The sequence below is a fragment of the uncultured Succiniclasticum sp. genome (genome assembly GCF_902793885.1).
Classification (GTDB): Bacteria; Bacillota; Negativicutes; order Acidaminococcales; family Acidaminococcaceae; genus Succiniclasticum.
In genome coordinates this window covers 1-56,486 of record NZ_CADBFF010000016.1, presented here as the reverse complement: position 1 = coordinate 56,486, position 56,486 = coordinate 1, and the positions used below count along the sequence as shown (strand labels likewise).

64 protein-coding genes (1 of these 64 running past the window's edge) are annotated in these 56,486 nt (G+C 43.7%); 54 read left to right on the top strand and 10 right to left on the bottom strand.

The genetic code is table 11. The features are described from left to right. Positions 1–881, top strand: partial view of a nickel-dependent lactate racemase gene (gene larA / locus QZV31_RS08895; RefSeq protein WP_295359727.1) — the 3' portion only. The gene continues 421 nt to the left of window position 1, outside the view; the window shows 881 of its 1,302 coding nt (coding positions 422–1,302); the start codon falls outside the window, past its left edge; the stop codon is at positions 879–881. A gap of 217 nt (positions 882–1,098) precedes the next feature. Here the strand turns inward: larA and rarD are convergent, their stop codons facing one another. Next, positions 1,099–1,989 carry an EamA family transporter RarD gene (gene rarD / locus QZV31_RS08890; RefSeq protein WP_295359725.1) on the bottom strand — a complete coding sequence of 297 codons (891 nt, stop codon included), beginning with the start codon at positions 1,987–1,989 and terminating at the stop codon, positions 1,099–1,101. A gap of 611 nt (positions 1,990–2,600) precedes the next feature. On the opposite strand from rarD, the gene QZV31_RS08885 reads away from it, so the two are divergent. The 4 genes from QZV31_RS08885 (at position 2,601) to trpS (ending at position 6,377) form a co-directional block, all read left to right on the top strand. Then, complete coding sequence (locus QZV31_RS08885; protein WP_295359723.1) at positions 2,601–2,996, top strand: secondary thiamine-phosphate synthase enzyme YjbQ; 396 nt, start codon at positions 2,601–2,603, stop codon at positions 2,994–2,996. 169 nt (positions 2,997–3,165) lie between these two features. Then, positions 3,166–3,360, top strand: coding sequence for a hypothetical protein (locus QZV31_RS08880; RefSeq protein WP_093729470.1), 195 nt, complete (start codon positions 3,166–3,168; stop codon positions 3,358–3,360). Between the two features lie 295 nt (positions 3,361–3,655). Continuing rightward, positions 3,656–5,224: a ShlB/FhaC/HecB family hemolysin secretion/activation protein gene (locus tag QZV31_RS08875; RefSeq protein WP_295359721.1), complete on the top strand. Its 1,569-nt coding sequence runs from the start codon at positions 3,656–3,658 to the stop codon at positions 5,222–5,224. A gap of 118 nt (positions 5,225–5,342) precedes the next feature. Continuing rightward, complete coding sequence (trpS, locus tag QZV31_RS08870) at positions 5,343–6,377, top strand: tryptophan--tRNA ligase (protein WP_295359719.1); 1,035 nt, start codon at positions 5,343–5,345, stop codon at positions 6,375–6,377. A gap of 103 nt (positions 6,378–6,480) precedes the next feature. On the opposite strand, the gene QZV31_RS08865 is transcribed toward trpS, so the two are convergent. The 3 genes from QZV31_RS08865 to QZV31_RS08855 all read right to left on the bottom strand — a co-directional run bounded on the left by QZV31_RS08865 (position 6,481) and on the right by QZV31_RS08855 (position 10,072). Next, positions 6,481–8,478 carry a TRAP transporter permease gene (locus tag QZV31_RS08865; protein ID WP_295359718.1) on the bottom strand — a complete coding sequence of 666 codons (1,998 nt, stop codon included), beginning with the start codon at positions 8,476–8,478 and terminating at the stop codon, positions 6,481–6,483. After that, positions 8,456–8,959 (bottom strand): DUF1850 domain-containing protein, encoded by a 504-nt coding sequence (locus QZV31_RS08860; protein ID WP_093729474.1) that lies wholly within the window; start codon positions 8,957–8,959, stop codon positions 8,456–8,458. The genes QZV31_RS08865 and QZV31_RS08860 overlap by 23 nt, the downstream gene beginning before the upstream one ends. A gap of 78 nt (positions 8,960–9,037) precedes the next feature. Continuing rightward, the gene (locus QZV31_RS08855; protein ID WP_176760393.1) at positions 9,038–10,072 is read right to left on the bottom strand and encodes a TAXI family TRAP transporter solute-binding subunit; all 1,035 of its coding nucleotides are present in this window, start codon (positions 10,070–10,072) and stop codon (positions 9,038–9,040) included. A gap of 257 nt (positions 10,073–10,329) precedes the next feature. Between QZV31_RS08855 and QZV31_RS08850 the strand changes: the two genes are divergently transcribed. From QZV31_RS08850 to QZV31_RS08775, 16 genes are all read left to right on the top strand, one after another. Continuing rightward, the gene (locus QZV31_RS08850; protein WP_295359715.1) at positions 10,330–11,202 is read left to right on the top strand and encodes a hypothetical protein; all 873 of its coding nucleotides are present in this window, start codon (positions 10,330–10,332) and stop codon (positions 11,200–11,202) included. 118 nt (positions 11,203–11,320) lie between these two features. Next, positions 11,321–12,709: a sodium:solute symporter family protein gene (locus tag QZV31_RS08845; protein ID WP_295359713.1), complete on the top strand. Its 1,389-nt coding sequence runs from the start codon at positions 11,321–11,323 to the stop codon at positions 12,707–12,709. Between the two features lie 2 nt (positions 12,710–12,711). After that, the gene (locus QZV31_RS08840; RefSeq protein ID WP_295359711.1) at positions 12,712–13,803 is read left to right on the top strand and encodes a CapA family protein; all 1,092 of its coding nucleotides are present in this window, start codon (positions 12,712–12,714) and stop codon (positions 13,801–13,803) included. A gap of 388 nt (positions 13,804–14,191) precedes the next feature. Next, complete coding sequence (locus tag QZV31_RS08835) at positions 14,192–14,575, top strand: helix-turn-helix transcriptional regulator (RefSeq protein ID WP_093729477.1); 384 nt, start codon at positions 14,192–14,194, stop codon at positions 14,573–14,575. Between the two features lie 134 nt (positions 14,576–14,709). Further along, complete coding sequence (locus QZV31_RS08830) at positions 14,710–14,946, top strand: hypothetical protein (protein WP_093729478.1); 237 nt, start codon at positions 14,710–14,712, stop codon at positions 14,944–14,946. A gap of 137 nt (positions 14,947–15,083) precedes the next feature. Next, positions 15,084–15,563, top strand: coding sequence for a flavin reductase (locus tag QZV31_RS08825; protein ID WP_093729479.1), 480 nt, complete (start codon positions 15,084–15,086; stop codon positions 15,561–15,563). 149 nt (positions 15,564–15,712) lie between these two features. Beyond that, complete coding sequence (locus tag QZV31_RS08820) at positions 15,713–15,967, top strand: hypothetical protein (RefSeq protein WP_295359707.1); 255 nt, start codon at positions 15,713–15,715, stop codon at positions 15,965–15,967. A gap of 63 nt (positions 15,968–16,030) precedes the next feature. Then, positions 16,031–16,264 carry a Nif11-like leader peptide family RiPP precursor gene (locus tag QZV31_RS08815; RefSeq protein WP_295359705.1) on the top strand — a complete coding sequence of 78 codons (234 nt, stop codon included), beginning with the start codon at positions 16,031–16,033 and terminating at the stop codon, positions 16,262–16,264. A 28-nt stretch (positions 16,265–16,292) separates the two neighbouring features. After that, positions 16,293–16,508, top strand: coding sequence for a hypothetical protein (locus tag QZV31_RS08810; RefSeq protein WP_295359703.1), 216 nt, complete (start codon positions 16,293–16,295; stop codon positions 16,506–16,508). A 45-nt stretch (positions 16,509–16,553) separates the two neighbouring features. Then, a complete protein-coding gene (locus QZV31_RS08805) occupies positions 16,554–16,820 on the top strand; it encodes a hypothetical protein (protein WP_295359701.1) in 267 nt (88 codons plus the stop codon). A gap of 368 nt (positions 16,821–17,188) precedes the next feature. After that, positions 17,189–17,449 (top strand): DUF2624 family protein, encoded by a 261-nt coding sequence (locus tag QZV31_RS08800; protein ID WP_093729484.1) that lies wholly within the window; start codon positions 17,189–17,191, stop codon positions 17,447–17,449. 32 nt (positions 17,450–17,481) lie between these two features. Beyond that, positions 17,482–17,727 (top strand): Nif11-like leader peptide family RiPP precursor, encoded by a 246-nt coding sequence (locus QZV31_RS08795; RefSeq protein WP_093729485.1) that lies wholly within the window; start codon positions 17,482–17,484, stop codon positions 17,725–17,727. A 649-nt stretch (positions 17,728–18,376) separates the two neighbouring features. Further along, a complete protein-coding gene (locus tag QZV31_RS08790) occupies positions 18,377–19,708 on the top strand; it encodes a serine hydrolase domain-containing protein (RefSeq protein WP_295359700.1) in 1,332 nt (443 codons plus the stop codon). Positions 19,709–19,851: 143 nt separating this feature from the next. Next, on the top strand, positions 19,852–21,606 hold the full coding sequence (locus tag QZV31_RS08785) for an MATE family efflux transporter (protein WP_295359698.1): 1,755 nt from the start codon (positions 19,852–19,854) through the stop codon (positions 21,604–21,606). Further along, on the top strand, positions 21,603–23,093 hold the full coding sequence (locus QZV31_RS08780; protein ID WP_093729488.1) for an ATP-grasp domain-containing protein: 1,491 nt from the start codon (positions 21,603–21,605) through the stop codon (positions 23,091–23,093). The genes QZV31_RS08785 and QZV31_RS08780 overlap by 4 nt, the downstream gene beginning before the upstream one ends. Before the next feature lie 187 nt (positions 23,094–23,280). Then, the gene (locus tag QZV31_RS08775) at positions 23,281–23,505 is read left to right on the top strand and encodes a Nif11-like leader peptide family RiPP precursor (protein ID WP_295359697.1); all 225 of its coding nucleotides are present in this window, start codon (positions 23,281–23,283) and stop codon (positions 23,503–23,505) included. 99 nt (positions 23,506–23,604) lie between these two features. On the opposite strand, the gene QZV31_RS08770 is transcribed toward QZV31_RS08775, so the two are convergent. Further along, entirely contained in the window at positions 23,605–23,781 is a 177-nt protein-coding gene (locus QZV31_RS08770) for a hypothetical protein (RefSeq protein WP_176760376.1), read from the bottom strand. 50 nt (positions 23,782–23,831) lie between these two features. Here QZV31_RS08770 and QZV31_RS08765 point away from each other — a divergent pair, with 50 nt between their 5' ends. Next, the gene (locus QZV31_RS08765; protein ID WP_093729490.1) at positions 23,832–24,071 is read left to right on the top strand and encodes a hypothetical protein; all 240 of its coding nucleotides are present in this window, start codon (positions 23,832–23,834) and stop codon (positions 24,069–24,071) included. Positions 24,072–24,290: 219 nt separating this feature from the next. Here QZV31_RS08765 and QZV31_RS08760 read toward each other — a convergent pair whose 3' ends face one another. From QZV31_RS08760 to QZV31_RS08740, 5 genes are all read right to left on the bottom strand, one after another. Further along, on the bottom strand, positions 24,291–24,722 hold the full coding sequence (locus tag QZV31_RS08760; protein ID WP_295359694.1) for a hypothetical protein: 432 nt from the start codon (positions 24,720–24,722) through the stop codon (positions 24,291–24,293). A 13-nt stretch (positions 24,723–24,735) separates the two neighbouring features. Beyond that, positions 24,736–26,142, bottom strand: a complete 1,407-nt coding sequence (dnaB, locus tag QZV31_RS08755; protein WP_295359693.1) for a replicative DNA helicase — start codon at positions 26,140–26,142, stop codon at positions 24,736–24,738. Positions 26,143–26,147: 5 nt separating this feature from the next. Then, positions 26,148–26,909 carry an ATP-binding protein gene (locus QZV31_RS08750; protein ID WP_295359691.1) on the bottom strand — a complete coding sequence of 254 codons (762 nt, stop codon included), beginning with the start codon at positions 26,907–26,909 and terminating at the stop codon, positions 26,148–26,150. A gap of 2 nt (positions 26,910–26,911) precedes the next feature. After that, on the bottom strand, positions 26,912–28,258 hold the full coding sequence (locus QZV31_RS08745) for a phage replisome organizer N-terminal domain-containing protein (RefSeq protein WP_295359689.1): 1,347 nt from the start codon (positions 28,256–28,258) through the stop codon (positions 26,912–26,914). A gap of 72 nt (positions 28,259–28,330) precedes the next feature. Continuing rightward, positions 28,331–28,987, bottom strand: coding sequence for a hypothetical protein (locus tag QZV31_RS08740; protein ID WP_295359687.1), 657 nt, complete (start codon positions 28,985–28,987; stop codon positions 28,331–28,333). Positions 28,988–29,418: 431 nt separating this feature from the next. Between QZV31_RS08740 and QZV31_RS08735 the strand changes: the two genes are divergently transcribed. The 32 genes from QZV31_RS08735 (at position 29,419) to QZV31_RS08585 (ending at position 56,466) form a co-directional block, all read left to right on the top strand. Further along, positions 29,419–29,769, top strand: coding sequence for a helix-turn-helix transcriptional regulator (locus tag QZV31_RS08735; RefSeq protein ID WP_295359685.1), 351 nt, complete (start codon positions 29,419–29,421; stop codon positions 29,767–29,769). A 406-nt stretch (positions 29,770–30,175) separates the two neighbouring features. Next, the gene (locus QZV31_RS08730; RefSeq protein WP_295359683.1) at positions 30,176–30,811 is read left to right on the top strand and encodes an N-acetylmuramoyl-L-alanine amidase; all 636 of its coding nucleotides are present in this window, start codon (positions 30,176–30,178) and stop codon (positions 30,809–30,811) included. A gap of 148 nt (positions 30,812–30,959) precedes the next feature. Further along, a complete protein-coding gene (locus QZV31_RS08725) occupies positions 30,960–31,184 on the top strand; it encodes a DUF1659 domain-containing protein (RefSeq protein WP_295359682.1) in 225 nt (74 codons plus the stop codon). 173 nt (positions 31,185–31,357) lie between these two features. Continuing rightward, positions 31,358–31,579 (top strand): DUF2922 domain-containing protein, encoded by a 222-nt coding sequence (locus QZV31_RS08720; RefSeq protein WP_218118144.1) that lies wholly within the window; start codon positions 31,358–31,360, stop codon positions 31,577–31,579. After that, entirely contained in the window at positions 31,576–31,746 is a 171-nt protein-coding gene (locus QZV31_RS08715) for a YvrJ family protein (RefSeq protein ID WP_093729500.1), read from the top strand. Before QZV31_RS08720 ends, QZV31_RS08715 begins: the two co-directional genes overlap by 4 nt. Before the next feature lie 120 nt (positions 31,747–31,866). Continuing rightward, positions 31,867–32,229, top strand: coding sequence for a hypothetical protein (locus tag QZV31_RS08710; protein ID WP_093729501.1), 363 nt, complete (start codon positions 31,867–31,869; stop codon positions 32,227–32,229). 197 nt (positions 32,230–32,426) lie between these two features. Next, positions 32,427–33,047 carry a hypothetical protein gene (locus QZV31_RS08705; protein ID WP_295359678.1) on the top strand — a complete coding sequence of 207 codons (621 nt, stop codon included), beginning with the start codon at positions 32,427–32,429 and terminating at the stop codon, positions 33,045–33,047. 24 nt (positions 33,048–33,071) lie between these two features. Next, on the top strand, positions 33,072–34,073 hold the full coding sequence (locus tag QZV31_RS08700) for a hypothetical protein (RefSeq protein ID WP_295359676.1): 1,002 nt from the start codon (positions 33,072–33,074) through the stop codon (positions 34,071–34,073). A 202-nt stretch (positions 34,074–34,275) separates the two neighbouring features. Further along, positions 34,276–35,226, top strand: coding sequence for a WYL domain-containing protein (locus tag QZV31_RS08695; RefSeq protein ID WP_295359674.1), 951 nt, complete (start codon positions 34,276–34,278; stop codon positions 35,224–35,226). Between the two features lie 104 nt (positions 35,227–35,330). Continuing rightward, on the top strand, positions 35,331–35,555 hold the full coding sequence (locus tag QZV31_RS08690; RefSeq protein ID WP_295359672.1) for a hypothetical protein: 225 nt from the start codon (positions 35,331–35,333) through the stop codon (positions 35,553–35,555). Beyond that, positions 35,546–35,734: a hypothetical protein gene (locus QZV31_RS08685; protein WP_295359671.1), complete on the top strand. Its 189-nt coding sequence runs from the start codon at positions 35,546–35,548 to the stop codon at positions 35,732–35,734. The genes QZV31_RS08690 and QZV31_RS08685 overlap by 10 nt, the downstream gene beginning before the upstream one ends. A 27-nt stretch (positions 35,735–35,761) precedes the next feature. Further along, on the top strand, positions 35,762–36,067 hold the full coding sequence (locus tag QZV31_RS08680) for a hypothetical protein (protein ID WP_295359669.1): 306 nt from the start codon (positions 35,762–35,764) through the stop codon (positions 36,065–36,067). Positions 36,068–36,188: 121 nt separating this feature from the next. Next, the gene (locus tag QZV31_RS08675) at positions 36,189–36,488 is read left to right on the top strand and encodes a hypothetical protein (protein WP_295359667.1); all 300 of its coding nucleotides are present in this window, start codon (positions 36,189–36,191) and stop codon (positions 36,486–36,488) included. A 62-nt stretch (positions 36,489–36,550) separates the two neighbouring features. Continuing rightward, complete coding sequence (locus tag QZV31_RS08670) at positions 36,551–36,877, top strand: hypothetical protein (RefSeq protein WP_295359665.1); 327 nt, start codon at positions 36,551–36,553, stop codon at positions 36,875–36,877. 33 nt (positions 36,878–36,910) lie between these two features. Next, complete coding sequence (locus QZV31_RS08665) at positions 36,911–37,078, top strand: hypothetical protein (protein WP_295359663.1); 168 nt, start codon at positions 36,911–36,913, stop codon at positions 37,076–37,078. An 88-nt stretch (positions 37,079–37,166) separates the two neighbouring features. Beyond that, positions 37,167–37,580, top strand: a complete 414-nt coding sequence (locus QZV31_RS08660) for a tetratricopeptide repeat protein (RefSeq protein ID WP_295359661.1) — start codon at positions 37,167–37,169, stop codon at positions 37,578–37,580. Positions 37,581–37,705: 125 nt separating this feature from the next. Next, a complete protein-coding gene (locus tag QZV31_RS08655) occupies positions 37,706–37,930 on the top strand; it encodes a helix-turn-helix transcriptional regulator (protein WP_295359659.1) in 225 nt (74 codons plus the stop codon). A gap of 174 nt (positions 37,931–38,104) precedes the next feature. Next, complete coding sequence (locus tag QZV31_RS12990; RefSeq protein ID WP_366508706.1) at positions 38,105–38,290, top strand: serpin family protein; 186 nt, start codon at positions 38,105–38,107, stop codon at positions 38,288–38,290. A gap of 71 nt (positions 38,291–38,361) precedes the next feature. Continuing rightward, complete coding sequence (locus QZV31_RS08650) at positions 38,362–40,620, top strand: GTPase (protein ID WP_295359657.1); 2,259 nt, start codon at positions 38,362–38,364, stop codon at positions 40,618–40,620. Positions 40,621–40,647: 27 nt separating this feature from the next. Continuing rightward, positions 40,648–42,303 carry a GTPase gene (locus QZV31_RS08645; protein ID WP_295359656.1) on the top strand — a complete coding sequence of 552 codons (1,656 nt, stop codon included), beginning with the start codon at positions 40,648–40,650 and terminating at the stop codon, positions 42,301–42,303. Between the two features lie 96 nt (positions 42,304–42,399). Next, positions 42,400–42,891 carry a hypothetical protein gene (locus QZV31_RS08640; RefSeq protein ID WP_295359654.1) on the top strand — a complete coding sequence of 164 codons (492 nt, stop codon included), beginning with the start codon at positions 42,400–42,402 and terminating at the stop codon, positions 42,889–42,891. A gap of 44 nt (positions 42,892–42,935) precedes the next feature. Continuing rightward, positions 42,936–44,702: an NERD domain-containing protein gene (locus QZV31_RS08635; protein ID WP_295359652.1), complete on the top strand. Its 1,767-nt coding sequence runs from the start codon at positions 42,936–42,938 to the stop codon at positions 44,700–44,702. A gap of 68 nt (positions 44,703–44,770) precedes the next feature. Further along, positions 44,771–45,292 (top strand): lecithin retinol acyltransferase family protein, encoded by a 522-nt coding sequence (locus QZV31_RS08630; protein WP_295359651.1) that lies wholly within the window; start codon positions 44,771–44,773, stop codon positions 45,290–45,292. A gap of 89 nt (positions 45,293–45,381) precedes the next feature. Next, positions 45,382–45,708 (top strand): hypothetical protein, encoded by a 327-nt coding sequence (locus QZV31_RS08625; protein ID WP_295359649.1) that lies wholly within the window; start codon positions 45,382–45,384, stop codon positions 45,706–45,708. Positions 45,709–46,066: 358 nt separating this feature from the next. Beyond that, positions 46,067–49,990, top strand: coding sequence for a type V CRISPR-associated protein Cas12a/Cpf1 (gene cas12a, locus QZV31_RS08620; RefSeq protein ID WP_295359647.1), 3,924 nt, complete (start codon positions 46,067–46,069; stop codon positions 49,988–49,990). A gap of 625 nt (positions 49,991–50,615) precedes the next feature. Beyond that, complete coding sequence (locus QZV31_RS08615) at positions 50,616–51,026, top strand: hypothetical protein (RefSeq protein ID WP_295359645.1); 411 nt, start codon at positions 50,616–50,618, stop codon at positions 51,024–51,026. Between the two features lie 15 nt (positions 51,027–51,041). Further along, on the top strand, positions 51,042–51,899 hold the full coding sequence (locus QZV31_RS08610) for a TFIIB-type zinc finger domain-containing protein (protein ID WP_295359643.1): 858 nt from the start codon (positions 51,042–51,044) through the stop codon (positions 51,897–51,899). Between the two features lie 139 nt (positions 51,900–52,038). Further along, a complete protein-coding gene (locus QZV31_RS08605) occupies positions 52,039–52,479 on the top strand; it encodes an AAA family ATPase (protein WP_295359641.1) in 441 nt (146 codons plus the stop codon). A 260-nt stretch (positions 52,480–52,739) separates the two neighbouring features. Continuing rightward, complete coding sequence (locus tag QZV31_RS08600) at positions 52,740–52,943, top strand: hypothetical protein (RefSeq protein ID WP_093729508.1); 204 nt, start codon at positions 52,740–52,742, stop codon at positions 52,941–52,943. A 69-nt stretch (positions 52,944–53,012) separates the two neighbouring features. Next, positions 53,013–53,792, top strand: coding sequence for a hypothetical protein (locus QZV31_RS08595; RefSeq protein ID WP_295359639.1), 780 nt, complete (start codon positions 53,013–53,015; stop codon positions 53,790–53,792). Positions 53,793–53,947: 155 nt separating this feature from the next. After that, positions 53,948–54,937 carry a PD-(D/E)XK nuclease family protein gene (locus QZV31_RS08590; RefSeq protein ID WP_295359637.1) on the top strand — a complete coding sequence of 330 codons (990 nt, stop codon included), beginning with the start codon at positions 53,948–53,950 and terminating at the stop codon, positions 54,935–54,937. Between the two features lie 26 nt (positions 54,938–54,963). After that, positions 54,964–56,466, top strand: a complete 1,503-nt coding sequence (locus QZV31_RS08585; RefSeq protein ID WP_295359635.1) for a class I SAM-dependent DNA methyltransferase — start codon at positions 54,964–54,966, stop codon at positions 56,464–56,466. The last annotated feature ends 20 nt before the right edge of the window (positions 56,467–56,486 follow it).

The following is a 56,486-nucleotide window of genomic DNA, read 5'->3' as shown; positions in this document are numbered from 1 at the left end:
ATTTGGGAACCACAAAGCGGGGGACTCCCGTGTGGATCAATAAACAGGTTGCTGCTGCCGATAAGGTCATCCTTACCGGCGGACTTTCTCCCCATATTTATGCCGGCTTCGGCGGCGGACGGAAAAGCGTGCTGCCCGGTATCGCCGGCGCGGAGTCCATCAATCACAACCATAATTTGGCCCTGACGGATGAAATCGGCGGCGGGGTAAACCCGGATACTTCTATCATGCGTCATTTCGGCAACCGGCTCAGCGAAGACATGTGTGATGTTGCTTCCTTTTTAAACCCCTGCTTCATGGTCAACGCCATCATGGACGCAGAGGGAAACTTCTTTAAAATTATGGCTGGTCACTGGTATGAGGCCTGGCTGCAGGGAACAAAAGAAGTTATGAAACTGCAGGGCGTGCCCCTGAAAGAAAAGAGCGACGTAGTCATCGTCTCGGGAGGCGGGTATCCCAGGGATATCAGTTTATATCAGGGAATGAAATGCTATGCGCCGGGGGCGGCCGCGTTAAAGGAAGGCGGCATCCTGATTGCCGTATTGCGTTGTCAGGATATGACGGAGCCGCCCGCCTTTTTCGAAAGCTTCCGCTATACAGACCTGAAGCGGATGGAACTGGATGTGCGGGCGGACTTTACGGTTCCGTTCTATGTCGCGTTTTATATGTGCTGTCTGGCAAGGCATTTTACGATTATCCTGGTAACGGAGCCGGAGAATTTTGCCAATGCCAGAAAGACGGGAGCAACTCCGGCAGCCACATTACAGGACGCATGGAAATTAGCGGAAGCCAAACTGAAAGAGCAGGGCAAAACGGACTACACCATCAACATCATGCCCTATGGAGGCGACACGCTTCCGGTTTTGGCAGAAAAAGAATGAAAAAAGTAAAACGCTGGTTCATGTACCTGCAGATACGTGTGCAGATACATGTGACCAGCGTTTTGTATTACCAGTTTATGCTGTAACAATTCGGGAAAAAGAGTAGCAAAGATAAACCTTAAAGATAAAAAACAAATTGGATATAAACAAGGCAATTAAGGCAGACAATTAAGGCAGACAATTCCTGAATCTCTGTCTTGTGTATTCAGGCACACCGCTATGCGTGACTGGCTTTCCATTCGGAAACGGTGAATACCAAAAGGGCCAGCCAGATAAAACCGAACGTGAAAAGCTGTGTTGTGCCAAAGGGTTCGTTGAAAAAGAAAATTCCCAATAGCAAGGTCATGGAAGGACTGATGTACTGAAAAAAGCCCAGCACATTTAACGGCAGAAGGTTTGCACCATAGGAAAACAGGATCAATGGAACTGCGGTGGCTACACCGCATCCGGCCAGCAGCAGGCTGAGCGTGGGAGTTTCCGGACCAAAGTGGGCGGCTCCGGCTGCCGTGAGGTTTGCCACATAATAGAATGCAAAAGGAAAAAGCAGCAGGGTTTCCAGTGTAATACTGGTAAAGGGATCCAGCTTCAGCTTCTTCTTCAAGGCGCCGTAACTGCCAAAGGTCAGAGCCAGCGCTACCGAAACCCAGGGCAACTTGCCAATCTGCCAGGTCATGAGGAAAATGCCGACAGCTGCCAGTGCGATACTAAGTTTTTTCGGCGCAGAAAGGGTCTCACCGAAAATCGCTACGCCGAAAAGGACGTTTACCAACGGGTTGATGTAATAGCCGATACTGGTATCGATGACATGATTATGATTGACGGCCCAGATATAGGTAAGCCAGTTCAGACTGATGATAATAGCGGCGGCCACCAGCATGGCGCCGCGTTTTTTATTTTGCCACAGTTCAAGGCAATCCTTTTTCAAGGTTTGCCAGCGCTTTGTAGCAACTATGACGATCAGCATAAACACGACCGACCAGAGGATGCGGTGGCACAGAATTTCATTAGCCTCTGCATCAGCCATTAAATGCCAGTACAGGGGAAGGATGCCCCAAAGGACATAACAGCCTAAGGCAGCCATATATCCTAGATTTTTGTTTTCCTGCATGATGTTCTCCGTTCTGCCGGCAGATTCTATTCAGGGCCGGCTATATAAAACGTAAAGAAAGCAAGGCGTTTTCATACGCATTTTATAAATTGTACTGTTCTTGATTGCAGTTGGAGGAACTTGCATGGGTTTCTAATTACAGAGAAAAAATTAGTAATCTGATGATACTATTATTTTAGTTTATTTTAAACTAAATTTTAAAATATTAGGCGAGTAGTTGTCAACATAAATCAAATCGGATGATTTTACGTTGTCTGTTGATATCGAACTACTTATTTTTATCTGGGAAGATTGCTGGCATGGTCACCCCTTAATTTGGTATAATAATCTTATAAAAGAAAAAATGAAAAAGGATGAACAAAAATGTTCCGGGTATTGCGGTACGATACGCAAGAATCCAACAGGTAAGGGAGAAACAAGTTGAACTGGGGAAATGACAGGGGACCGACAAATAAATTAAAAACCGCACTGATGATATCTATGTTTATCACGCTGGTGTCCGTAGCAGTGTTGCTACTAGTCGGATATCTTCTTTCATACATGCGGGCGAGTTAAAACGATGCGTGGCGGGATATTTGAAAGATATACGGTTGAGAGGAGTGAGGAACAAAATGCTTATCAAACTGGATGTAATCACTAAGCAACATACCGAAATGCAGGATATCACCCGACTGATACAGAAAGCTGTATCTGACAGCGGTGTGAAGGACGGGATCTGTACGGTGTTTGTCCCTCATACGACCGCGGCGGTCACCATCAATGAAAATGCGGATCCCGATGTGGTTAAGGATTTTACAAAGGAAATTAACAAAATCGTACCCTGGGAAGATGGTTACCTTCACATGGAAGGGAACTCGGCGGCTCATCTGAAATCCAGCATGATTGGATTCTCCGAGCAGATCATCATAGACAACGGACGGCTTGTACTGGGAACCTGGCAGGGAATCTATTTCTGTGAATATGACGGCCCGAGGCATCGGAAGGTTTATATAAAAATACTGCAATGAAAGGACAGGAGTGTACGAACATGGAATTTAAAGATGTAGTACTTCCCCGGCGGCAAGCGGTGCCGGACCGTTGCCTAATCATATGACCCGGAAAAGTTTGGAACAGACCTGTTAGCTTCATGTAAACGTCTTACACTGATAAATCGTGGCGTAAAAAGGAGATCTGCACATGGCCGAAAAAATGGATTACGTTTATTTAGTCAAAATTTATGATTCAACCGGAAGGCTGTTACCTGTAGTCACCGCATTTGCTACAAGGCATGGGGCAGAAGCCTATGTCCATGATTTTTTGCCTACAGGGAAATATCAGGAGGGCGCTGCCGCTTGTAAAGCTGAAATCGTGAAAACGGAAGTAAGAGAATAACCCGGGATTTCAGTAAAGAAAAAGCATGGAATAATGTATAAGAGTTTTTTCCGACAAAAATATAGCCCCTACATGATTTTTCAAAAATGTAGGGGATCTTTTTTTGTTTCTTAACATTCGATTACATTTCGGATTATTATAATACGATACTCCGAAAACGAAGCAGACTACTATATTGATTTTTTTGTAATGCTTATTGTCAAGCATTACTGGTTTATTATATAATATTAGAATCAAATGCAGGCATGTGTTGCCGCGATTCATACATGATTTAGTGATGGTTTAGGAGATGAATATGTTGTCAGAACAGGGAAAACGGTTAGTAAGCATGGCCGTCACAGCAACATTGTGTGCCGGTTTGTTGCAAGCATCCGCGGTTATGGCTGCACCGGCAGGACCACCGGGAGGACCCGGAGGCCCGGGAGCGGGAGGACCGCCATTTATTCCACCTGGCCCACATGTACATCCACTTGGGGATGTAGTATCGAAAGGAGCTCCTACAGCAGGCAGCATCCGTTCCAGTATGGCGCGGAAGGCCGTAAGGGTAAAGGGACCGCAGATTTTATTATTTGAAATCCATGCCCTGGGGCGTCTGGAAGACATCGTCATTCATAATAAAACAAGCATCCATGAAGGAGCAATCCTGCGGCAACTGGCCTTTCTGAAAAAAGGAAAACCCATTTCGGCAAAAGATGTGCAGCGGGCGGCCGGTCTTGTCACCGACCTGTCCGGTGTGATTGCCGATGTGGTATCCGAAAAGGGCAGCGCGCCGGGAATGGCAGTGCTTCACGTGACTGTATACCCGGATAACAGCCCTCAGGGTGATTTCTCGATAGATAACTACGGCAACCGCTATCTGGGTTACGGGGAAGAGATGTTAAATTACGATTTCCGTAATTTGACCCACGAAGGGGACAGTCTATTTACTCATCTTGAGACCACAGGGCACAAATACACTAACGGTACCATTATGTATCGCCGTCCTGTGGGGAAGAACGGTTTGTCCATGCACATAGGATACAGTCATCTGCGGTATTCTCAGGGATCGGAATTTAAGTGGTTAAGACCTCATGGAGCTGCAAAAACCTATACCATCGGTCTGGAATACCCCATTCACCGTTCCCAGACCCATGACCTGAAAGTGGGACTGGATTATGAGTATCTGGATTTAAAAGATGAATTTAGAAATCCAAATATTTGGCATCCTCTTGCCGGTGGTCTTTACACAACCTGGAATGACAAGCACGTCAACTCCGCCACCCTTTCCCTGTCGGAAAAGAATCTGGACAAGCACGGTATGACCACCTGGACACTGGCCTATACATACGGCAATGTAAGTTTTGACAGCCCGCTTACCCATACATTCTTTGACGGTACAAACTGCGAAGGGGCCTTTTCCAAAGTAACGGCTGTGTTTTTACGTCACCAGAAAATGAATAAACGTCTGGCCCTGCAACTTTTTGCCAGAGGACAGCTGGCCAGCCGCAACATGGATACATCGGGACGTATGGGTATCACCGGTATTACCGGGGTAAAAGCCTATCCCATCAGCGAAGTGGCAGGGGATAACGCCTACTTTACCCGGGCGGAATTGCAATGGGACCTGCCGTTGCAGGCAAAAGAACAGAAGCTGCAGCTGCTGACCTACCTGGAACACGGCGGCATGAAGATTTTTAAAGACCCTGTGAATGAGGGGAAGAACAACCGTCATCTGCAGGATATCGGCTTAGGTCTGCTGTGGTCGAAAAAAGATGCCTGGTGGGTGCGGGCCGATTACGCATGGAAGTTAGGCTCGGAAAAACCGGAATCCGATCCCAATCACAGCAACGGGCATTTCTGGATCCAGGGCGGCGTCTTTTTCTGATATACTTCACGAAAGAGCTTTTGAAGTCAGCAATGTTAGCGGGAGTTTGTTTTTTCCTGTTTGTACAGGGAAGGCTCCGTATCATTTTCCAGTAAATTCATCATAAGGAGTGTTAGTTTTGACAGAATTAAATCAGGAAGTTCAGAAACCGGAAAAGAAAAAAAGTATCCTCAGCGGCATCCAGCCTACCGGTACTTTTACTTTAGGAAACTATATCGGTGCAGTGCGTAACTGGCAGCAACTGCAGGAAGACTATCAGTGCGCTTACTTTATTGCAGACCTGCACTCGCTGACCGTGCGTCAGGAAGCGGCCAAGTTGCGCAGGCAAAGCCTGGAAGCGTTTGCGCTGCTGCTGGCCTGTGGCATCGACCCGCAAAAGAGCCTGCTGTTCATTCAAAGCCACGTGCACAACCATGCGGAACTGGGCTGGATTTTAGCCTGCAACTCTCTGTTCGGGGAATTGTCACGCATGACCCAGTTCAAAGACAAGTCCGCCAAACACGCAGACAACATCAATGCAGGCCTGTTCACTTATCCCTCCCTGATGGCAGCGGATATTCTGCTGTATCAGGCAGACTATGTGCCGGTGGGGGCCGACCAGACCCAGCATCTGGAGTTTACCCGCAACGTGGCGCAGCGCTTCAACAACCTGTATGGAAATACTTTCAAGATTCCGGAAGCCTATCTGCCGCCGGAGGGGGCCAAGATTATGTCCCTGCAGGAGCCCACGAAGAAAATGTCCAAGTCGGACACCAATCCGAAAGCTTTTATTTCCATTCTGGACGACCACGACACCATCATCCGCAAATTCCGCAGCGCCGTTACGGACAGCGAAGCCAAGGTTATGTTCAAAGAAGGCAAGGACGGCATCAACAACCTGATGACCATTTACTCTGTGGTGACAGGCAAAACGTATGAACAGATTGAAGACGAATTCACCGGCAAAGGCTACGGCGATTTCAAACTGGCGGTAGGGGAAGCGGTCTCCGAAGAACTGCGTCCGGTACGGGAAAACTTTGCCCGCCTCATGAACGACAAAGCTTATCTGGAAGAAACATATAAAGCCGGTGCGGAAACGGCTCAGCGCATTTCCAACCGTACCTTGACGAAGGTTAAGAAAAAAGTAGGGCTCCTGGCAAATCCGTTCCAATAACCGTAACGGTAAAAACCGGGTCGATAGATACAATTGAAGATTATAAAAAGCGAATATAAAAAAGAACAGCCTGAACCGGCTGTTCTTTTTTCATATAACCTGATTATTTTTGTTCTGCTTTCTGCCGTTTTTTCTGCAGGAACAGTACCAACGCGAGCACCGCAATACCGATGATATCGGTTTCAAAACCGGGTTTCATCAGCAGCAGTGCGCCCGCAGCCGCAATCACCCGGAGCCAGGCAGGCATGAAGGTGAAGATGTAGCCTTCTACCGCAGTACCGATCAGGAACACGCCTACGCAGGCCGTGCCCGCTGTCAGCAGGCCTTCCACCAGGGTGGTGTTAATCAGCATCAGCTGAGGCGAGTACACGAACATGAAAGGTACGATAAAGCCGGCAATGGCCAGTTTCACCGAAGCCACACCCGTCATCATGGGGTTGCCTCCCGAAAGACCGGCCGCTGCGAAAGATGCCAGCGCAACCGGCGGGGTCAGGTTGGCGAACATGGCATAATAGAAGGAAAACATGTGGGCCGCACCGGCGGGGATGTTCAGCTTCGCCAGAGCCGGCGCCGCGATGGTCGCCGTAATGATATAAGCCGGAATCGAGGGAAGGCCCATGCCCAGGATCATACAGGTGATCATGGTGAATACCAGCGTAAAGAGGATGCTGGTTTTGCCAAGGGAAATGATTGTGTTGGCCATGGTCAGGCCGAACCCGGTCTTGGAACATACGCCGATAATGATGCCGACACAGGCGCAGGCAACGGCTACCGATACAGTCTGCTTGGCTCCGTCTGCCAGCGCGTCCAGCAGATCCTTGAAGGACATCCGGGTCTCTTTCCGGATGAAGGAAATCAGAATCGTCACCACAATGGTCAGCACGGCGGAGAAAATGACCGTAGTGCCGGAGAAGAACAGCATATACAGTAAGAAGAAAACGGGGATCAGCAGATGGCTGCGCTTGGACATTACTTCGCCGGTCTTAGGCAGTTTATCCTTGGGAAGACCGGTGAGGCCGTCCTTACAGGCCCGCAGGTGTACCTGGATGATGATACTTAAATAGTACAGCAGCGCAGGGATGGCCGCCCAGGTGATGATGTTGGAGTAGGGGACGCTGATCATTTCCGCCATAATGAAAGCTGCAGCGCCCATGATGGGGGGCAGCAGCTGTCCGCCTACAGAAGCGGAAGCTTCCACTGCGCCGGCGAACTCTTTGGAGTAGCCGGTTTTTTTCATCAGGGGAATCGTGAAGGCACCGGTGGTTACTACGTTGGCTACGGCGGAACCGTTGATAGAGCCTAAGAACCCGGAGGCGATAACCGCAACTTTTGCAGGGCCGCCTTTGGTGTGTCCGGCCAGGGCCAGGGCGATATCGTTAAAGAACTGCCCCATGCCGCACTTGTGCATAACCGTGCCGAACAGAATGAACAGGAAGATGTAGCTGGCGGCTACGCTTACGGACGTACCGTAGATACCTTCCGTGTTGGCAAAGAAATGGTTGGACAGGGAAGGCCAGTCGTACCCCCGGTGCATGAACATGCCGGGGAACTCGCGGCCGAAGAGCCCGTATACGATAAAGACCAGAGACAAAATCGTCAGCGCATTGCCTGTGACCCGGCGGGAACATTCCAGTACCAGCACCACCAGCAACGTGGCCATGATCAGGTCGGTCTGGTTGGGGTTGCCGGCCCGTTCCACCACGCCCAGATAATCATGCCAGATGTAGAAGGGGATGGTAAAACAGAGCAGGGCCAGGATCCAGTCGATAATGGAAGGTTTGGAATGGTCGGAGCTCTTGAAACAGGGATACATCAAAAAGCCCATAGCAGTGATCATTGCCACATGCAGGGAACGGTGTACCAGGGTGACCGGCGGTCCAAAGGACGCGGTGTACAGATGATATCCGGAAACCAGAAGACAAAGGATGTAGAAAAATTTTGCCATCTTACCCGTAAACTTCCGGGTGGCGGATTCCTTGTCCAGTTTTTTTACAATCTCCTGTGACTTGGCTTCCAGTTCCTGCTGGGTCTTCTTGTCTAAAAACTCATGTTCAGTTGCAGAATTTTCGTTTCCAGTATTATTGATGTTTTTCTCTTCCATCAAAATACCTCCTTTTCACGATTGCCAGATTGACACGTGTATGCTCGGGAAGGGTTGCCCCCCGGGCGATGAGCTGACCGTTCAGCTTGATGTCGCGGGTGGCAAAGTGTGAATTGATCCAGGTAAACTCGTGAAATACCTGGTTGATATTACCCATATAGATCATGCCGTCCTTGATCCAGACCTTGGTTCCCTTGTTCTCGGGAATGCCTGCCCCGAAAGCGGGGAAAGCAATGGTGTCCAAAATCAGATCGTGGCTGGCATCGATATGGTAATATTCGTGCCAGGGGATTTTCTCCCATGAATGAATCCAGCCAAAGAAAAGCTTGTCGCCCTCTTTGGCTGGTACTTCAACATAAATCTCTTTGGTCTGATAATCATAAATCCGGAGCACCGTTTGCGCCGAATATTCATTGAACACAAACAAAGAAGCGAGAACAAGAAAAAATACGGCAAACAGCTTCAGGTATTTTTTCTTCATTATAATTCTCTCTGTGCATTACAGGTCGGAAATAGCAGCTATGCTTGTGGCGACCTCAGCATTGCCATGTAAGAATGCTTATTTCAGGATGCCTTTGTCTTTGTAGAATTTTTCCGCGCCCGGATGGAGCTGTACGGAAGTGCCTTTCAGGCCGCGCAGCGCGGTATCCAGTTTAATCTCCCGTTTTGCGGTTGCATGGGAAGCGCCGATGGTAGCCAGGCCCTTTTCAGAGTAGAAACCGTCCAGCAGGTCATATACAACAGCGTCCGGCAGCTTCTTGGAAACCAGCATGATGTTCATAACAGCAGCGGTGGTGGTGTCGGCATCCGTGCCGTAGGTAGCTTTCGGAATCTTCCATTCTACATAGAACGGATATTTTTTGGTCAGGTTCTTCAGCGCTTCGCCTTCTACCGGAACGAATACGATCTTTTTGGTGGTGCCCAGTTCTTTAATGGTGGCATTGCCCAGACCGGAGGTTACGAAGGCAACGTCGCACTGGCCGTTCTTCATCTGGTCGATGGCTTCGCCGTAGGACAGGTAGTCAACCTTGGCGTCTTTGTAGGTCATGCCGTTAGCTTCGAAGATCATGCGGGCGTTCAGTTCTACACCGGAGTTGGGAGCGCCTACACCGACTCTCTTGCCTTTAATGTCTTTGAAGGATTTGATGCCGGAGTCAGTGGTGGTTACGATCTGCACCACGTTCGGCCACAGGCCCATCATAGCGCGCAGGTCGGTGGCTTTCGGTTTGCCTTCATAAGCGCCGAAGCCTTCTACAGCCTGGATTACGGAGTCGGACATGGCAATGGCCAGTTCGCCTTTGCCCGTCAGGATGGCGTTGATGTTTTCACCGGTAGCGCCGGTAGCCGTAGCGCTGGTCTTGTAGCCCATTTCACCCACAACCTTGGAGAACGCGCCGCCGATCGGGAAGTAAATACCGCTGGTAGGACCGGTCAGCACCGTGATAAACTCTTTGCTGCGGTCTACTTTAGCCGTTGCGGTAGCAGCCGGTTTCGCGCCGTCTTTCGGGGCGTCTTTCTTTTTGTCTCCGCCGCCGCAGGCTGCCACACTCAGGGCCAAAGCTGCGATCATAGCCGCGCTTACAACTTTTTTCATCATAATTTTCTTCCCCCTTTTCACATAACTGTGATTTTTGTTTGATTCAGGAAAAACAGCTTACGTCGCCGGCGCCCGGCCGGACGCGTTGCATCCGCATTTCCTTACAATGCTTTTTCCAGCATATTACCTTACATATTATATCATACTTGCAGCGTATTGTGTTAAACCGAAAATGATTTTTTTATGTATTTTTTTAATTGTAAGGTTTCGTGTTATAATATAAACGATTTCATTGTGTTTCTGGAGGCAAGGTGATGAAAACTAACCGGAAGAAAAGTTCGGCCCGTTCGGTCCGATTGCTCTCTGTATGTATGCTGTCGCTGTTCCTGTTTGGTAGTTTCGGCTGCGCCCAGGACAAGCCCATCGTATTTGATTACGCGTCCCAGCCGGAAGAGTTTGTGGTGAAACTGAAAGCAAACCAGAAGTACACCATTGTACGAGGCAAGGACCGGTTTCCCTTTTCCCTTACGTTAAAAAACGATCTGGTTTTTGACAACGGTACCTCTCACTTAATCTGGAATAAAATAGACAGGGAAGCCCGTATGCTGCGGGCCAAAGAGAGGGTCCCGTATCTGATCCATTCCAACGGAAAAGATTATCTGTATATTTACGGGGACCGGGTAGGCGACCTGAATTTCATCGAGCTTTCCGACACCAACAGTGTGAGGGGAGCCGATAATGCCATGCTGCATTTTTACGAGGAGCCGAAAGATCCGAGTAACCTGCCGGTCCGGATCGGCATCAACGTGCTGGGCCCTGCGGCGGCAGAGCTTCGCTACCATGTAGGTAAGCTTGGCAAGCCAACGCCTAATGAAGATCCGGAGGGGTACCGTTACTGTACCGCAGCGTACCGGAAAGAAAAGCTGGTGACCACGAAAGACGCGCGGGTCCTGATTTTTGCCAACGCAGACGCAGCGGAAGGGAAAGAAGAAACACTTCCCGCCGGCAGCGTGTTTACACGGCTGCGCACCAGCAAGTGGCTGTATACGGACCTGCTGCTGGAAGACGGCCGGGTGTTCCGGGTAAAGGAACGGTATCTGTTCAGCGAGCCCCATTCCATCATGGATGTGACTGATTTTGCGGACAAACCGTTTGAATACAAGAAAGCAGATGGGAAAAAAGGGTAGGACCGTCCCGTGGCTGCATCCGGCCGCAAGGTTCGCATCGGTGCGCCGGGACCGGCTGCTTTCCAATTCATAATCTTATCATTGCGTTTACTCTTAGCATAGTTTGGAGGCCTTTTCGTTGTCCTTAGATATTACATTTCTTCATTTAGTTATTATGCTTCTGACCATTGCGGTCGTGATTTTTGGCGGTATCTATGTTGCCCGGGCGGTAAAAAGCGCGGAAGGCTACAGCCTGGGCGGGCGCAGCGCCAGTTTTCCACTGGTAGCAGGCAGCATCGCCGGTACCGTCATCGGGGGCGGGGCCACCGTAGGCACGGCCCAGATGGCTTCCACCGTAGGCCTTTCCGCCTGGTGGTTCACCCTGTCCAGCGGCATTACCTTTATTGTCATGGGCTTTTTATATGCCCGTCCCCTGCGCAAAACAGGGCTGGAGACCATTTCCCAATATTTGGTGTTGAATTACGGGAAGACCGCCGGTTCCATCGCCAGCTGGGTCACCACCATCGGGATATTCTTCAGCGTAGTGTCCAGCTGCCTGCCGGGTATCGGCATCATCTGCGCCGTGTTTGACGTTTCCGTCTGGACGGCGGCATTGATTTTAATGCTGCTGGTAGCCAGTTACGTGTTTTTCGGCGGTATGAAGAGCGCCGGGGTAGGCGGCATCCTGAAGATGCTCATCCTGTTTGCCAGCCTGTTCGTGGCAGGCGGCACGGCGTTCTGGGCCATCCATACGGACCCGGCCATCAGTGCGGCGCTGACGGACTTCCCCTGGTTCAGTCTGTTGGGGAACGGTACCGGTAATGCAGCGGCGAATCTGTTGTCCGTGTTTGTGGGGATCATCTGTACCCAGACCTACATCCAGGCGTTGTTTTCCGCCACAGACCCCCAGACAGCAGCTTACGGCGCCTTTGCCGCCGCTTTGGTAGCCATCCCGGTAGGCCTGCCCTGCGCCATGATCGGCATGTATATGCATGTGGCGGAACCGGGCGTGCAGCCGCTGCTCGTGTTGCCGACCTATCTGCTGCACCATCAGCCGGCCCTCATCGGCGGCATGGCCATGGGCGGCATCATCATTTCCCTCATCAGCTCCATCGGGGGCCAGTCCCTGGGCATCGGTACCATCATATCCAAAGACATAGTGGCGCCCCTGTTCCAGATTAAAAACGACAGCACCCTGCTGAAGCTGAATCGTTGCAGCTGCGTCCTGATCATGATCATCGGCTGCGTCTTTTCCATCATTTTCCGGGATACGCAGATTTTATTCTGGAACTATCTATCCATGGGACTCCGGGGCGGCGGCATCTTTCTGCCTCTCACCCTGGCCGTGTTCCGGCCCGGATGCGTCAGCGGCCGATGGGTGGCGCTTTCCATGGTATGCAGCACGGTGGTGGCGATTCTCGCCACCTTCCTGAAGACGCCGGTGAAACCCATGTTCCTGGCGGTCGCAGTGAGCTTTCTGCTGTTGCTGCCGGGACTGCTGGGAAAGAATAAAGGAAAGGAGCTGTAAGCATGCGATTGGCAATCTTTCTTCGTACGATTTTTGCGCTGCTTCTGTTTTTGTCTGTGGAATGTGAAACGATGCATACCGCATACGGCAAAGTGGTTGAAAAGCAAACGGCCCATTCCCGGGAGAACGTCGCGGCGGCTGCGGAACCGGCCAAACCGGCTGCGCCGAAACTGATTCGTCACTCTGTCAAAATTTCCGCCGTGGGCGACTGCACCATCGGCTGGGATGACCGGTTCCCCCGGGGAAACCGTTTCGACACCTATCTGGAAAACAACGGCGGCGATTACGGCTATTATCTGGCCAAGGTACGGGAGGTGTTCCGGGAAGACGACCTTACCATCGCCAACCTGGAATCCGCCTTAACCACCCATCCGGTAAAAATGGAGAAGACCTTTAATTTTTCGGCTCCGGAATCCTATAAGAACGTACTGACGCAGGGCTGTGTGGAAGCGGTCAGCCTGGGCAACAACCACACCTACGACTTCGGCGAAACAGGGTATCAGGATACCCTGGCGGCCCTGGACAGCGCCGGCATCCTGCACTTCGGCCACGGCGCCTATCGGGTGCAGGAAGTCCGCGGGGTCAAAATCGGTTTCTTTTCCCTGCTGGATTACGGCTGCCAGTATTATCACGAAATTGACAACGCGCTGGCCTACCTGAAGAGCCAGAACTGCGACCTAATCATTGCCTCCATGCACTGGGGCACAGAATATGAATACGCGCAGAACTACGCACAGATCAACATGGCCCATTATCTGGTGGACCAGGGCGTGGACCTGGTGCTGGGCAGCCATCCCCACGTGCTGCAGGGGATTGAAAAATATAAAGGAAAATATATCCTGTACTCCATGGGCAACTTCTGCTTCGGCGGCAACACCGACCCGGAGGACAAGGACAGCATGATCTTCCAGCAGACCTTTACCTTTGTGAACCACGAACTGCAGCCGGACGACAACATTTCCATCATCCCGGTTTCCGTTTCCGGCGTAAGCTACTGCAACAACTACCAGCCGGTGGTGCTGGAAGGCGCGGAAAAGGAACGGGTGCTGCAGAAGATTTTACGGAACAGCAGCGGATTTGAGTACAGGGAGTAGGGTTTACAAACACTACCCGTATCAACATATCATATAGTTTTGGTGGGTTTAAACTGGATAATAGTTTACATCTTTTTCACAAAAAAATGTAAAAACGACTTACCTTCTTAAAACCACATTATTTTTATCTTAGTTTATGAACTTTTCTTCACAATTTAACGTAAAAACCACTTTCTTTTTCTGAAGCAAGCTACTAAAATTTTGCTTGTGTCAAGTGAAAGGAGGTGGTTTTCCTATTGATCCTAAAACGCGTTAATGATAACGATTAAAATGTGCAAAACAGGTTGAAACATTAACGTGAAATGCGTATGTATTGGTAAATGAAGTAATACGCCTTACGGCGATAATGGAGTAACGAACAACTTTTACAAGAATCGAGGCTTTTCTGATGGAGTTATATGAAAGTATCAGGTCAAGACGTATCGCGTTAAAAATGACACAGCAAGAACTGGCGCAAAAACTGGGCTATAAATCCACATCTACCATTGCAAAAATTGAGTCAGGCGTAAATGATATCCCACAGGCTAAGCTTTCCGCTTTTGCGGATGCGTTAAATACGACGCCGGCTGAATTGATGGGATTAAATAGCGTAGCACCGGCCCAGAACTTGCAGGAAAATACAGTAACTTGCACTATTTCTAAGGGAAAGCCGCAACTGGAAGTAATGATCAGGAAGCTGGACAGTCTCAGCGTAAAGGATCTGAATCGTGTGATTTCCGTAATCAAGCCTTTAATTGAGATTTTTGTCTCAGATGGTGATATCCGTATGTAGTAAGACGGTACGGTTAAAAAGTTTATGGATAATGTCATACCGTTGTATGGATCACCCGCTGTGACAAGATTGCAAAAGCCGCAGCAAAACTTCGGGACGGCTTATGCATGTAGGAAGTGAGGACGTGGTATTTTATGATGATTTTTGTTGTCAATTGTGAATATAATATTGGCGAAACTCTTATTGACTGTGCTTTTCAAAAAGTTGCTGATGCGGAGGCCTATATCAATGAACTGAACAGCGACAAGGCCAAAGCAATCGCCCGTTGCAAGGAACTGATAGCCCTGCGTGAAGGAGAAGATATGGTACCGTACCTTGTCGAAGAATACGCGGTCAAGTTCGTAATTGTGGCCGTTGAACTGAACGTATAGTTTCAGGCAAATAAATAATTTAGCAAGAGGTGGCTGGTAAGGCTACCTCTTTTTTTGATATAATAATTTTGTAAAATGGATAAGAAAAAATGATATAAGGTAATCGGATCAATCTTATTTTACGGAGGAGTATTATTATGGCACAGTTTACTACAGATATTTTTGCGCAGTTCGATAAGAAATGGGCACTGCTTTGCGCAGGCACGAAAGAAAAACATAACACCATGACCATTAGCTGGGGCGGTATGGGGACGCTTTGGAGCAAACCGGTGGTGACGGTATATGTGAAGCCCTGCCGTTACACGTATGGTTTTATGAACGAGAATGACTATTTCACCGTCAGCTTTTACCCGGAAGAATGTAAGAAGGCGATGGCTGTCATGGGAACCAAATCCGGCAGGGATATAAATAAGGATGAGGTGTCCGGCTTAACCGCTAAACCAATAGGTCAGGTCGTAACTTATGAGGAAGCAGAGGTAACCTTTATTTGCCGGAAGATATATTGGCAGGATATGGTACGGGAAAATATGCCGGAGGATGCAGTAGAAAGATTCTATACGGAAGAAGAGCCGCATCGCATGTTTATTGGTGAAGTGGTGGAGATTATAACGCACTGATTTTATTGCGGTAAATTCCAGTTTTGCTCAGCAACGATGAGTATGATATAATTAAAAAAAATAATTTCCAACAGTGTCAATTTTGATGAAGCTGTCTTGTATATATAATAAAAAGCATTATAATATTAACAGTTAAGGAGGATTTTTCTATGCCGATTAACGAAAAGCAAATCACAAACGAAATGATTGCAAAAGCTATGCAGTGCGAAACAGCCGATGAGTTGATTGCGTTAGCTAATTCTGAAGGTATTGAATTGACTAAAGAAGAGGCCGAAGCGTATTTGGCTGAATTGGAAGATTTTGAATTGGATTCAGATGTTTTACAGAAGGTTGCTGGTGGCGGTATATATGAGACTGTAAATACAATAATTAAAGAGGTTCCTAATGTAGTCAAAAACATATGATGGCATAGACAGGGATTATGATGAAATAATTGTGTTATAAAAATGGTATGGGAGGATTCTATTATGCCGATTAACAAAAACGAACTTACAAAAGAAATGCTTGCTAAAGCTATGCAGTGTGAAACTGCTGATGAATTGATTGCGTTAGCAAAAGCTGGCGGTTATGAAGTTACGGAAGAAGATGCAGAAGCGTATCTGAAAGAATTGGAAGATTATGAGTTAGATAAAGAAACTTTGCAAAAGGTCGCTGGTGGTACTTTGTTATGGGATACCTACTTTAGGGAAACTTCAAAGTAATAAAAATTTATTGAAGGAGGATATTATAATGCCAATTAATAAAAACGAGTTGACAAAGGAACAGATTGCGAAAGCAATGTCCTGCGAGACTGCCGAGGAACTTATGGTGTTGGCAAAAACTGAAGGCATCGAATTGACAAAAGAGGAAGCCGAAGCGTATCTGATAGAATTATCGGATGTGGAACTGGACAGCGATGCACTGAAAAATGTGGCGGGTGGTGGCACATGCTATACTGCTTATTAAAGGAAGACAGGGTGTTGGTGTTTAAAAAAACGGAGGTATTTTACAATGGGAAAAATCAACATGAATGAACTGACGAAAGAACAGATTCAAAAGGCTATGGCCTGTGAAACTGTCGAAGAATTGATGGAACTGGCAAAATCTGAGGGTATCGAATTGACGAAAGAAGAAGCCGAAGCGTATTTGGCTGAAATGGATGATGTGAAGCTGGACGATACGGCCTTACAACAGGTGGCTGGAGGCATTTGTTCAGTAGCTGATGCATCGCAAGAGCGAATACTGTCTTTCCATTGTGGAGTTCAATCATTGAATTGATTCCCAGTTCATACAGTTTTACGAATTCATTGGTTTTAGTAGTCCAGGGCAATGCCCTGGCCGTTGCCCCAGCCGTTAAAAGGACTATAGTATGGTAAATCTCAATTTTGCACAGTAACCTATTCGACAGTCGTGGAAGTTTAACGAACTTTCGCGGCTGTTTTTTTGTAAGGAAAATTGCAGTTTTGCTCAGTAAAGATGAGTATGATATAATTAAAAAAATAATTTCCAACAGTGTCAATTTTAATGAATCTGTCTTGTATATATAATAAAAAGTGAATGTCATTAAGTTAAACTAAATTCCCGTTTTTCTTTACAATAATGAGCATGATGTAATTAAAATATTTAATATTAAGGAGGACTTTATTATGTCGATTAACAAAAATGAACTGACAAAAGAACAGATTGCCAAAGCAATGTCCTGCGAGACTGCCGAGGAACTGATGGAGCTGGCAAAAACCATAGGCGTAGAGCTGACGAAAGAGGAAGCCGAGGCGTACATGGTGGAGATGGAAGATGTGGAACTTGACAGTGATGCGCTGAAACAGGTAGCGGGTGGTTTGTGCTACAGTGCTGGCTTGGGGGCTGGCCAACGTTGTGAGAGGGGCGGCGGCATAGCTGGTGCATGATAAAGAGGTTTTTAGATGGAAGAGGTGTTAAAATGTCAATTAACAAAAATGAATTAACAAAAGAACTGATTCAAAAAGCAATGGCTTGCAAAACCGCCGAGGAGTTAATGGCGACGGCGAAGGCCATGGGCTACGAGTTGACGAAGGACGAGGCCGAGGCGTATTTAACGGAGCTGTCTGATTTTGAGCTGGACAGCGAAGCATTAACTAAAGTTGCCGGCGGTGGTTGTTATACGGAATGTAATAGTGAGCATTATCATTGCAAAAAACGGCAGTAAATACCGTTTGGGTGTCAGAGTTGTTATACGGAATGTAATAGTGAGCGTTATCATAGGCGTTGATAACGCAGTCTGTCGTTATAATGTTTATTTTTGATTTGCGGAGGTATGTCATCAAATGGCAAATCCCAATTCACATTAATACTACTGTCAATTAATGGAAATTTGCGAAATAGAATAAATATCAGGACATAAAAAAACAAAGGATGCTGAACGAATATTGCTCAGCATCCTTTTGATTTCAGTATAAGAAACTCATATTATAATCGGTCAAAGAAAAGATTTTATACGATCCATGGCAAAGATACAATCTTTATAAAACACACTAAGTGCTATAATAGGAGTATTGAGAGATTGAACAGATTGTGTTAATATTAAAAAAAATAAAATTATGAAATGAAGCAGCTGATTATGCACTACAGACCAGTGAGAGGGAGCGATATAAATATGAAATGCCAAAAACTGGTGGCAGCGATTGTTTTATCTGGAATAGTAGCGATAAACCAGGCATATGCTTCCACGCCAGACACGGAAAAGCCGGCAGGAAAAGTTCTGCTGACGTGCAATGACTGCAGGTTAAACTAAAAAATATGGGGGTAAAAGCATGTTAAGGAAACTCTCTTTTTTATTGGCAGCAGCATTATTACTTATGGTAAATGTCTGTTTTGCCACAGGCAACGGGGAAAAGCAAAAACTCCATGAGGAACTTACCCAAATGATAGGCGATACCGGTACAAAGGTACCGGGCATGGGTGTGATTGTCTACAAGGACGGCAAGGAAGTGTTCAGCGATTTCCTGGGGTCGGCGATTGTGGACAGCAAAAATCCACAGAATAATCGTCCCTTTACGAGACAAAGCCGTTTCCGGGTGGCATCCGTATCCAAGATGTTTACGGTCTTTACGCTTATGCAGCTGCAGGAGCAGGGCAAGCTGGACTTAGATGCGGACGTAAGTCAGTATCTGGGCTTCCGCCTCAGAAATCCCAATTATCCGGAGAAGCCGATTACGGTGAGAATGCTGGCTTCCCATACTTCATCCCTGCGTGACGGCAAGGTCTACAGCATACCGCCGCAGGTGAGCATACAGGAGTTCTTTAAGCCAGAGGGAAAGTTTTACGAGAATGGGGATCATTTTGCACCGAAGGGCGAAGAACCGGGCAAATATTTTGCCTACTGCAATTTGAATTACGGTGTTCTGGGCACTATTATCGAGAAAATAACAGGGGAGAGGTTCGACAAATATCAGAAGAAGCACATCTTACGCCAGCTTGATATCAAGGCGGACTATTTGCCCGGTAATTTCCGAAAGAAAGAGTTTGCAAAACTTGGCGCGGTCTACCAGAAAAAGGATGCTTCCGGGAAATGGGACGAGAACGGCCCATGGAGGGCTACCCAGGACGGATATCCGGAGGGACAGCCCAAGAAAGATACCATTGCCCTGCAGAACCCCTATCAGGAGGATTATCAGGATACCTACAGCCTGAAGAGCTATGTTCCCGGCACCAACGCAACCGTGTTTTCCCCAGCGGGTGGACTTAGAATTTCCTGCGAAGAGCTTTCCCATGTCCTTTCTATGCTGGCAGAAAACGGCACATACCGGGGCAAGAGGGTTTTGTCTCCCAAATCGGTTCAGGCAATGATGAGCAGGATATGGGTCTATGACAAGGCGGCAAAGAACGGCAAGACTTACGGAGGAACCATTCTTTCCTATGGCCTGGGGCTGTATCAGATGGACGGCAACAGCACAGCCCGTTTTTGCAAGGACAGGGAAATTGACCTGGTCGGGCATACCGGTGAAGCTTTCGGCTTGCTGTCTATGCTCTGCCTGCGCCCCAATACCAAAGACGGGTTCCTATACATTATGAACGGTGAAGCCGTGGAGGAAGATGAGGATGAACGGAGCTCCGGCATATTCAGTAACAATTACATCTGGGAAGAAAGATTAGGCGATGCCATTTGCCGACACACGTTTAATAAATAACGGATGAGAGACTTTCAACGCAGGATCTCTTTGGATAACAGTCGTTTTTTCCGACAGCCGTGGATTTTATTTCTGCGGCTGTTTTGTTATAATAGTAAAAATGATTACCATGCGGCAATTTAAACGTTTCCCGGGGATTGATTATGGATACTGACAATGTAAAATACAAAAGAACGGGATTTGTCCTGAACAAAAAATACATACATTTTATGATTCCTGCGATGCTGTCTGCAGTGGGAGTTTCCCTGAGCGAATTTGCGGACAGCATGATCGTTTCTCATTTGCTCAGTTCGGATGCTTTCGCCATCATCAATCTCGCAACGCCGGTCGTTTTTGCGGTCTCATTGATCTACACAGTGACAGGAGTCGGCGGATCGCTTTTGTTTGCGGAATATTTGGGACAGAAGGATAAGAAACAGGCCGATCAGTATTTTACGGCATCGACCGTCTTGTCTTTGCTTTTGGGGATACTGCTGTTTGCGTTGCTGGCGGTTTTTCATGCTGTCCTTGGGGGGCTTTTCGGCTGTCCCGAAGAATTGATGACGCAATTTAACGCCTATACACGCGTTCTGTGTTTTTTTGTTCCCGTGGGCATCCTTCTGATGCACGTCACCTATTTCCTTCCGGTTGTAGGAAAGCCGTTCCTTTCCATGGGGCTTGTCGTCTCGGCAAATGTATTGAATATTATTTTGGATGTCGTCTTTATTCGCGGATTCGGCATGGGCTGTGAAGGCGCGGCATTGGCTACGCTTGTTTCGTATATTGTTGTCGTTGTTGCCATGATCTTCATTTGGCGCTTCGGAAGAATCTCTTTAACGTTATGCCGGGTGCAGAAAACACAGCAGATTGTAAAGGACACCGTGAAAAAAGGCCTGCCTTCCGGGAGTGTGCAGGCGGGTTACCTGATTACAACTGTATTCTGCAATCATTTCATGAATCAGGCATTCGGCTTAAACGGTGTGGTGGCAATGTCCCTGTTTGCCCAGCTGGATTCCGTTATCTCGATTGCGCTGACGGGGATTGTTGACAATAACGCATCGTTTGCCGCTATGCTTAAGGGCGAAGGAGACTATTACGGGATTCGCAGTCTGACTAAGCGCGTCACCTTTACGATCGTGCTTGTTTGTTCTGTTTTATCCATTGGTTTTGCCGCGTTTTACCACAACGTTGCTGCCGTATTCAACATTCATGATCCGCATGTGCTGGAACTGATTGGCGAACTGATCCGTATATACGTCCTATATTATCCTCTCCGCTGTGTTCTTCTTGTGCTCCGGGACATCTACAACACTTTGGACAGAAGCCTGTATGCCACAGCGCTCGGCGTATTGGATAAAGTGATTTCGATTCCCGTTGTGGGGGGTGTCCTGTTTCTTTGGTTCGGCGGGTACGGACTGATTGCTTCGTTTCCGGTAAGCATGATTCTGATTCTGGGCCTTATCGCCGTGATAAATCGCCGGATTGTAAAAAAATCAAACGGAAGATATTCGCCCGTGCTGCTTTTGGATGAGGAGTATCAGATGAAGACTCTCTGCAGTTATTCCGCAGCATCTTTGCAAAACGTGGCGGAAATCGGGCAGTGGATAAGCGAAAAACTTGCCGGCGCTTCTTTGGATCCGCAAATTGCCGGTAAACTGTGTCTTGCTGTCGAGGAAATGGGCATATACATCATTGACTGGTGCGGGGCCGATACCGCCGTCGATTTTCTTGTCAGTACAAACGGGAGCGATTATATCCTTACATGCAGAAGTTCGGGAGATCCCTTTTGTCCCATCAGGATCGGTGACAGCGAGCTGTCGCTGAATGAATTGCTGTTAGTCAGATTGTTCAAAATAAAATATGAGTACATTTTCGGCTTGAATTCAGTAAGTCTTACGATAGGAGCCCCCAAAACATGAGAAACAAGATTGTGGTCGCCGAACCGATGTCTACCGCTTTCAACTTCCTGGAAGACATAAGGCAAAGAGGGTATGAACCGGTCATACTCGAATCGTATATCCCCGAAGGATATGCCAGAAGGCTGATGGACGAGGAACGAAAAATCAAGTATGCAAGGATAGATTACCCGATTATGCTCATAAAAGAAAATCCCGATTACGCAGCAACGTTGCGGGATGTACAAGCCCTTGACCCCCTGCTTGTGCTTGTGGGAGGCGAGGAGGGCGTTATCATAGGTACCCGCCTTGCAAACGATTTGGGAATGACCGGGAACCCGGTTTCGAATATCCCAAAGATGACGCGGAAAAGCGTCATGCACCGGACCCTGAAAGAAGCCGGGCTGCGGTATATACAAGGCCGGGAAGTGTCTTCCCGGGAAGACTGTCTTTCCTTCCTTGAAGAAACGGGCATGGTAGACGTTGTCCTGAAGCATGATCACGGCGTTGCCTCTGTCGGTGTTCACCGGGTTCGCAGCAAAGAGGAACTGTTGGCAGCGTTCCGGCAGGAGGCGACGGCCGAGAATATGTTCGGTGAAGCAGAAAACCGGCTTCTCTTGCAGGAGTATGTGGACGGCGAAGAGTATGTCGTGAATACAGTCAGCCGGAACGGCGTACCGGCTCTGACATCTGTGTTCCGGAATCTTAAAAAGCAAACCCCTTCGGGTCGCATCATATACAGAGGCTTGGAAGCGGTCATGGAACTCGGTCGGAAAGAGGCGCAACTTGTTGCATATGCATTTCAGACGGTGCAGGCCCTTGGAATCACGGACGGTCCCGTACACGGCGAGTATATCGTCGATGAGAAAGGACCCGTTCTCGTTGAAGCCAACTGCCGCGTGATGGGCGGAAGCACTCCGTCCGGATTTCTTGACAAAGTGTTTGGATATCATGAAACCGGCGTAGTTCTTGATTGTATGCTTGACAGCGATTTCCACAGGGATTTTCTGCAAAAACCGTATCACCCGCTGCGAAAAGGATACGTAAAGGATTTTTATTCCGACAGAGACAAAGCCATTACTTCATCGGGCATTGTTCCAATCCTTCGCAATATGGAAAGTTTTTACGATGGCTGGGTGGAGAGCGCAGAGAAAACAGACCATATCCCTGAAACCATCGATCTTGAAACAGAGACAGGCTGTATATACCTTGTTCACGATGACCCGGAAACGACAAAAAGAGAGTTTTCGCTTCTTATGCGCATAGAGGAAAAATATCCGGACTTATTGTATTCGAACACATCCCTTTTTATTCCACCCGAAGACAGCGCGGAGCTTACGCCGGAAATCATGGATATTCTGAAGCGTGATACAGAAGCGCTGATTTCCGATATTATTTCATTCTATAAAAATGGTTCCGAAGGAAATCCGATTGTCCCCGAAAAACTGCTAAACGCCAATCCGTATAACCGTGAGATTATGGATATACTGAAAAATATAAGCGGGGTTTGACCGGATCAGCAAAGATGCCAAATAGCGAACTGCTAGCTTAATCCTAAACCGAAAAATCGTTGTTTTGCTTAGCAACGATGAGTATGATATAATTAAAAAAATATTTCCAACAGTGTCAATTTTGTTGAACCTGTTTTGTATATATAATAAAAGGCATTTAAATTTTATTTATAAGGGGGATTTTATTATGCCGATTAACGAAAACGAATTAACAAAAGAAATGGTTGCGAAGGCTATGAAGTGTAAGGATGCCGATGAGTTGATTGCTTTGGCTAAAACAGACGGTTATGAGATAACCAAAGAAGAAGCCGAAGCCTTCATGGCGGAATTGGCTGACGTCGAACTGGATGAGGAGGTCCTGCAGAAGGTTGCCGGTGGCAAATGCTGGGATGTCAATCACACGTTAACATAACGATTAAAAATCTCATATGCGTGGCGGTGGCTTTTACACACATGAACAACGGCGGAAGCCGGAATACTGGATATAACCCGTTTAATTTCAGGTACTAACTTAATTTTTTTTTAACTTATCTTCATATTTAGCATAACAGGCTGCCCAAGCGAACATAATAGCCTGAATTGGATAATCTTCCGTACAAATAGGCTGGAAACATTCCATGCGTTCTGCATCTGAATTTATATCAAAGAAATAATCCCAATCAATACTTAACAGGTTAACCGTTGACATAAAACACCCCTATAACTGATAATAATTTTATTTATAAGGAGGATTCTACTATGCCGATTAACAAAGACGAACTGACAAAAGAACTGGTTGAAAAGGCCATGCAGTGCAGGTCTGCCGATGAACTGATGGCACTGGCAAAGACCGGCGGTTTTGAGCTGACCAGGGAAGAAGCCGAAGCGTATATGGCGGAGCTGACCGACGTTGAGCTTGACGCCAACACGCTGAAACATGTAGCGGGCGGTCAGTGCTATGGAGATTGCCGGCAGCATACTCCAATCGGTTTTCAATAAAATCAGTTACATGTTGAAACATTTTAAACCTCCGATAAAAAAGAGGGGCCTATACAGCCATTGTCATTAAGTTAAGCTAAATCGCAATTTATACGCGTAACTCTCATCGAAAAAAACAAATAAAAGACTAACTCCCTCTTCTTATTTCACAGGAAATAAGCAGAGGGAATTTTTATGCCATGAGTGAGTTTAACTTGTTGTCATGTTGCTGGATAAACCTCAAAACGGAATTTCAGCATAGTATTTCTTTTTTATGGCCTCTAACGAGGCCGCTTTTTTGTCATTTCGGATTAAAGTAACCGTTTTCTGTAATGCGGCTTTGCAGAATTTTGTCCGGTCTTTTTCTGTGTCGCCGTATTCACGCTGCAGCAGTTCCTGCACAAACGCCGGCAACATGTTAAACTGCATTTGGGCTGCAAGCTGCATGTCGCCAAGAATGGCATCATAGGAATCGTCACGTTCAAAATTGTATTGATACGCAAGAGCCGTGTAGGCGTTTTCGTAACCTTCCTGCACCACAAGGCAGCGAGTCTGCAGACTGACGCAGTTATCCCGCAGCAATTTGGCAATATGCAGGGCAGCTTCGCCAACATAAAATTTCCGCGCTTTGGCGGTAATCGTTTTCAGATACATTTTTTCCTTTTCCATCATTCTTTTTCCTCCTTTAGTACGCATCCGCTTCGTTCAGGCTGATAAACCGGGTGCAATCGTTTTTGAAAAACAGGTTGACCTTTCCGGTAGGGCCGTTACGGTGTTTGGCCACAATCAGTTCCGTCAGGTGGGTAGGGGCGGCATCATTCTTTTTGTAATAATCTTCCCGGTACAGGAACATTACAATGTCCGCGTCCTGTTCCAGTGAACCGGATTCCCGCAGGTCGGAAAGCATGGGCTTTTTAACCTGACGGGTCTCCACGCTGCGGCTTAACTGGGAAAGCGCCAGCACCGGCACGTTCATCTCACGGGCCATGGCCTTCAGCCCGCGGCTGATTTCTGAAACTTCGCGCTGGCGGTTTTCGGAATTGTTTTTCACGTTGGGCGCCTGCATCAGCTGCAGGTAATCTATCACAATCAGATCCACGCTGCCTTCGGATTTCAGGCGGCGGACTTTGGAACGCATCTCCTGAATGGTAAGGCCCGGCGTGTCGTCAATGTACACGCTGGAATTGACCAGTTTGTCCGCCGCTTTCCAGATACGGCTCATCACCGACGATTTTTTGTTTTGGAGTTCCTCTTCCGTAATCTTTCTGCCTTCTGCGGCAACTTTTCCGGGATGCAGGTCCTGTTTGCTTACGTTGGCTTCGGTGCAGATCATACGCTGCGCCAACTGTTCCCGGCTCATTTCCAGACTGAAAAAGATGATCCGTTTGGCCGGTTCCCCGGGTTTGGCTCCCCGCAGGGCCACATTTTCCGCAATGTTAAGCGCCAGGGCGGTTTTGCCCATGGAAGGGCGGGCTGCCAGTATGATGAAGTCCGAAGGATGCAGGCCGCCAATCAGCTCGTCCAGATCGGTAAACCCGGAGGCAACTCCGGTGACGGTTTCATTGCTTTCCACCATTTCGCCAAAACGGTCTACCAGCGGTTCCACAATGTTTTTGATGTGTACATAGTCAGAGCTTGCATAGCGGTTGGTCAGGTGCAGCAGTTGCTGCTGGGCGGCATCCACTACATACTGCAGTTCTCCCTCGCTGCATCGGTAGCCCATGGAGGCCAGTTTCGTGCCGCTGTCAATCACTTCCCGCAGCAGCGCCTTTTCTTCCACAATGCGGGCGTGGTGTTGGATGTTGGCCGATGTGAATTCCATATTTGCCAGCATCGTAATGAAATTGACGCCGCCTACATCCTCATATTTTCCCATCTTCTTCAGTTCTTCCGTAATCGTTACCATGTCGATCGGTATGTTACGGGCATGCAGATTCAGCATGGCCTCATAGGTGATCTGGTGTGAAGGGCGGTAGAAATCTTCCTTTTTCAGTTTTCCAACCACCCGGTTAATGGCTGTCTTATCAATGAGCAATGCGCCGAGCACGCTCTGTTCCGCTGCAATATTCTGGGGTATCAGTTTTTCTTCCATGGCAGTTATCTCTCCTTATCTTCGTTTTCAACTAAGGGCAGGGTCTGCTGAATGTTTTCCGGCAGACATTCCTGCACGGTGGTTCCCGGCCAATCCGTTTCCGGTTCCTCATATCCGTCCAGCGGGGTCTGGCTGGCGGCGCCTTTCACCAGGGCTTCCAGTCTCTGTTTCTTCTGCAGCTCCAGGCAGCGGCGTTCGCCGGGTACCTGCATGGTGAACGAAATGTTCCGTCTCATCAGGCGGGAAATGGCCAACACCCGTTTTGCATTGCCTTCCAGCAGGTTCTCTTCATGGAAGGGCGTCGTAATGATAATGGGGATGTTTTTAGACAGACAGGTGTTCACGATCTGTATAAAAATCTGGTTCGTGTTAGAAGATTCCACTTCCGAACCCAAGTCGTCCAGTACCAGCAAATCTTTGGAAAAAATCTGGTAAAACAGATTCCGTTTGCCCTCCATGCCCAGCGTACCCAGTTCCGTGATGATGTTGGACATGCTGGTGAACATACAGTCATAGCCCCTGTCCGTCAGTTCATTCACAATCTGTGCGGCGGCAAAGGTCTTTCCGGCTCCTGTGTTCCCGTAAATGATCATGCCGGTGCCTTCTTCCAGCATTTCTTTGAAATTCGCGGTGTAGTCAAGAATTATATTGGTGGCCCTGGGGTTTTGTCGGTTGTCATGGGCAAAATCCCAACGGCAGAGTTTTTCCATTCCAAGGGCCTTCAGCCGTTTTTCGTGTTTTATAATTTTCATTATCGTTGAATCCATGATTATATGATTGCCTCCCTGTCAAGCGGCAGCCCGCACAGCCGGGCCGCCCGTATTTGTGCCGGTGTGGTGGGGATGGAAAGCTTCCGTATCGCCACTCGCTGTTCTTCCGCCGTAAAGCGCCGTTCGCCTTCCCCGGGCAGTTGAATGGGGAAGGGATCCCCGAGTTTCCAGTTTTTGTCACAGCTGCCGTCCGTATTGTTACTGTATTTTCCCGCATACACCTTGGCGAAGTTCTTCGCGTCCATCAGCCACGAAAGGGAAGCGGTCCAGCTGCTGTTTTCCTTTTTCCCCAAAAGAAACGTACTGTTGGCAATCCCGGCAATGGTTTTGATCACGATACGTTCCCCGTAACGGTGTAACAGGTATTTCATTTTTTCCAGCAGGGACGGGATGACGCCGTTGTATTTGGGCAGGGGCAGTTTGTTGTATTCGTTTATGATGTTGCGGATGGTTTCCGGCAACAGGTTCAGGGGGATTTTCAGTCCGTTTTCTTCCGGATGCCAGGGTACACAATTTCCGGAAGGATTCAAACTGTTTTTGGGTGTTGTTTCTGTTTTTTCATTTTCCGTTTCATAAGTGCTTACATGCTTATTAACTTTTTCATTTTCCGTTTCATAAATGCTTACATGCTTATCAGCTTTTAAAGCATTTAAAGCATTTAAATTATTATTTATATTACTGTTAACTGTATTACCTGTGTCACGCATGTCACGCCGGGTGTCACGCTCTGTCACGCTGCCAGCTGATGCAGTGTTCATGCGGCTTTGCGCGGGGTTGTCACGCTGGGTGTCACGCATGTCACGCACCTTGTCACGCATGTCACGCGTGACAGCGTGACGGTCACGCACGTTGTCACACATGTTACGTTTTTCGTCACGCGCTTCGTCACAATTTGCTTCAGGGGTGGCAGCAATATTTTCTTTCTGCTGTTCCTTTTCCTGTTTCTGCCTTGCCCGGCGTTCCGCCTGGCGTAACCGGGCCAGTTCCCGTTTATGGGCTTCTGTCTCTTTGCTTTCGTCTTGTTTCCGGGTTGTAATCCTGTTTGTTGCGCTTTCATTCCTGCCGCCCGCAATCCGGATCAGGCCATCCGTTACGGTAAGAAGGCGCAGCTTCTCAAACAGGGAAAGGGTCTTTTGCACGATGCATTCGGAACAGTGAAACAGCCCGGCCAGCATGGGTGTATCCATGGGCAGACTGGAAGACATTCGCACGCAGCCTTCCGGATCGGAAGCGGCCAGCATCTTCACGCCGTTCCACACGCCGATGATGGTAGCACCGTCCGGATCGGTGTAAATGGCAAACAGGGTCTTCATATCTAACACAGGGTCTGTATGTATTTCGTTCATTTTATTATCCTCCATTCATTTCAATTAGGACCGTTCCCATAAGGGAATCCGGCCCGGGGGCCGGATATGCGGTCAGGATGAAACGCAGTTTCCTAACAACACCTGCAAATGCTGAAATGCTTTACGCCGCGTTTGGTAAGCAAACTGGAAGGTGCAGTCCAGATCCTTCGCCACTTCTTTCATGCTCTTATGCTGAAAATAAAGTGCATGGATCATTTCTTTTTCCTCTTTCGGCAGCTGTCCGACTGCGTTGCGTACTGCCACGCGAAACGCGTTGCGCAAACATTTGCTTTCCGGTTCTTCCGCACTGTCTGTAGCTTCTCTTTCAATACGGCTGTTACCCGGTTCATCCTCTTCGGTAGCAGTATCTGTAGTAGTGTACGCTGCCGGTTGTTCATGTTCCGCCCGGAAGTCCTGCCGCCGTATGCAGCAAAGTAATGTCTTTCGTAAAACAGACCGTAAGAGAAAGGGAACTTCCTCGTCCGGGGGCAGTTTCTGTTCTTTCCGTACCCATTTCACCAGTGCGAAAGAGCAGATGCTCCGGATTTCATCTTTACCAAGCCGGTCCCGGAAATAGGGCACGTTGCATAAGCGTTCGATGAACGGATCCGCTGCCATATAAAGGCTGTACTCGGCTTCTATGTCACCCGCATGGGCCTTTTGATACTTCTCGTTCCATGGAGTGACACCAGTAAGATTTTCTTCTGTTTCACCGTTTGATAAGCTCATATTTTTTTAATCCTTTCCCAAAATTTTTGATAAAAAATTTGGTGCGCATGCTGAAAAGGATAGCAGAACAAAAAGAATTTGACAAGATAACAACTTTAACCACAACTTTGACCACATCTTTTCGAAATTTGACCACAACTTTGACCACATCTTTGAAATTTTGACCACAACTTTGACCACAACTTTGACCACAAGTTAGAAATGAAAAAAATTGGTAGTTTACAAAAAAAGTTGACCGTGGTTGTGAAAGTGTAATGTTTCGCTCGGAACATTCCTTTTTTTGTTTCCCGGATTTTATATTGACAAGCTTGAACACTTGTGCTAACATTCATTCTTGTACGGTTCGCGCAATCATTCCAGAAAAATAAAATTTGACTTGACACACAGTAATCACAATAAGCAAATTTGTTTTATGGGGGTATGACGTCGGGATGAACCGCGATACAGAACTTGCGAAGTTATTTTTAGAATGTCGATTAGCGGCACACTTATCGCAATACCAGCTGGCAGACTTAATGGGCGTGAAGCAAATGTCCATTCACCGGTGGGAACACGGGATATGTAAGCCGTATAAAAAGAATTTGAACAGGCTTTTCAGTATTTACAACGATATACTGAAAAATGAAGCAGATGATTTGTCGCTTTTGGACGAAGCTCAGGAATCTGAGCCACAAGATACACCGGAATCAACAAATCATGTGTCCCAGGCAGTCATTAATAAACTGCGGGTGATTCGGAAACAGCTGGATCATACTGGCGGGAATTGCAACAAAGAGAAGTAACCAAAGACTGTATGTTTTGATTGCATTATGAACTGTACATTCTCCTCACTAAACCTTTTGCGGGGTTTGGTGAGGAGTTTTTGTTTTATGAAATAAGCCCACACTTTCCATTAGCAGTGATTGAAAGTGTGGGCCTTTCTGTCTGTGAACGGTGTTTGCAAAGTTTTTTTAAAAAATTTCAAAAAAAATCCAAGTTGTGGTTGAATTTTTTTCGGCTCAAGCAATTATACAAGTAGAGGGGTAATTGCGAGGCCCGGACAAACGAAACGACGTTTGCGAGATTTTTTTAAAAAAATTTTAAAAATTTCCCAAGTTGTGGTTGAATTTTTTCCGGCTCAAGCAATTATACAAGTAGAGGGGTAATTACGATGCCCGAACAAACGAAAAGGAAAAGGAGAAAAAAGACATGAGCGAAGCAAAGGTAATTGAGGAAAAGGAAATTATGACGATGGCCCAGGCAGCACGGGACAAAGTAGCACGCATCTTTCTGCACTGGACGGGAGGCCATTACGGTGTCAACGAAGACGCCTACCACCTGTGCGTAGATAAAGATGGCCAGGTGTATGCGAACTGCAGTGAGTTCACCGAAAAGAAAGCCCATACGTGGCTGCGCAACTCGGGCAGTATGGCGGTGAGCCTTTTATGCGGTTGTGATGGCAACTGCTGGCCGCCGGGAAACGGCAATGTGAGGACGATCCACGCAGTCAGGGCAGGAAGCAGTTATGCCGGTCCGGATGATGCCATCATCAATTACGGGGAAGAACCGCCAACAGCGGAACAAATCGAGACGATGGCGAAACTGGTGGCCATTCTCTGTGAGGGGCTGGGCCTTGCTATAAACAAGGACAACGTGCAGACACACTGCGAAATTGCCCTGAAAGACCACTACGGACCCGGCAGCGGGGATCCGTATTCCAAATGGGATCTGTGGTTCCTGCCGGATTATATCCACGGCGGGGTATTGATTCCCGGCGGCGCGCTGCTGCGGGGGAAGGCGCTGTTCTACCGGCATGAGATGAAAAAACTGGAGCAGACAGCGTAACAATGGTTTGACCTGTAACGTCCCGGTACGTTGCAGTGCAAATAGCGGGCGCGCAAAGCGGCATGCGGCAGAATCGTATGGCCTGCAGATGTAAGCCGGACGAGCGGTAAGTCCCGCAACCAATTAAAAAAGAGAGGAGGTGTGAATTATGGCAGCAACGATGAATGTAGTGAAACGTACCTTATCCGTTTCCATTGCACGCGGTACTGACGCGGACGGGAATCTGGTAACCAAGAGCTACTCTTACTCCAATGTCAAACCGGACGCAGAACCGGCGAAGATCCTGGCAGTAGGCAAAGCCCTGGGCGGCCTGTTCGATAACGACATTACCGGACTGGTAGTAGTGGAACGGGCAACCCTGGCTGAAGAGTAACCCGGGGAAAAAGAAAGGCGGGCGCAACAGAATGCGTCCGCCATGTAAATAAGGCAGCGGGCGGTGCTGAGGCTTAGCATAAAAGCCAGTTTGACCAATACGCCCCGGTTTAGTGGAAACCGCCTTACAAAGCTATTTTAATTGTATTGTATTTTTTTGAATGAGGGGGAAAAATGATGAAATCTGATACTGATCTGGATTTGGTGTTTAAAAACGCGGTTGGCAAGAAGGTGATCCTTAACATTGAGGAACCGAAAAGCGGTGTAACAAAAGCGGAAATCGACGCTGCCATGCAGACGGTCGTTGACAACAACATCTTCGCTACCACTGGCGGCGATATTGTGGAAGCCGTGGAAGGTCGCCTCCGCACCACGACCCTTGACGTGGTTGAATGACCGATATTTCCGAAGTATTCGGCTTTATTAAAGACTTTGGCTTTCCGGTCGTGCTGAGCTGGTTTTTATTGGTGCGCATGGAAAACAAGCTGGCGGGCCTCACAGAGGTCATCGGAGAACTGAGCTGCAATATTGCCGCAATGCGGGGTGAAATACCCAAACGGTAACTGGGGACGCCGGGAAACCGGCGTTCCCAAACATTTTAATTAGAAAATAAAATGCTTGCACGGTTATTGTATGAGCACTGGTTATAAATTATTACGGAAAAAATGGAAAAGAGGATTACGATGTTTAAGAAACAGATCATAAAATTGATGAATCTGCCGTTAAATGATTATGGTAACGCGGAACGCCTGAAAGAAATGTTTGGAACCCGCTGGGTGTATCTGCCACGTTACAAGTGCTGGATGTATTGGGACAGATACAGCTGGAAGGGTAAAGCGACGATTGAATTCCGCAGGGCGGCAGCAAAGGCGTTTCTGTTACTGGAGAAGGAAATCCGTTGTTTACCGCCAGCAAAAGATAATTATGAACAGCTCCACCGCACAAAAGTTCTTGAATGGCTTGAAGCTTCGCAGTTTGAAGCGCGCCTGAAAGCTGTCAATGCCATTTTCAGGGGTATGTGTATGGACGAGCAGGCAGTAAAATAATGATTAGAATTTAGCCCGCAGGGAGACCTGCGGGTGTTTTTTTATGTGTTGCTTAGGAAAGAGAACAAGGGGTGTTGTAAAAGTAAGGGATATGATATAATTAAATATTATAAAAGTATTAGGTTTGAAACAGTATAGATTGATTGAGAAAAGATAGGGACTTTCATGTGATATAATGTTTTATGGAGGAGCAATTAATGAGGTTTGATGAGTTTGATATCTTGTTGTCTGATAGTAGAATTACAGAAGTTGAATGGAAAGCATTTGCTAAGATTTTAAAAATAAAAGATATTGAAAACAAGGATACCCAAGAAAGATGCTTGACTGTTAACAAGGAGTTTAGGCATTATTTTGGAAACACTATAATTAATGTGGTTAGAGATGAATATTCGCCTGATTATGATATTATTATTCAAGCAACCCGTGGCTTTTTAGGAATAGATGAAGTTGATTTTCCTACAGATGCGTCCATTTTAGTAAAAGAAAGCTTAATATGTAAGAAAATAGTTGGAGACGAACTTATAAATGAATCAACATATGAAACTTTTATAGACAGAATTATGGAAGTTTCCAATGCGAAGGCTGAGACTAGACTAACAAAATTCATAAACGGCCTGAAAGACGGATTGAAAGGCGGTTTGATGGGGTATTATCGTAGTAAATCATTAGGGTATGTTGGAATTGTAGGTGGTGTTGTTAACAGAGTGTTATTCGAAACTAATTGGGAGATTGTATTATCAATAATAATGCTCACCTGTTCAATACGAAAGAGATTAGCAGTTTTAGATGAATTTAGTGCTATTAGTGATAATGAATAACGATATACGAAGGAGAACAAATAAATGATAAATAATATTTCAGATAAAATGTTGATGCGGATCCCTGATATATTTAGGGAGTTGTATCAAGATGGCCGTGTAATTAGAAAAGGTGCTATATTAAAAGCTACAGAAGATCTCGAGATTGTCAAAGATGGGATTAAGACGCTTTACAAAAAGGGTGCAATTGTTGGTCATATAGAAGATATTACTGAGGATTTGAAAGTTTCGGAGGTAACTGCTGCTATTGATAAGGCCGCTGAAGCAGCAGATAAAGCGGCCTCAGCAGCAAATCTTGCAACTACAGCTTCAGTTGGTATAGGGGTAGGTGTTGTTTTAGCTGTGGGCGTTGGTGTGTATTTAATTAATAAAAGTATAAAATGCATAAATGCTCAAATAGATAAATCTACAAAAGAATTATATCAAATAAAAGTAGGAATTGATGATTTAAAGGATATTTTGGATAGTCAAATAGATGCCAAGTTTACATCCCAATTGAAACTTTTGAAAACAGCTATTGAAGAAAAGAATATAAGTAGAATATATGAATATAGGGACAACTTTGTGGAAATAGCTGATTTTAGCATGAAACAATGCCAAAAGATTATTGAAAAAGGGAATGTTGTAAGGTTGTTGGAAACTTTTAAGAAATATATTTTGATGTATTATGTTAGTATGCAAAGTGTTATTCGCTGTTCACTATTTATAAATCAATTTACTACCGCTAAAAATTATACGGAAGATAGCTGTAAACAGTTAGAAGATTTACTAAAAAAATATAGTGAATTCTTACTAAATTCTTCCGGTAATGTCTTTTTTGATTGTCCCGTTGAAAGCTTAGTTGAATTACCGACGATAAAACCTTCGTTAAGATTAATGTCACTTGTTTTAAAAGATAATATTTCTATTATAAAACAGCTGGAACCTGAATTACAGACTCTACAATCAACAGAGAATTCCCAAACGCAAGCCTTTAATTTGCCATATCTTGACTATGAGATTGAAACAAATAAGAGAATAGGTTAATCATTGAAATTTTTCTAAAAAAATAATTGTATTGCCAATATCTGGCGTTGCTGTTTGCTACAATATAGCTGTAGTAAGATGGTGACGCCATTATTTTTTGAAAATAGTGTACCTGCAAATAGTTTTGCAGGATAATAGCAGTTGCTGTAAAATAATATTTAAAAGAATATAAAATGTTATGACAGAAATGGAGTGAGATGAGATGAACGATCTGCGAATTGCCAAAGACCGCCTGCTGCGAATGTGCGCCAGGCTGACGGAAGGGGAAGTGTTATACAAAGATGAAGAAGCGGCACGGTACGGTTGTTCGTTGCGTTCTATCCAGCGAGACTTTGATGATCTGCGGGCCTTCTTTGATGACCGGAATCTGGAAAACGGCACGAAACAAAAATTGATTTATGACCGGATGCTGAAAGGTTACAGACTGGAACCGCCAGTGCATATGCTGCTGTCCGATGAAGAGACCTACGGCGTAATCAAAATTTTGCTGGAAAGCCGCTCCCTGACCAAAAGAGAAATGAAACCCATTCTGAAAAAGTTGGTGGACTGCTGCGTTCCCAAAGAAAACCAGCAAAGAATCGCAAAGCTGATTGCCAATGAAACCTATCATTATGTGGAACCCCATCACAACAAAGTTGTGCTGAAAACCATGTGGGAACTTTCCAAAGCAGTGCAGGAGCAGCGTTACGTCAATATCACTTACGATAACAAATACAAAGAGCCAATCCGGCGGAAAATCAAACCCGTTGGCATCCTGTTCTCGGAATATTATTTTTACATGATTGCCTTTATTGCAGAAGGGGAAAGCGAAGAGTTTAACAAAACTATAAAAGATTACGCATATCCGGCTATTTACCGTATTGACCGCATCCGGCGGTTTACCATCAGTGATGAACGTTTCCGTGTTGTATATGAAAACCGTTTTGAAGAAGGGGAATACCGGAAACGGGTACAGTTCATGTGGCCGGGCAAGCTGCAGAAAGTAAAATTCTATGTGCAGGAAAAGAGTCTGGAAGCGGTGCTGGACAGACTGCCCACAGCAAAAGTAATCAAGCAGGATGCCAAGGGGTATCTGGTAACAGCAGAAGCGTTCGGAGAAGGAATCCATATGTGGCTGCGAAGCCAGGGCGAGTGGGTGGAAGTAATAAAATAAAAAGACATAAACAAATAAATCTTAAAAAATATTTGAGATAGCCAAAATCTGGCTATCTCATTTTTTATACTGTAATTAGCAAACCAAAAGGAGGGTGGATAAAAATGTTTGATGCACTGAAAGAAACCATTATTGGTCCCAATCCGTGTCCCTGGCCCAAAAAACCGTTGGACACAAAAGACTTACTGATTATGGCATTGCTGTACATTATGTTCCTGATTCTTACCAAAGGCGTAGTAACAGGTACGGCCTTTGCCATGGCAAGCAAAAAGTACGGTATCGCAGAAGATGTGCTGCGGATGGCAGCAAAGGATCAACCATGGGCGTAACAGTATTGACAGTGCTGGCGGCACTGGTGTTAAAAGCAATCGCTGTTAAAGTGTACGATGACTGCAAAATTGGCATCTGGATTGCTATTGTGGTAACCGTGCTGTTTGGAGGCTGGTTTCTGACAACTATTCTGAGTAAAGTATCATTCATTCCGGTGTTTTTGTTGTTTAGACATTAAGGGAATATTTCAAAGGAGGAAAACATTATGGCAGTAGGAGAATTACACATGGATCGTATTATTTTAGGTGCAGCATTGGGTATTGGAGCTATTGCAGCGGCTCCGTTCACCGGTGGTGGTTCCGTGCTGGGAGCGGCAACGCTGGCCGGTTCCCTGAGCGGATTCGGTACCGGGCTTGCGGCAGCTACGGCAGGTCTTGTAGGCGCAGCGGTTGCAGACGGTATGGCAGATGAAGAGGAAATCAGTGCATACTGTGAAGGTTACCGGAAGGCAAAGAAGAAATACCAGTCAAAAAGGCAAAAGGCGGAAGAGAAATACGGGCCGCTGGTGTAAAAAGATTTCTGATTACTGGATTTGCAATAAAGAAGACAATAAAATTTTTAAGGTAGCCAGTATCTGGCTACCTTATTGCTTATACTGTAAGTGTAAAAGGGATAGAAGGAGGTTGATGCCGATGAGTAGTTATCTTGAGAAACTGCACGCAAACCAAATTTACTTTCCTAAAGGCTATGCCAGGTTTTTACACAACCTGTTCTATATGGCAGATAGCCAGAAAGAAGAAGAGGTGATCCAGTTGAATATTTATGGCGGTTTTGAGAAATACCGTGACTGCGTGAAAGAAGAAGGGTTAGATGGTATTAAGCTAACTATCAACTTGGAACGGGATGAGGCCGGTTATAAAGTTGTGGCTTATCATGCAGTCATTGATACGAAAGTTCTGCTGGCGCAGTTAGACAGATACTGCGCCGCATAGTCAGGAAAAGGAAACGATTGGCGCGGCTGATGCCAATAAGTATGGAAGGAGCTTATCATAAAATGGATGTAAATAAAGCCAAGCAGGCAAAGGATATAATTGCAAATGCTTCGAAAGATAATCAGGAATTGAAAGATGAATTTAATGATGCCATAAATGAATTAGAAAAACTCGAAAGAAAAATGACAGAAATAGCAGAAACACTGCTGGGAAACGGGAAAGTACGAAATGAAAATGCTGATTTTGTTGGAAGTGAAGCTGATAATATAATGATGGCCTTGGCGCGGGAAAAAGCGAAACATGATCCCGAATTGGCGGCGCTGTTGAAGGAACTTGATGAATCTGAAAATCAAATTGCTGGATTAACAGATATTTTAGGTTCGGTTTAGGGTTAAGGGGAGAAAACAAAGGAGGCGTGTATTATGAATAATATTATTATGCCGCGTGAAAAATGGGATCCCTTGTACAGAAAAGAGAAAGAGATAAGGAAAAAGAAAGCTTTGGAATGGGCAAAGCAACACGGATGTTACGAAGAAGTAAAAAGGTATTATGAAATGAAAGAGTGGTTTGAAAAAAATGTCGTGTACTGATAATAGCAAAAAGGAATCTGTGAAAACAGGGCTACCAACAGAAGAAACGGTTCAGCGGTGGTTAATTAAAGCCGAGAAGGGTCATGCAATGGCACAGTATAATTTGGGTATTTCTTACTATAATGGTGTAGGCATACCCAAAGACTGGAGTAAGGCCCTGCACTGGTTCAAAGCGGCTGGGGTACAGGGAATCGTTGATGCATTGTATATGATAGGCATGATGTTTCAATTTGGCAAAGGTGTTGAGCCAGACGTAAAAGAAGCGTTCCAGTGGTATTATAAAGCCGCTGAACTGGGTGATGCCGAATCACAATACAGGGTCGGAAACTCATATCACTTGGGACGAGGTGTAGAGAAAGATCTGACCGCAGCGGTGGAATGGTGGCGCAAAGCGGCAGAACAGGGGCATGCTAAGGCAAGGAATAATCTGGGTGTAGCGTATTATCGCGGAGAAGGTGTGCCGAAAAACATAAAAGAAGCGGAAAAGTGGCTGAAAAAGTAATAATTCACAGAATACAGAACAAATGTAGCATATGTTGTGCAACAAAGGAAGGGAATTTATGAGATAATAAGATGAAAGGCAATTGAATTTTGCCCGTATGCTATTTTGTTAATGAGGCTGCTACAATGGTAGAAAAAGAAATAATAAGAAAGGAACGCCTGCGGATTGGGCTAAATATCTTAGTCCGCAGGCGAGAACTTCATATGACACAGAATGAATTGGCGGAAGCATCCGGTGTTTCACGAAATCAGATTTCCAGCATAGAGAGAGGAAAAACTAATTTCGGCATGGAAGCGTTGTTTGCAATAGCTGAAGCGTTAGGGGTGGAGTATCAAGAATTGCTGAAATAATTTTATGATTGCAAGGGTCGAGGAAGAATAATCGGAAAAGCAAGATTCACTATAATGAAGATAGTGGATGGTTTGTATGGATTGACAGATAAGAAGAGTAGATATGGTTTAACAGCCTGCTTTATGTTATAATGAAAATAAAGATTAAATGAGTTTAAGGTATAAAAAGCTCTAATCAAAGTAAACCGTGAAGGTACCGAAGCTGCGGCAGTCACATATATGCCAGGGATTACTACAACTGGTGTACGATTGGATCCTGAACCTAAAGAAATAAAACTTGATAGGCCTTTCGTATATGCCATTATGCATAATGAAACTTCAATACCAGTGTTTATAGGAATTTTAAACAGTATGAAATGAGGAGATGAGGAAATAATCGTTTGATAAAAATGTGGTGGCAGTAGTCAATGAAATATTTAGAGGAATAATATATGAAAGGGGAACGCAATATGGATTCTACGAGCTATGCAGAGGAATTGTATAATCAAGCCTTAAAATATTGGTATGGGTTTGAAGGGGAAGAAGATAGAGAGTTAGCAACTGTTCTTTTTAAAAAGGCTATTGAAGAGGGTTACTGTATGCCTGCTTATGCATTAAAAATGTATAACCTAGATAATTATGTGAGCGAAAACCTTAAGTCAAATTTACAAAACGAACAAGATGTCAACAGGAGAAATTCTGCGCAAAGTGTTAGAAGCAAGTATTCTGGAAATTCACTAGAAGATGCGTTGGAAGAATGCCGTAATAGTTCAGAAAAAGGTTTCAAGATTGCAATGAAAAATGAAGCCGAATTGCGAGTGATTATAAAAGCGTGGAACAAAGAAGTCGAGAAAGCGAAAAACAATATACCAATAGGTTCAAATAGTTCAGATTCATATAAAAGCTATCTTAAAGAACTAGAAAAGACAAAAGAAGATTTACAGAAATTATGTGATCAAACAAGAAAAAATTTTATAGAAAATGCAGACCGATTACAGAACTTTACAATTACAGTTTTTGGTAAAACAATGGCTGGCAAATCAACGCTGATGGAAGTTTTAAGAGAGGGCGATGGTAGCAGTATTGGCAAGGGAACGCAGAGGACGACTAAAGATGTGCGTTCTTATCCATGGAAAAAAACTGGTATTAAATTTTATGATGTGCCGGGCATTGCTTCTGCAAAACATGGTGGTGAAGATGATAGCAGAATAGCTTTTGAAGCCGTAGAATATGCTGATTTAGTATTGTTTTTGATTACAGACGATAGTGTGCAACCAGAGGAAGCTGAATGGCTTTCAAAAATCAGGAAAAAGGGAAAGCCTGTTATTTGTATATTAAATGTTAAAGCTTGCGGTGTGAATGCTGCAAAAAGTTTTGAGCAGAGAGTAAGAATGGTAAAGAGAAAATTTACCAATGATAAAGAACGACTTGATGCAATTAAAAAGCAATTTTTAGCTTTTGCTGATTTAGACGCCATTAAACAAGATTGGTCAGATTTACCATTTTGGTATGTAGATTTACATACGGCATGGTTGTCACAGCAAGACAAAGAACATTCCAAAGAACTTTATGCTTTAAGTAATTTCAAGCAAGTAGAAGATGAAATTATTGCTATAGTGAAGAGTAAGGGTGCATTCTATCAATATAAAACATTTATTGATAATATTTATGAAGGCATATGGAATACACGGGCAAGGTTATTAGAACAAGGGAACAATCATAAAAGGAAAATACCATTAGTACTTGATAATAGGGATAAATTATCAATATTGAAAAGAGAACTCCGTGGAGACAATGCAACGGAATTAAAAGATTTTGTTGACAGTTTCGTAAATGAATTAAAGCAGAAACTACCTGGGTTTGTTGAATATCACTATAATGATAAAAACTGTGGTGCAGCTTGGGAAAAGCTTTTACGTCAACTTGAAATAGATGCAAAAATCAAAAATTTTGTTAAAGGGAGAGATAAATATATAGAAACCCGTTTGCAGGAGTTTTGCAGTGATTTTGTAAATGAATTACGATTAGCGGACAAGTTGGGCGATTTTTCTGTGCCATTTAGAGGTGAAAGTATTACTGATTTTAAATTTGGAGTAGAAGTTGCTGGCTCATTAGCCGCAATAGGGACTGCTATTCTCATCAACCCAATTATTGGAATAGGTGTTGCGATAGGAAGTAAAATCATTTCCTGGCTTTTTGATAGTAAGGAAGAAAAAATACAAGAAGCGCAACATAAGCTGAAAGAAGCCCTTAAATTTTGGATTGATGGTAGCGGATCTCCGGATTCAAAAACACGTGAGACATTTGAAAAAGCTTTCTATTCGTCATTGCGCGATTCAGGCGTGGAAAGTTTTTACGGACCTGTGAATTTTAAAACCGTATTAATGGCGATATTAGAAAAAACTGTGTACAGGAGAGAAGAGTTATATTTTGATACAGTTGATAACGCATTTAATGAATTCGTAAATGCAATACAAGATTTATATACTAAGGAATCTAATCTTGCAAATAAGTTGAAAAATAATTTAAGTGAATTAAATCAAGAATTAATTTCTAGCGCCTTTGTGTTAACTGGTATTGATGCACGACCATTAAGTATTGAGCGTGTATTAGGAATAAAAGTTGAAATGTGTTTATCTGATAGCAGCATTGAAGCCGATAAAATTAAATATCTAAATGAATTATTACAGGAAAAAGTTGTAGTGAAGTAAAATGTTAAGAAGGAGGCATTTAGAACTATGAGATTTGAAATTGGCGAAATAACCAAAAAGAGCAAGGCGTTATTACTGGATGTAAGAAATACTATAAAAAGAGTTGGCGTTGAAACCGGGGTTGATTTACACGATATTGGATTACCCGAAATGATATCCGGCAGTGACAGAAAATTGAAAATTGTGTTGGTAGGACAGTATAGTGCCGGTAAATCTACTATTATCAAACTTTTGACCGGGGCGGATGTTAAAATCGGAGCTGGAATCACAACTGATGAAGTGAAGGTATATGATTGGAACGACATTGATATTGTTGATACTCCGGGTATACAAACCGGGATAAGAGAGGATCACGATGCTAAAACAGAAAAAGCGATTCATGAAGCGGATTTATTAATGTTTGTTGTAACAAATGAAATGTTTAATCCAACAATTGCTAATTATTTTCGAAAGTTAGCTTATAAAATGGGAAAAGCAAAAGAAATTATTTTGATTATAAATAAGATGGGTCGTATTGGTAATAGTCAAAATGAACGTGAATTGTTAAAAGCTGATATACGTGAAATGTTGGAACAACCATATGAGGATTATAAAGTTTTACCAATTGACGAGTTTAGACCGTGTTTTATTGATGCAGAATCATACAACGACAGTTTGGAAGAAAAAGATAAGGATTATAAAGCAGATTTGTATGAGTTGAGTAATTATGAGGGGTTTATTGATGCATTGAATGATTTTGCGACAGATAAAGGACTCATAGGAAAATTAAAGGCTCCATTACATCAAATAGACGATGCGTTAGACAGTGCCATTAGAAAATTGCAGGAGAAATACGCGGATAAACCAGAAAATGAAGGTGCGTTATTTTTACTCCAGCAAAAGCGAAATGCAGTTTTGAAATGCAGAAAAAAATGCTGTCGAGCAGTGGAACGGGTAATCAGAAAATATGCTGCTGACATTCGTGAATTAGGTGCAACATTTTCAGCTATCATCAATACTGAGTTGACTGAAGAGAAACTAAATAAAGAAAAAGAAACCACAGAAAACTCAATTAATAATCTTTTAGTAGAACTGAACTACGATATTGAGGATAGCATTTCTAAAGAAACGGGTGAATTATGCGAGGAAATAAAAACTATTTCTAATGGCGTTTTTGCTCAGCAAGTGTTAGATCATTTGAATGAAATTAACACAGAAACAAGTAAATCCATGAAAAATATTGTAGAAGATGTAAATCAAGGTATTGGAAAATTGCTGAGTAAATTAGCTGATAAAGAATTATTGGGGCAACTAGCTAAGTTAATTGGTTATAAGTTCAAGCCCTGGGGCTTAACTAAATTGTTCAATAAACTGAAAGTTGTTAGTGAAAAATGGCCAATTATTGGAGAAATCATCTCTATTATTTTAGCGATAATTGACAAATATAAGAAAGAAAAAAGATTGGAAGAATTAAGGTCAATTAGGGAAGATATTAGAAAATCTTTCAATGAAGCGGCTTCAAAACTGGAGGCATTTGGGAAAAACGAAATTGAAAAAGAGATTAAGCAGGTATTTGAACAAACTCTTTCTGATATTGATGAAGATTTGAATTCTGTTAAAAAGGAAGATGAAAAGCGTGATAGTGCAATAAAACAATTAGATGCTTTGAAGAAACTTGAGGATGAATTATTGCATAGTATTTAAGCAAGGAATCTGATACATTTAGCATCTTTTTGTGTTTTGCTTAACGTATTAAAATGTTGAAGAGTATGTGTAATATTGCAAAAGAGGTAAACTTATATGGTAGTTGGAACATCACCAAACGAAGAAATACAAAAAATAAAAAGACTAAAGAAGACGATTTGCTTAAGGAAATCTGTGCTTGAAAAGTTGAGTGGGGTGGAACAAGAGATTGTTAGTTTAGTAAAAAAACGAGAGACGCTATTTGATGAATTAGAAAACGCAAATGGAGATATTATTTTTTTAAGAAATAATCTTTGTTCATCATTTCAAAATTTTAAGAACATAGAAAAAAAAATTGAAATGAAAGATGATGAGGATATTGTTTCAGGCGGTATTGAAGGTGAGGTGTTTATTCAGAAGATAGAAAACGAAAAGCGAAATGACTATGAAAGAGATTTAAGTGACTTAATTAAAAAATTTGAAATGATAACATATGAATTGGTTAATATTAACCGTCGTATCCTGCATTTAGAACAAATAATTAACAATGGTTTTAAAAATATGGAACCGTATGAACAGTATCATATAAGGCCATATAAAGTGAATTAATTATTAACATTAATGAAAAAAATTCCTGATAAAACAAATATTTTATGGCTACCTTTTACCCCTCTATTACCACCAGTTTTCATGCCAGCGAGGGCGAAAAGCTGGTGTACAACGCGTTGCAAAAACTGAATAGCGAGTATAGCATTATCCACTCATACCGTTGGTTAGGGGATGAAACCCAGCGCCGCAGTGAGGGTGAGGCAGATTTTCTGATTATCCATCCGGCGAAGGGGATTCTGTCTGTGGAAGTGAAAGCAGGTGGCGTGGCCTTCCGCGATGGTAACTGGATTCAAATCAACCGTAATACTGGTTCGGAAAAGGTGATGGATCCTTTCGGCCAGGCAGCGGAAAGCCAGTACCGGGTGCGGCTGCTTTTACGTAACAATTACCATGGAACCATGCCGCTCATTGGCCGGGCAGTATGGTTTACTTCCGTCTGTGTTGATAATAATTTGAAGCTGCCGCCGGAAGCGGTGCGGGATATTATTCTGGATCAGGATAGTCTGGCAGAACCGGAAAAGGCGCTGGATGCTGCTTTTGGATATTGGCAACGGAACCTCCGTTTTGTACCAACTCCTTTGACTGGTGGGCAGTACAAAGAATTATTGCGTGTGCTATTGCCGTCTTTCCAGATAGCGGAAACCATTTCCAGTAGTGCACGGGAAAACCAGACGAGCTATGTGCAGCTCACCCGACAGCAGTTCGCGGTGCTGGATTTCCTGCGTGAGCAGAAGATAGCGGCTATTCACGGCCCGGCAGGTACAGGAAAAAGCCTGCTGGCTATGGAAAAAGCCCGGATGCTGGCACAGAGCGGGCAAAAGGTTTTGTTATTGTGTTTCAATGAGTTTTTATTGCAGCATCTGCGTACCCAGGAACTGGATCCGCTGATTACGGTGCATAATGTGCGTTCCCTGGCGGAAGAAACATTGCAGGATGATTCGCTGCCCATTGAGCAGATCAATAAGTTTTTTGAAGAATACTTTGCCACGGACTTTGACGATACGGACTGGCAATATCCAAATATCGTGGTGGACGAAGGCCAGGACATCAGCGACGCCATGCTGGAACATTTATCGTTTTTGGCAGAGCTGAACGATGGAAGCTTTTATGTGTTCTATGACCGGAACCAGTTCATATTGGAACGGAACTCACCGGAACAGCCTAAGTACTTGGACAGCAAGGCGGAGTGCCGACTGGTGTTATATCGTAATTGCCGTAATACAGCGGAGATTGCGGCAACGGTTGGCTCGCTGGTGGATATGCGGCAGGAACCTTATGTGAATAATGTGCACGGGGAAAAACCGAAAGCTGTTTTTTATAATGACAAAGCTGCGGCTCGTGGAATTGCGGAACGGTTCGTAAAAGCTATGCAGGAAAACCGCGTGGCATTGGAAGATATGGTGATTCTTTCCGTCCATTCGCTGGAACACAGTGCGTTGCATGGTGTAAGGTCACTGGCAGGGATTCCGGTTTCCAATACACTGGAAGATGGAAAGGTCTGGGTCACCACAACCCGCAAATACAAAGGGCTGGAAGCCAAAGCAGTGTTGCTGATAGATGTGGAAGTTTCCAAACTGACGGACGCGGTAATGCAGCGCATGATCTACATCGGCGGAAGCCGGGCTAATACGTATCTGAAGGTTGCGTTTTATGAAGACGTGAAAAAAGGTGACTACCGGGGCATTGTAGATGCGTTGCAGGAGCAGATGAGGCGGAATGCAGAAGATGTTGATCGTTCAGAGGAAACAAAACTGCCGGGAACTCGTAAGAGCGTGGTGAAGTTGCTGAAGATGGAGCCCGCTGCAGAATAATAAAATTTGTTAAAATGTCTGGGAAAGAACATGTTTAAAGAATAAAATTGAGAAAGGAGCAATCTGATATGGGTGTCTGTGAGGACTCTCGCGATGGTTATGTTTTTGATGAGCCAACAACAATTAAAGACAAACTTAGAATGATAGAAAGGGAAGCCGGTAATATTTTTGAACCGGCAGGAGATGTTATAAATACCGTAAACAATATTTTAGATAGTAAGGCGAACCTCGAAGAGGCTATAAATCCTATACAGCGCATTAAGAATGCTTGGGATGGCATGTCAGTAGAGGAAGCTAAAGCTGTACTAAAAATAGGTGATCACATTAAGGTGATGAGACCCGCATATAGTCATCATGGCATTTATATTGGTGAAGGGAAAGTGATTGAGTACAACGAGTTTATCGTACAAGAGTCATTATTAGAAGATTTTTCTAACGGTGACAAAATTATTTTTGTTGATGAATACAGTCCATATGAAAAAGAAAAAATCGTACAACGTGCTAGGTCGCGATTGGGGGAAAGAAATTATAACTTGGTTTGGAATAATTGTGATAACTTCGCAACTTGGTGCCGGTGCGGTGGGGAGTAGGTATGTCGTTTTGTTAAATGTTTCATAATTATGAGATTAGTAGTTTATGATAAGTGTATATTGATAAAATAACAAGTAGGTGTATGTCCATGATTGTAAACGCAAAACAGTTTTCCAAGAGAACAGGTTTTCCTTTAAAAATGATACGCAGTCTATGCAGGCTGGGAGTATTGGAACACTGGAGGGCAGGGCGCGTCTACCTGTTAGATGAAGAAAAGACTATACGAAAAATGGAAATGTTGAAAGAACAGCCTCCCACAGCTGCATATTATACAGAGGTAGTGTTTGGAAAAAGGAACCGTAACAGCGTATCAACACTTGGGGATCCGCCCGAAGGGATGTCAAGAACAGAACGATTGAAACTATTGATAAAACAACGTTCTGAAAAGGAAAAAGCAAGAAGGTCTGGAAAATAAAAATACATACTCTAATAATTAATCCGGTCTGTTTTTCAGGACCGGATTTTTCTTTATTTTCCGCTTTTCTTTTTGATAAATTTGTGTTACAATATAATTAAATAAATGTTCATAAACATGAGGCGCTTTCATTGAAAATTAATCTTTAAGTGTTATAAGCATTTAATCTGGAAGGGAAGTTTTTAAGGCTGATGCTTTAGCTTAATAAATACATCGATATAGCAAGTTAACTGGCTTTTGAAGTGGAAAAGGCCGTATAAAATTTTCAATAAAAAAATAAGTCATGTAGTTAAAACTGTAGTATAATATTATTAAGAATATTTGTTCGGGAATATTCTGCTTTGGGGAGATATGGAACATGGGCAATTTTGGTGAGTTTACACATAAATATCAGGTGTCTAAAACCTTGCGGTTTGAGCTGATTCCACAGGGAAAAACGCTTGAAAACGTAGCTAAATATGGCATTGTGGATGATGATAAACGCCGCAGTGAAAATTATAAAAAGTTAAAACCTGTGATTGATCGGATTTATAAATATTTTATAGATGAATCGTTAAAAAATGTTGCTATTGACTGGCAACCATTGTATGAAGCAATTATTGCTTACCGTAAAGAACAAACAACTGCGAATGTTGTACGGCTGAAGGAAGAGCAGGAAGCCTGCCGTAAAGCTATTGCAGCTTGGTTTGAAGGTAAGGTCCCGGATAATGGAAGCAAAGATCTAAAAGAGTTTAATAAAACACAGAGCAAGCTTTTTAAAGAATTGTTTGGGAAAGAACTATTTACGGAATCCGTTACGCAGCTGTTGCCCGGACTTTCATTAACCGAAGAAGAAAAAGAACTGCTGGCTTCGTTTAATAAATTTACTTCGTATTTTGCAGGATTTTACGTAAACAGGAAAAATGTTTTTTCTGCAGATGATATCAGTACTTCCATTCCGCATCGCCTGGTGCAGGAAAACTTCCCAAAGTTTATGGATAACTGCGAAACTTACCGGCGCATCGTAAAGGAATATCCGGAACTGAAAGCAAAATTGGAAGGAACGGCGCAGGCTACTGGAATTTTTATCGGTTTTAAATTAGATGACATTTTTAAAGTAAGCTTCTACAACCATCTTTTGCAGCAGAGCCAGATAGATCTGTACAACCAGTTTCTTGGCGGTATTGCTGGTGAAGAAGGAACAATGAGAGTGCAAGGACTGAATGTAACGTTAAACCTTGCCATGAAACAGGACAAAGTACTGGGGCAGAAACTGAAGAGCATGCCACACCGCTTTATCCCTTTGTATAAGCAGATTTTGAGCGACCGTACATCCCTGTCATTTATTCCGGAAGCGTTTCAAAATGAAGTAGAAGTGTTGTTGGCAGTAGAAGAGTATCGGAAGAGCCTGAAAGCGGAACATACAACCGGGGCTGTAAAAGAAATTTTTAACAATTTGAAGGCAGCAGATTTAAGACATGTTTATGTAAATCCGGCAAAGCTTACCGCGTTTTCACAAATGTTATTTGAAGATTGGAGCCTTTGCCGGGAAAGCTTGCGTAACTGGAAATTGAGAAGTTACGGTAAAGCAGCTACCAAAAAGGTACGGGAAGAGATTGAAAGCTGGCTGAAAGAAAGTGCTATAAGCCTTGATGAATTACAGGCAGCGTTAGCGGATGGCACATTATCGGTAATAATCAACCAGAAGGTGCAGTCAGTTATTACAACGCTGGAGCAAGAGTTGACAAAACCATTGCCGAAAAAATTAAAAACGGCAGAAGAAAAAGAGTCATTGAAATCATTGTTGGATTCGGTACAGGAAGCGTATCATACGTTGGAAATGTTTGCCGTAGGTGAGAATATGGATACGGATCCGGGCTTCTATGTGCCGCTGCGTGAAGCAATGGAGGTAATTCAACCGATTATTCCGCTATATAACAAGGTACGGAATTTTGCAACGCAGAAACCGTATTCTATCGAGAAATTCAAATTGAATTTTTCTAACCCGATATTGGCAAGTGGCTGGGATGAAAACAGAGAACAACAGACTTGCGCAATCCTTTTCAGACAAGGGGAAAAATATTATCTTGGCATTTACAATGCAAAGATTAAACCGGATTTCAGTACAATAAAAGCCGGTGCAAAGGGAAACTGCTTCGAGAAGGTGGTATATAGGCAGTTCCCGGACTTTTCTAAGATGATGCCGAAATGCACAACACAGTTAAAAGAAGTGCAACAACATTTTGCTTCCTCTTCCGAGGATTACGTGTTGTATAATAAGAAGTTCATAAAGCCGTTAACTATAACAAAAGAAATATATGATTTAAATAACGTGTTATTTGACGGTAAAAAGAAATTTCAGATTGACTATCTGCGTAAAACGAAAGATGAAGACGGGTATTATCATGCTTTGCACACATGGATCAACTTTGCCAAAGAATTTGTTGCCAGCTATGAAAGCACTTCCATATATGATACGACAACCGTGCTACCGACAGAACAGTATGTTAAATTAAACGACTTTTATGGGGAACTGGATAACCTGTTTTACCGCATTAAATTTGAATCTGTTTCGGAAGCAACAATCAGTCAGTTGGTTGACGAAGGAAAACTGTTCCTGTTTCAGATCTATAATAAAGACTTCGCGGAAGGCGCAACAGGCGCGCCGAACTTGCATACGATTTACTGGAAGGCAGTCTTTGATCCGGAAAACATGAAAAATGTGGTAGTTAAGCTGAACGGACAGGCAGAATTGTTTTACCGGCCCAAGAGCGCTATGGATATAGTTCGTCATAAAGTTGGCGAAAAATTAGTAAACCGGAGGTTAAAAGATGGAACATCCCTGACAGATGAACTGCATGAAGAACTGTACCTGTATGCAAACGGGAAATTAACGAAAAAGTTATCTGCAGCGGCAGCAGCTGTTCTTCCACAAGCGGTTATATATGATGTGCATCATGAAATTGTGAAAGACCGCCGGTTTACGGAAGACAAGTTTTTCTTCCATGTTCCGCTGACGTTGAACTATAAGTGTGATAAGAATGCGGTTCAGTTTAATGCTTCCGTTCAAGAATATCTGAAAGAAAATCCAGATACTTACATTATAGGAATTGACAGGGGTGAGCGGAACCTGATTTATGCAGTTGTAATTGATCCGCAAGGGAATATCATTGAACAGAAATCATTTAACGTGATTAATGGGTTTGATTATCATAATAAATTGGAACAGCGGGAAACGGAACGGAATAAAGCGCGCCAGGACTGGACTGCAGTTGGAAAAATCAAGGAATTGAAACAAGGCTATCTTTCCCTTGTGGTACATGAAATTACAAGCATGATGGTGAGGTATAATGCCATTGTTGTATTGGAAAATCTTAATGTCGGCTTTAAACGCATACGCAGCGGTATTGCGGAGAAAGCTGTTTATCAGCAGTTTGAAAAGATGCTGATAAACAAACTGAATTACCTCATGTTTAAAGACGTGGAAGGCGCCAAACCCGGAAGTGTGTTGAATGCATATCAGCTGACGGAGCGGTTTGAGAGTTTTGCCAGCATGAGAAACCAGACAGGTTTCCTGTTCTATATACCGGCAGCCTTTACCTCAAAAATAGATCCGGCGACAGGTTTTGTTGACCCGTTCTGCTGGAGTGCAATCAAAACACTGGATGATAAGAAAACGTTTATTTCAGGGTTTGACACTCTGAAATACGACAATGTAACCGGTAATTTTATTCTTCACTTTGAAATGAAAAAGAATAAGGACTTTCAGAAGAAGCTGGAAGGCTTTATGCCTGAATGGGATATTGTTGTTGAAGCCAATAAAGATAGGAGGGATGCTGAAGGTAAGACATTTATTTCCGGAAAGCGAATTGAATTTGTGCGTGAAAACAATGGGCATGGGCATTATGAAGATTACCTGCCCTGTAAAAAGCTGGTTGAAATCCTGCAACAATATGGTATTCTGTTTGAGGACGGGAAAGATGTGCTGCCGCTTATTATGAAAAACGGTGACAGCAAACTAATACATGAAGTTTTTAAAGTAATCCGTCTTGCTTTACAGATGAGAAACAGCAATGCCGAAACGGGAGAGGACTTTATCAGCTCGCCGGTTGAAAATAATGAAGGCATTTGTTTTGATAGCCGGCTTGGTGATGAAACACTCCCGAAAGATGCGGATGCCAACGGCGCTTATCACATTGCACTGAAAGGGCTTTTGTTGTTGGAAAAGATACGGCGTGATGAGAGAAAATTAGGTATTAGCAATAGTGAGTGGTTAAACTATATTCAGTCTTTGCGCGGTTGAGCATATTGGCTGCACCCTTCGCAATTACTCAACAAATACTGTTGCGAGGGTATGATAGTTATTTATAATTTCTACTTCGGTAGATATTACGGGGCCTACTGGCAGCGGCAAAGGCTGATAAATATTTATAATTTCTACTTCGGTAGATGTTACGGGGCCTACTGGCAGCGGCAAAGACTGACAAATATTTATAATTTCTACTTCGGTAGATATTACGGGGCCGACTGGAAGAGAAAACGGCTGATAAATACTTATAATTTCTACTTCGGTAGATCTAACTGGGCCTACTGGCAGCGGCAAAGGGATATGCAGGTTCTAATCTAAGAAAAGTAATGAATACTGATGCCAGCAAAGAAAACATATAATCCGGCAAAGTAAAACTGCGCCGGATTTTTTATTGTGTTTGTTTTTTATACATTATTTGTAGGATTAAGATTGAATAATTATATTTGTTGCACGTTCACGTTAAACCCAGGCAGAAAGCGGGTCGAGAAAATAGAATTTGCGAAAACGCAGACACCATGCAGGGTTTCGCAGCGTACATTTTTGTACGCATAACGTGATATAATTTACATAGTGGAAGCTTGATGAACAGTGGGTATTATATAAAGGAAGGTGCAAGGTTATGCTGAAGAAAATAATTATTAGCGTATTATTGATAATCATTGCTCAAACTGTAATGGCGGATTTTGCTACAACGGTTTTAGGCCGTGAAATTCTGAACCCTAATGCAGCTTATGAAATTTTTTCTTCTTCCAGTATCAATCCGCCTTTAAAACTGAATACCCGGAATGGTTGTATGACTCAAATACAAATTGTTAAGGGCGAAGTGAGAGAGACCCCGATAAATCTGGTCCCGTTGGTGAGTGCTTCGGAAGAGCAAAACGGCAGGTTTACCTTATATGAAGGAAAGTATGTTTCTCAGTCTGTTTTGCTTGACAGAATAAGTGGCAAGGTCTGGTACGTCTTTTTTGGGGCGCTGAATCCCAAAGATAACAGGATTGAGGAAACGGCCTGGCATAGCGGGGAAGAATAAGGAGATAATTCTTTCATGAAAGAATTCACATGCGAAAAATGTGGCAGCAATGATCTTGTCAAGGAAGACGGATTATATGTTTGCCAGCATTGTGGAACAAAGTATAAACCGGACAAAAAGGATCCACTGTTTTCATTTTCCTTTACTGTCTCTGAGGATGATGGGGACACAGATGAAACGGAAGAAAAGGTACATATAGGCGCTTATGTTGCTCAAGTAATAAATGTTTTATGGGTTGCTCTGAAAGAATTTATTAAAGAATGTGTTAACTTTTTCCTGAAATGTTTATTATGTCTTCTTATTATTTTGAGTGCTTATTTAATATATTATTATTATTTAAGAGAACCGTTAGACATAAAAAGTGCGAGCTTGGATTCAGCTAAAGCCGCGCAAATTGTGATTCCTGCTGATAATTTGCAGCGTCTATTTTTAGAATTCAATACTGATATCACCGTGGAGGAAGTAGAGTCGGCGGTCAAAAAGTACGATTTGAAACTGGCAAAAATGGAATTTGAAAATACCAGTACCACAAAAGGTGAATTGTGCTATAAAATTGGGAAAACAGATAATTCGGTAAAATTTTCCACCGATCACCCTGAAGAATCCATTAATATATATTTTGACAAGGGAAATAACAACAGATTTATGCTAGCTGCATATTTTAATATAAAGTATTATCCTACCAGTGCGTTGCTGTATAGCTATGGACACTTTAATGCTTTTAGGGAAATAGTAAGTTCCGAAAATACTGATAAACCGGGTTTTTATTATTATAACTATGAATTGAGTTATGAAAAAAATCCACCGTACATAAAATGCAGTGATGGCAAAGAAGCCTTGCTACGCATGTTTGCATTTAAAAGATTTAGGTAAAGGAAATATCAAGATGCCTGTTATTAGCAAAAGGAACTGACGGTACTAACAGGTTTGTGGCTGAACCAGCCCATATTTAATGCTTCCTAACATTGATACCATAGTGTTCTAACAGTTAGTTACTTGGAGGGTTAATGAAATGCCGGCCATAATTATTATGATGGGTATCCAGGGAAGTGGAAAAAGCACTTTCTGCGCTAAGAATTTTCCTGAATACACCCGAATTAATTTAGATACGCTGCGTACACGGAAAAAAGAAATGGATGCTCTCTGGCAGGCTATTAAACGAAAAGAAAATATTATAATTGATAATACGAATCCAACCGTGTGTGACAGGAAGAAATACATTGAAGCAGGAAAAGCCTATCAGTATGAAATCATTGGCTGCTTCATGCAATCACAACTAGAGGAATGCATTGAACGAAACAATTCCAGAATTGGAAAAGAAAAAATACCTTCCATAGCGATTACCTGCACATCAAACAAATTGGAAATGCCGAGTTATGAAGAAGGCTTCGACAAGTTGTATTTTGTGAAGATAACCGATACGGGTTATAGTGTTTCGGAATGGAGGGCATAAAGATTATGATTAATGATGCTTTTATTGAAACAGCCAGGAACGAAAAATCGAAACGTGTTATAATATAATAATAAATTAAAATACGGCAACATTAAATATAATGTAACAGGCAGGGGAGTCAACGCAAATGAAATTGATAGATGTGTATATGATTTCGTTAGCAGTGGCAGCGTACTTACATCAAGGAATATTAACAAACTTTATAATGGCTTGTGTGGTAGTTTATTTTATAGCGTGGCTTGTAAAAAGAGGTGTTCGGCATGGCACTTGAAAAACGTGGCGGTAAACGCCCAGGGGCAGGACGACCTAAAGGTACCACCAAAGTTGTTCACAATGTACGACCACAGCATCAGTTAAGGGCGTTTGAAGACGAATGGCGTATGATTTCAAGATTTGCAAGATTAGTAAAGCATGGACGCAAAGAAGAATGCCAGTTGTTTTTAGATGGTATGGAAGAACAATGAGTAATGATACGGCGATAAGGCGTTATCTAAAACGAATTGTTAGCATCTTAGCAACGGAGGTTGATTAATTTGAAGAATAATCTCGGATTCCTAGAAGAAATTGACGACTTGCGTACTGTCTGGCCAAAGGAGGCATCAGACTTTACACCTTGGTTGGCGGCAAATATTGACCGTTTAAGCAAAGCAGTCGGTATTGATATTGATATCGAAGAAACAGAATCAGCTGTAGGGGACTTCAGTGTAGACATTTTTGCAGTTGATGCGGATACCGGCAGAAAAATTGTAATTGAAAACCAGTTAGAAGCTACCGACCATGACCATCTGGGGAAACTTATAACTTATGCTTCCGGAAAATCTGCTGGTTTGGTCATCTGGATTGTAAAGAAAGCACGGGAAGAACATCGGGCAGCAATCGAATGGCTTAATAGCCATACTACAGAAGACATAGGATTTATCTTATGCGAATTGAAACTATACCATATTGGTGATTCCGATGTTGCGCCGGCCTTTGTTGTTATCGAGCAACCTAATGATTGGGCTAAAGGAATGAAGCAGCCCAAAGCCGTGGTACAGAAGAAAAAACTGCCGCGCATTACAGACATGCTTTCATGGGGTGTTGTTAAAGTGGGGGATATCATTACGTCAAAATATAGCGATGAAGAAGTGACATTATTAGAAAATGGACACGTTTCAACAGAGAACGGTGAGTTATCCTTATTGGAATGGTTAAAAAATGCTACTGGTTGGCCTTCGGTCCATACTTATAAGTTTGCGATTCATAAAAAAACAGGGAAAACGCTTTCAGAATTAAGGAAAGAATATATGCAGGAACACACGGTAGAAGAATGATTTTGTGGAATTTTTCTATATAATAACAAGAATATATTCTAGGACTTGATACAAATGTTATAATAATAAGATAAAGTTTATAGCAGATAGTTTCAGTGAAATAAGGTGTGTTGCATAACAGTAAAAGGAAGAAAAAGCTTTTTTAAGGAGTTTTTATGGCCTTACTCAGATTATATGGGCGTGATGTTACCAGTTTTTTTCAGTTAATGGGAACCAGTGAAAATGATATTACGATATCATTAGCTTGGGTGCTTTCGAATTGCCCTGTTCTGTTAAATAGTGTCGTACGATCAATCTGTCATGTGAGAAAAGTTGATTTCAATAATGTCGAAATCGCATGCCAGGAATATGAATCCAATAAGGGATTTACAGACATTGAGATTAGGGATGATAATTCATTTCATATTATTATCGAAGCTAAACGCGGGTGGAACCTGCCAGGCAAGGCCCAAATAACCAAATACGCAAAGAGGAGAAGTTTTGCCAGGTCAAAAATTGAGAATAAATATATTGTGACCCTGTCGGAATGTACACAAAAATACGCTGCAAAGCATATTCCGGATAATGCAGGCAATGGCATTCCTGTTGTTCATCGGTCTTATCAGGATATTCTGAATATGGCAATGGAAGCATATTCAGAATCCGGTAATACAGAAAAGCGTATTCTTTCACAGTTTTGTGAATATATGAGAGGTTGGATGTCGATGCAAACTATAGAATCAAATATGGTATATGTGGTTTCCCTGTCAAAGAATTATGCTGATGACGAGTGCAACTTAACCTATATCGATATTGTGGAGAAAAAACACAAGTATTTCCATCCGTTCGATTACAGAGGATGGCCGAAAGAACCGCCGAATTACATAGCTTTCCGGTATGACGGTAAGCTCCAGTCAATTCATCATATTGAAAAATATGTTGTTACTTCCAATCTGCATGACGAGATTAAAGAAATGCCTGATAAAGAAGAAGGCGATTATTTCGTTTATCGGTTGGGCCCGGCTATCAGACCGCAAAAAGAAGTGAGAACAGGCGATATTTTTCGTAATGGCAGAGTCTGGGCCATGCTGGATACCTTGCTGACTTGCGATACGATAAGTGAAGCAAGAGATTTGACCAAGCGGCGTAAACAACAAGAAGTCTAACAGAATTAATTGATAGAGGTGCGACAATGATTACAGGCGAACTTAAAAGCAAAGTTGATTCTATCTGGGATACTATCTGGACGGGTGGAATAACCAGTCCTATAACTGTTCTGGAACAGATCACATACTTGATGTTTATGAAGCTTTTGGATGATAACCAACTGAAAGCTGAATCAAATGCCAATATTTTAGGCGTTCAGTTAAAAAACAAATTGTTTAAGGATGGTACTTGTGTTATTAGCGAGAACCCTCGCGTAGAAACAGACTATAAAAATCTTCGCTGGAATATTTTTCATAACTTTGAACCTGAAAAAATGCTTTCCAACATTCAGACCTATGTATTCCCTTTTATTAAGACCATAGGGGGAGATGGAAAAGATACCGCATTCAGCCGTTACATGAAAGATACTGTGTTCCTGATTCCTACAGCCAAAGTACTGGCAAAAGTTGTTGACGGAATTGATTCCATGGATATGAACAACAAGGATATCATGGGTGACATCTATGAGTATCTTTTGGGAAAAATTGCAGCTGCAGGCGAAAATGGACAGTTCCGTACTCCAAGACATATCATCAATATGATCGTGCAGCTGATGAAGCCCACGCTTAAAGATAAAATTCTTGACCCGGCAATGGGGAGTGCCGGATTCTTGCTTTCAAGTGCAAATTATATCAACGAGCATCAGGGCAAAGAACTGATGAAGACAGACAATCTAAAGTATTATAAAGGCGAAATGTTCTCAGGCTTTGATACAGATCAGTCTATGCTTCGTATCGGGGCAATGAACATGATGCTTCATGGAGTAGAAGAGCCTAATATTAAATATCAGGATTCATTGTCCGGTGCAAATACAGAGCGCAATGCTTACAGCCTTATTATGGCAAATCCTCCCTTTACAGGAAGCGTATTCCAGGAAGAAATCAGCAAGGATTTGCTGGCGCTTTGCAAAACCAAAAAGACAGAGTTGTTGTTTATGGCCTTGTTTATTAAAATGCTTAAAATCGGTGGCCGTTGTGCATCTATTGTCCCAGACGGAGTTTTGTTTGGTGGCAGTACCGCCCATAAAGCATTACGCAAGGAGTTGGTTGAGAATCAGCATTTAAGGGCTGTAATATCTATGCCTTCCGGTGTTTTCAAACCTTACGCAGGTGTTTCTACTGCTGTTTTGGTGTTTACCAAGACCAACGCAGGGGGAACGGATAAGGTTTGGTTCTACGATATGAAGGCTGATGGGTTCAGTCTTGATGATAAGCGCAATCCTATTGATAAAAATGATATTCCTGATGTTATTGAGCGTTTTAACAATTTAGATAAAGAGGATGCAAGAGAACGTACTGAGCAAAGCTTTTTTGTACCAAAAGAAGAAATCGCTGAAAACAATTATGACCTTTCGATTAACAAATATAAGAAAGTTGAATATAAACCTGTAGAGTATCCACCTACGTCAGAGATTCTTGCAGAAATAGAAGCTCTCAATAAACAGGTTGAACAAGAAACAGCGGTATTGCGAAAACTATTGGGATTATAAATTCGGGTTTGTAGGGATGA

Bases quoted from the DNA above. Each gene is read 5' to 3' on its own strand.
- QZV31_RS08835 (WP_093729477.1), top strand. From the start codon at position 14,192: ATGGAGTTATATGAAAGTATCAGGTCAAGACGTATCGCGTTAAAAATG.
- QZV31_RS08700 (WP_295359676.1), top strand. From the start codon at position 33,072: ATGATAAATAATATTTCAGATAAAATGTTGATGCGGATCCCTGATATA.
- QZV31_RS08795 (WP_093729485.1), top strand. From the start codon at position 17,482: ATGTCAATTAACAAAAATGAATTAACAAAAGAACTGATTCAAAAAGCA.
- QZV31_RS08590 (WP_295359637.1), top strand. From the start codon at position 53,948: ATGGCCTTACTCAGATTATATGGGCGTGATGTTACCAGTTTTTTTCAG.
- QZV31_RS08765 (WP_093729490.1), top strand. From the start codon at position 23,832: ATGCCGATTAACAAAGACGAACTGACAAAAGAACTGGTTGAAAAGGCC.
- QZV31_RS08800 (WP_093729484.1), top strand. From the start codon at position 17,189: ATGTCGATTAACAAAAATGAACTGACAAAAGAACAGATTGCCAAAGCA.
- dnaB (WP_295359693.1), bottom strand. From the start codon at position 26,142: ATGGAAGAAAAACTGATACCCCAGAATATTGCAGCGGAACAGAGCGTG.
- cas12a (WP_295359647.1), top strand. From the start codon at position 46,067: ATGGGCAATTTTGGTGAGTTTACACATAAATATCAGGTGTCTAAAACC.
- QZV31_RS08815 (WP_295359705.1), top strand. From the start codon at position 16,031: ATGCCGATTAACAAAAACGAACTTACAAAAGAAATGCTTGCTAAAGCT.
- QZV31_RS08605 (WP_295359641.1), top strand. From the start codon at position 52,039: ATGCCGGCCATAATTATTATGATGGGTATCCAGGGAAGTGGAAAAAGC.
- QZV31_RS08665 (WP_295359663.1), top strand. From the start codon at position 36,911: ATGAATAATATTATTATGCCGCGTGAAAAATGGGATCCCTTGTACAGA.
- QZV31_RS08880 (WP_093729470.1), top strand. From the start codon at position 3,166: ATGGCCGAAAAAATGGATTACGTTTATTTAGTCAAAATTTATGATTCA.
- QZV31_RS08645 (WP_295359656.1), top strand. From the start codon at position 40,648: ATGAGATTTGAAATTGGCGAAATAACCAAAAAGAGCAAGGCGTTATTA.
- QZV31_RS08675 (WP_295359667.1), top strand. From the start codon at position 36,189: ATGAGTAGTTATCTTGAGAAACTGCACGCAAACCAAATTTACTTTCCT.
- QZV31_RS08875 (WP_295359721.1), top strand. From the start codon at position 3,656: ATGTTGTCAGAACAGGGAAAACGGTTAGTAAGCATGGCCGTCACAGCA.
- QZV31_RS08820 (WP_295359707.1), top strand. From the start codon at position 15,713: ATGCCGATTAACGAAAAGCAAATCACAAACGAAATGATTGCAAAAGCT.
- QZV31_RS08840 (WP_295359711.1), top strand. From the start codon at position 12,712: ATGCGATTGGCAATCTTTCTTCGTACGATTTTTGCGCTGCTTCTGTTT.
- rarD (WP_295359725.1), bottom strand. From the start codon at position 1,989: ATGCAGGAAAACAAAAATCTAGGATATATGGCTGCCTTAGGCTGTTAT.
- QZV31_RS08600 (WP_093729508.1), top strand. From the start codon at position 52,740: ATGGCACTTGAAAAACGTGGCGGTAAACGCCCAGGGGCAGGACGACCT.
- QZV31_RS08660 (WP_295359661.1), top strand. From the start codon at position 37,167: ATGGCACAGTATAATTTGGGTATTTCTTACTATAATGGTGTAGGCATA.
- QZV31_RS08705 (WP_295359678.1), top strand. From the start codon at position 32,427: ATGAGGTTTGATGAGTTTGATATCTTGTTGTCTGATAGTAGAATTACA.
- QZV31_RS08730 (WP_295359683.1), top strand. From the start codon at position 30,176: ATGAGCGAAGCAAAGGTAATTGAGGAAAAGGAAATTATGACGATGGCC.
- QZV31_RS08635 (WP_295359652.1), top strand. From the start codon at position 42,936: ATGGCTACCTTTTACCCCTCTATTACCACCAGTTTTCATGCCAGCGAG.
- QZV31_RS08830 (WP_093729478.1), top strand. From the start codon at position 14,710: ATGATGATTTTTGTTGTCAATTGTGAATATAATATTGGCGAAACTCTT.
- QZV31_RS08585 (WP_295359635.1), top strand. From the start codon at position 54,964: ATGATTACAGGCGAACTTAAAAGCAAAGTTGATTCTATCTGGGATACT.
- QZV31_RS08670 (WP_295359665.1), top strand. From the start codon at position 36,551: ATGGATGTAAATAAAGCCAAGCAGGCAAAGGATATAATTGCAAATGCT.
- QZV31_RS08680 (WP_295359669.1), top strand. From the start codon at position 35,762: ATGGCAGTAGGAGAATTACACATGGATCGTATTATTTTAGGTGCAGCA.
- QZV31_RS08710 (WP_093729501.1), top strand. From the start codon at position 31,867: ATGTTTAAGAAACAGATCATAAAATTGATGAATCTGCCGTTAAATGAT.
- QZV31_RS08650 (WP_295359657.1), top strand. From the start codon at position 38,362: ATGAAAGGGGAACGCAATATGGATTCTACGAGCTATGCAGAGGAATTG.
- QZV31_RS08790 (WP_295359700.1), top strand. From the start codon at position 18,377: ATGGTAAATGTCTGTTTTGCCACAGGCAACGGGGAAAAGCAAAAACTC.
- QZV31_RS08735 (WP_295359685.1), top strand. From the start codon at position 29,419: ATGAACCGCGATACAGAACTTGCGAAGTTATTTTTAGAATGTCGATTA.
- QZV31_RS08850 (WP_295359715.1), top strand. From the start codon at position 10,330: ATGAAAACTAACCGGAAGAAAAGTTCGGCCCGTTCGGTCCGATTGCTC.
- QZV31_RS08630 (WP_295359651.1), top strand. From the start codon at position 44,771: ATGGGTGTCTGTGAGGACTCTCGCGATGGTTATGTTTTTGATGAGCCA.
- QZV31_RS08760 (WP_295359694.1), bottom strand. From the start codon at position 24,722: ATGATGGAAAAGGAAAAAATGTATCTGAAAACGATTACCGCCAAAGCG.
- QZV31_RS08685 (WP_295359671.1), top strand. From the start codon at position 35,546: ATGGGCGTAACAGTATTGACAGTGCTGGCGGCACTGGTGTTAAAAGCA.
- QZV31_RS08750 (WP_295359691.1), bottom strand. From the start codon at position 26,909: ATGGATTCAACGATAATGAAAATTATAAAACACGAAAAACGGCTGAAG.
- QZV31_RS08825 (WP_093729479.1), top strand. From the start codon at position 15,084: ATGGCACAGTTTACTACAGATATTTTTGCGCAGTTCGATAAGAAATGG.
- QZV31_RS08860 (WP_093729474.1), bottom strand. From the start codon at position 8,959: ATGAAGAAAAAATACCTGAAGCTGTTTGCCGTATTTTTTCTTGTTCTC.
- QZV31_RS08805 (WP_295359701.1), top strand. From the start codon at position 16,554: ATGGGAAAAATCAACATGAATGAACTGACGAAAGAACAGATTCAAAAG.
- QZV31_RS08745 (WP_295359689.1), bottom strand. From the start codon at position 28,258: ATGAACGAAATACATACAGACCCTGTGTTAGATATGAAGACCCTGTTT.
- QZV31_RS08770 (WP_176760376.1), bottom strand. From the start codon at position 23,781: ATGTCAACGGTTAACCTGTTAAGTATTGATTGGGATTATTTCTTTGAT.
- QZV31_RS08640 (WP_295359654.1), top strand. From the start codon at position 42,400: ATGGTAGTTGGAACATCACCAAACGAAGAAATACAAAAAATAAAAAGA.
- QZV31_RS08785 (WP_295359698.1), top strand. From the start codon at position 19,852: ATGGATACTGACAATGTAAAATACAAAAGAACGGGATTTGTCCTGAAC.
- QZV31_RS08625 (WP_295359649.1), top strand. From the start codon at position 45,382: ATGATTGTAAACGCAAAACAGTTTTCCAAGAGAACAGGTTTTCCTTTA.
- QZV31_RS08615 (WP_295359645.1), top strand. From the start codon at position 50,616: ATGCTGAAGAAAATAATTATTAGCGTATTATTGATAATCATTGCTCAA.
- QZV31_RS08855 (WP_176760393.1), bottom strand. From the start codon at position 10,072: ATGAAAAAAGTTGTAAGCGCGGCTATGATCGCAGCTTTGGCCCTGAGT.
- QZV31_RS08775 (WP_295359697.1), top strand. From the start codon at position 23,281: ATGCCGATTAACGAAAACGAATTAACAAAAGAAATGGTTGCGAAGGCT.
- QZV31_RS08715 (WP_093729500.1), top strand. From the start codon at position 31,576: ATGACCGATATTTCCGAAGTATTCGGCTTTATTAAAGACTTTGGCTTT.
- QZV31_RS08655 (WP_295359659.1), top strand. From the start codon at position 37,706: ATGGTAGAAAAAGAAATAATAAGAAAGGAACGCCTGCGGATTGGGCTA.
- QZV31_RS08810 (WP_295359703.1), top strand. From the start codon at position 16,293: ATGCCAATTAATAAAAACGAGTTGACAAAGGAACAGATTGCGAAAGCA.
- QZV31_RS08865 (WP_295359718.1), bottom strand. From the start codon at position 8,478: ATGGAAGAGAAAAACATCAATAATACTGGAAACGAAAATTCTGCAACT.
- QZV31_RS08690 (WP_295359672.1), top strand. From the start codon at position 35,331: ATGTTTGATGCACTGAAAGAAACCATTATTGGTCCCAATCCGTGTCCC.
- QZV31_RS08725 (WP_295359682.1), top strand. From the start codon at position 30,960: ATGGCAGCAACGATGAATGTAGTGAAACGTACCTTATCCGTTTCCATT.
- QZV31_RS08720 (WP_218118144.1), top strand. From the start codon at position 31,358: ATGATGAAATCTGATACTGATCTGGATTTGGTGTTTAAAAACGCGGTT.
- QZV31_RS08695 (WP_295359674.1), top strand. From the start codon at position 34,276: ATGAACGATCTGCGAATTGCCAAAGACCGCCTGCTGCGAATGTGCGCC.
- QZV31_RS08740 (WP_295359687.1), bottom strand. From the start codon at position 28,987: ATGAGCTTATCAAACGGTGAAACAGAAGAAAATCTTACTGGTGTCACT.
- QZV31_RS08885 (WP_295359723.1), top strand. From the start codon at position 2,601: ATGCTTATCAAACTGGATGTAATCACTAAGCAACATACCGAAATGCAG.
- QZV31_RS08780 (WP_093729488.1), top strand. From the start codon at position 21,603: ATGAGAAACAAGATTGTGGTCGCCGAACCGATGTCTACCGCTTTCAAC.
- QZV31_RS08610 (WP_295359643.1), top strand. From the start codon at position 51,042: ATGAAAGAATTCACATGCGAAAAATGTGGCAGCAATGATCTTGTCAAG.